Annotated in this window: 60 protein-coding genes (1 of these 60 cut by a window edge); 32 read left to right on the top strand and 28 right to left on the bottom strand. The window is 55.9% G+C overall.

What is annotated here, in order from left to right:
* Nucleotides 1-20 precede the first annotated feature (20 nt).
* A complete protein-coding gene (locus P349_RS18850) occupies nt 21-1,358 on the bottom strand; it encodes a TolC family outer membrane protein (RefSeq protein WP_032647090.1) in 1,338 nt (445 codons plus the stop codon).
* A 739-nt stretch (nt 1,359-2,097) separates the two neighbouring features.
* Between P349_RS18850 and P349_RS18855 the strand changes: the two genes are divergently transcribed.
* The gene (locus P349_RS18855) at nt 2,098-2,841 is read left to right on the top strand and encodes a DeoR/GlpR family DNA-binding transcription regulator (protein ID WP_032647088.1); all 744 of its coding nucleotides are present in this window, start codon (nt 2,098-2,100) and stop codon (nt 2,839-2,841) included.
* A 13-nt stretch (nt 2,842-2,854) separates the two neighbouring features.
* Complete coding sequence (locus P349_RS18860) at nt 2,855-3,922, top strand: oxidoreductase (protein WP_032647087.1); 1,068 nt, start codon at nt 2,855-2,857, stop codon at nt 3,920-3,922.
* Between the two features lie 89 nt (nt 3,923-4,011).
* Here the strand turns inward: P349_RS18860 and cybB are convergent, their stop codons facing one another.
* Nucleotides 4,012-4,542, bottom strand: coding sequence for a cytochrome b561 (gene cybB, locus P349_RS18865; protein WP_032647085.1), 531 nt, complete (start codon nt 4,540-4,542; stop codon nt 4,012-4,014).
* Nucleotides 4,543-4,731: 189 nt separating this feature from the next.
* Between cybB and gap the strand changes: the two genes are divergently transcribed.
* Complete coding sequence (gene gap / locus P349_RS18870) at nt 4,732-5,733, top strand: type I glyceraldehyde-3-phosphate dehydrogenase (RefSeq protein ID WP_032647083.1); 1,002 nt, start codon at nt 4,732-4,734, stop codon at nt 5,731-5,733.
* 472 nt (nt 5,734-6,205) lie between these two features.
* Here gap and P349_RS18875 read toward each other — a convergent pair whose 3' ends face one another.
* Nucleotides 6,206-7,000 carry a YdcF family protein gene (locus P349_RS18875; RefSeq protein ID WP_032647081.1) on the bottom strand — a complete coding sequence of 265 codons (795 nt, stop codon included), beginning with the start codon at nt 6,998-7,000 and terminating at the stop codon, nt 6,206-6,208.
* Between the two features lie 203 nt (nt 7,001-7,203).
* Here P349_RS18875 and P349_RS18880 point away from each other — a divergent pair, with 203 nt between their 5' ends.
* From P349_RS18880 to P349_RS18895, 4 genes are all read left to right on the top strand, one after another.
* Nucleotides 7,204-8,856: an MFS transporter gene (locus P349_RS18880; RefSeq protein WP_032647078.1), complete on the top strand. Its 1,653-nt coding sequence runs from the start codon at nt 7,204-7,206 to the stop codon at nt 8,854-8,856.
* Nucleotides 8,857-8,878: 22 nt separating this feature from the next.
* On the top strand, nt 8,879-9,958 hold the full coding sequence (locus P349_RS18885) for an HlyD family secretion protein (protein ID WP_032647076.1): 1,080 nt from the start codon (nt 8,879-8,881) through the stop codon (nt 9,956-9,958).
* On the top strand, nt 9,958-11,337 hold the full coding sequence (locus P349_RS18890) for an efflux transporter outer membrane subunit (protein ID WP_032647074.1): 1,380 nt from the start codon (nt 9,958-9,960) through the stop codon (nt 11,335-11,337). The genes P349_RS18885 and P349_RS18890 overlap by 1 nt, the downstream gene beginning before the upstream one ends.
* Nucleotides 11,338-11,438: 101 nt before the next feature.
* The gene (locus P349_RS18895) at nt 11,439-12,098 is read left to right on the top strand and encodes an O-methyltransferase (protein ID WP_032647071.1); all 660 of its coding nucleotides are present in this window, start codon (nt 11,439-11,441) and stop codon (nt 12,096-12,098) included.
* A gap of 69 nt (nt 12,099-12,167) precedes the next feature.
* Here the strand turns inward: P349_RS18895 and hrpA are convergent, their stop codons facing one another.
* Nucleotides 12,168-16,070, bottom strand: coding sequence for an ATP-dependent RNA helicase HrpA (hrpA, locus tag P349_RS18900; RefSeq protein WP_032647069.1), 3,903 nt, complete (start codon nt 16,068-16,070; stop codon nt 12,168-12,170).
* Nucleotides 16,071-16,275: 205 nt separating this feature from the next.
* Between hrpA and azoR the strand changes: the two genes are divergently transcribed.
* Both azoR and P349_RS18910 read left to right on the top strand, forming a co-directional pair.
* Entirely contained in the window at nt 16,276-16,881 is a 606-nt protein-coding gene (gene azoR, locus P349_RS18905; RefSeq protein ID WP_008502313.1) for an FMN-dependent NADH-azoreductase, read from the top strand.
* An 89-nt stretch (nt 16,882-16,970) separates the two neighbouring features.
* Nucleotides 16,971-17,657, top strand: coding sequence for an RluA family pseudouridine synthase (locus P349_RS18910; protein WP_032647067.1), 687 nt, complete (start codon nt 16,971-16,973; stop codon nt 17,655-17,657).
* Between the two features lie 7 nt (nt 17,658-17,664).
* Here the strand turns inward: P349_RS18910 and P349_RS18915 are convergent, their stop codons facing one another.
* A complete protein-coding gene (locus tag P349_RS18915; protein ID WP_008502315.1) occupies nt 17,665-18,204 on the bottom strand; it encodes a DUF2058 domain-containing protein in 540 nt (179 codons plus the stop codon).
* A 231-nt stretch (nt 18,205-18,435) separates the two neighbouring features.
* Here P349_RS18915 and P349_RS18920 point away from each other — a divergent pair, with 231 nt between their 5' ends.
* Both P349_RS18920 and P349_RS18925 read left to right on the top strand, forming a co-directional pair.
* A complete protein-coding gene (locus P349_RS18920) occupies nt 18,436-19,410 on the top strand; it encodes a DUF1852 domain-containing protein (protein WP_032647065.1) in 975 nt (324 codons plus the stop codon).
* Nucleotides 19,411-19,433: 23 nt separating this feature from the next.
* Complete coding sequence (locus P349_RS18925) at nt 19,434-20,462, top strand: methionine synthase (RefSeq protein WP_032647064.1); 1,029 nt, start codon at nt 19,434-19,436, stop codon at nt 20,460-20,462.
* Nucleotides 20,463-20,467: 5 nt separating this feature from the next.
* Here the strand turns inward: P349_RS18925 and P349_RS18930 are convergent, their stop codons facing one another.
* Entirely contained in the window at nt 20,468-21,400 is a 933-nt protein-coding gene (locus P349_RS18930) for a LysR family transcriptional regulator (RefSeq protein ID WP_032647062.1), read from the bottom strand.
* 94 nt (nt 21,401-21,494) lie between these two features.
* Here P349_RS18930 and P349_RS18935 point away from each other — a divergent pair, with 94 nt between their 5' ends.
* The gene (locus P349_RS18935) at nt 21,495-21,929 is read left to right on the top strand and encodes a DMT family transporter (protein WP_032647059.1); all 435 of its coding nucleotides are present in this window, start codon (nt 21,495-21,497) and stop codon (nt 21,927-21,929) included.
* 4 nt (nt 21,930-21,933) lie between these two features.
* Nucleotides 21,934-22,392 carry a DMT family transporter gene (locus P349_RS18940; protein WP_032647057.1) on the top strand — a complete coding sequence of 153 codons (459 nt, stop codon included), beginning with the start codon at nt 21,934-21,936 and terminating at the stop codon, nt 22,390-22,392.
* Between the two features lie 424 nt (nt 22,393-22,816).
* Here the strand turns inward: P349_RS18940 and P349_RS18945 are convergent, their stop codons facing one another.
* Genes P349_RS18945 through P349_RS18980 form a run of 8 tightly spaced genes read right to left on the bottom strand, consistent with a single transcriptional unit; the run spans nt 22,817 to nt 28,685 of the window.
* Nucleotides 22,817-23,341 (bottom strand): DUF3833 domain-containing protein, encoded by a 525-nt coding sequence (locus tag P349_RS18945; RefSeq protein ID WP_032647055.1) that lies wholly within the window; start codon nt 23,339-23,341, stop codon nt 22,817-22,819.
* The gene (locus P349_RS18950; RefSeq protein WP_032647052.1) at nt 23,338-23,859 is read right to left on the bottom strand and encodes a hypothetical protein; all 522 of its coding nucleotides are present in this window, start codon (nt 23,857-23,859) and stop codon (nt 23,338-23,340) included. Before P349_RS18950 ends, P349_RS18945 begins: the two co-directional genes overlap by 4 nt.
* Complete coding sequence (locus P349_RS18955; protein WP_032647050.1) at nt 23,856-24,341, bottom strand: DUF2878 domain-containing protein; 486 nt, start codon at nt 24,339-24,341, stop codon at nt 23,856-23,858. Before P349_RS18955 ends, P349_RS18950 begins: the two co-directional genes overlap by 4 nt.
* Nucleotides 24,338-25,558 (bottom strand): SAM-dependent methyltransferase, encoded by a 1,221-nt coding sequence (locus tag P349_RS18960; RefSeq protein WP_032647049.1) that lies wholly within the window; start codon nt 25,556-25,558, stop codon nt 24,338-24,340. Before P349_RS18960 ends, P349_RS18955 begins: the two co-directional genes overlap by 4 nt.
* Nucleotides 25,555-26,277: a DUF1365 domain-containing protein gene (locus P349_RS18965; RefSeq protein WP_032647047.1), complete on the bottom strand. Its 723-nt coding sequence runs from the start codon at nt 26,275-26,277 to the stop codon at nt 25,555-25,557. The genes P349_RS18960 and P349_RS18965 overlap by 4 nt, the downstream gene beginning before the upstream one ends.
* A gap of 1 nt (nt 26,278) precedes the next feature.
* Nucleotides 26,279-27,538, bottom strand: coding sequence for an NAD(P)/FAD-dependent oxidoreductase (locus P349_RS18970; RefSeq protein ID WP_032647044.1), 1,260 nt, complete (start codon nt 27,536-27,538; stop codon nt 26,279-26,281).
* Complete coding sequence (locus tag P349_RS18975) at nt 27,535-28,254, bottom strand: SDR family NAD(P)-dependent oxidoreductase (protein WP_032647042.1); 720 nt, start codon at nt 28,252-28,254, stop codon at nt 27,535-27,537. The genes P349_RS18970 and P349_RS18975 overlap by 4 nt, the downstream gene beginning before the upstream one ends.
* On the bottom strand, nt 28,251-28,685 hold the full coding sequence (locus P349_RS18980) for a nuclear transport factor 2 family protein (protein WP_024908362.1): 435 nt from the start codon (nt 28,683-28,685) through the stop codon (nt 28,251-28,253). Before P349_RS18980 ends, P349_RS18975 begins: the two co-directional genes overlap by 4 nt.
* A gap of 256 nt (nt 28,686-28,941) precedes the next feature.
* Here P349_RS18980 and P349_RS18985 point away from each other — a divergent pair, with 256 nt between their 5' ends.
* Entirely contained in the window at nt 28,942-29,139 is a 198-nt protein-coding gene (locus P349_RS18985; protein ID WP_024908361.1) for a hypothetical protein, read from the top strand.
* A gap of 1 nt (nt 29,140) precedes the next feature.
* The gene (locus P349_RS18990) at nt 29,141-29,923 is read left to right on the top strand and encodes a hypothetical protein (RefSeq protein WP_024908360.1); all 783 of its coding nucleotides are present in this window, start codon (nt 29,141-29,143) and stop codon (nt 29,921-29,923) included.
* Here P349_RS18990 and P349_RS18995 read toward each other — a convergent pair.
* Nucleotides 29,904-30,416 (bottom strand): GNAT family N-acetyltransferase, encoded by a 513-nt coding sequence (locus P349_RS18995; RefSeq protein WP_032647040.1) that lies wholly within the window; start codon nt 30,414-30,416, stop codon nt 29,904-29,906. The two genes, P349_RS18990 and P349_RS18995, sit on opposite strands and share 20 nt — an antisense overlap.
* A gap of 238 nt (nt 30,417-30,654) precedes the next feature.
* Between P349_RS18995 and P349_RS19000 the strand changes: the two genes are divergently transcribed.
* The gene (locus P349_RS19000) at nt 30,655-31,197 is read left to right on the top strand and encodes a phosphoglycerate mutase family protein (protein WP_024908358.1); all 543 of its coding nucleotides are present in this window, start codon (nt 30,655-30,657) and stop codon (nt 31,195-31,197) included.
* A gap of 45 nt (nt 31,198-31,242) precedes the next feature.
* Here P349_RS19000 and P349_RS19005 read toward each other — a convergent pair whose 3' ends face one another.
* The 3 genes from P349_RS19005 to P349_RS19015 form a co-directional block, all read right to left on the bottom strand.
* Entirely contained in the window at nt 31,243-32,073 is an 831-nt protein-coding gene (locus P349_RS19005) for an oxidoreductase (protein WP_032647039.1), read from the bottom strand.
* Between the two features lie 116 nt (nt 32,074-32,189).
* Nucleotides 32,190-33,197, bottom strand: coding sequence for an AraC family transcriptional regulator (locus P349_RS19010; RefSeq protein WP_032647036.1), 1,008 nt, complete (start codon nt 33,195-33,197; stop codon nt 32,190-32,192).
* A 38-nt stretch (nt 33,198-33,235) separates the two neighbouring features.
* A complete protein-coding gene (locus P349_RS19015; RefSeq protein ID WP_032647823.1) occupies nt 33,236-33,727 on the bottom strand; it encodes an OsmC family protein in 492 nt (163 codons plus the stop codon).
* A 120-nt stretch (nt 33,728-33,847) separates the two neighbouring features.
* Here P349_RS19015 and P349_RS19020 point away from each other — a divergent pair, with 120 nt between their 5' ends.
* Nucleotides 33,848-34,498: a GntR family transcriptional regulator gene (locus tag P349_RS19020; protein ID WP_032647034.1), complete on the top strand. Its 651-nt coding sequence runs from the start codon at nt 33,848-33,850 to the stop codon at nt 34,496-34,498.
* Here P349_RS19020 and P349_RS19025 read toward each other — a convergent pair.
* Complete coding sequence (locus tag P349_RS19025) at nt 34,476-35,078, bottom strand: TetR/AcrR family transcriptional regulator (protein ID WP_032647032.1); 603 nt, start codon at nt 35,076-35,078, stop codon at nt 34,476-34,478. The two genes, P349_RS19020 and P349_RS19025, sit on opposite strands and share 23 nt — an antisense overlap.
* Nucleotides 35,079-35,181: 103 nt before the next feature.
* Here P349_RS19025 and P349_RS19030 point away from each other — a divergent pair, with 103 nt between their 5' ends.
* The gene (locus P349_RS19030; protein WP_032645324.1) at nt 35,182-35,649 is read left to right on the top strand and encodes a nuclear transport factor 2 family protein; all 468 of its coding nucleotides are present in this window, start codon (nt 35,182-35,184) and stop codon (nt 35,647-35,649) included.
* Between the two features lie 39 nt (nt 35,650-35,688).
* Here P349_RS19030 and P349_RS19035 read toward each other — a convergent pair whose 3' ends face one another.
* From P349_RS19035 to P349_RS19045, 3 genes are all read right to left on the bottom strand, one after another.
* Nucleotides 35,689-36,228, bottom strand: a complete 540-nt coding sequence (locus P349_RS19035; RefSeq protein WP_032647031.1) for an ester cyclase — start codon at nt 36,226-36,228, stop codon at nt 35,689-35,691.
* Nucleotides 36,229-36,292: 64 nt separating this feature from the next.
* Nucleotides 36,293-37,012 carry an SDR family oxidoreductase gene (locus P349_RS19040; RefSeq protein WP_032647028.1) on the bottom strand — a complete coding sequence of 240 codons (720 nt, stop codon included), beginning with the start codon at nt 37,010-37,012 and terminating at the stop codon, nt 36,293-36,295.
* Entirely contained in the window at nt 37,009-38,124 is a 1,116-nt protein-coding gene (locus P349_RS19045) for an alkene reductase (RefSeq protein WP_032647027.1), read from the bottom strand. The genes P349_RS19040 and P349_RS19045 overlap by 4 nt, the downstream gene beginning before the upstream one ends.
* A 99-nt stretch (nt 38,125-38,223) precedes the next feature.
* Here P349_RS19045 and P349_RS19050 point away from each other — a divergent pair, with 99 nt between their 5' ends.
* The 3 genes from P349_RS19050 (at nt 38,224) to P349_RS19060 (ending at nt 40,209) form a co-directional block, all read left to right on the top strand.
* Nucleotides 38,224-39,135, top strand: coding sequence for a LysR family transcriptional regulator (locus P349_RS19050; protein ID WP_032647025.1), 912 nt, complete (start codon nt 38,224-38,226; stop codon nt 39,133-39,135).
* A 57-nt stretch (nt 39,136-39,192) separates the two neighbouring features.
* Complete coding sequence (locus P349_RS19055; protein ID WP_032647022.1) at nt 39,193-39,792, top strand: HAD-IB family phosphatase; 600 nt, start codon at nt 39,193-39,195, stop codon at nt 39,790-39,792.
* Nucleotides 39,793-39,894: 102 nt separating this feature from the next.
* On the top strand, nt 39,895-40,209 hold the full coding sequence (locus P349_RS19060; RefSeq protein ID WP_032647020.1) for a PTS sugar transporter subunit IIB: 315 nt from the start codon (nt 39,895-39,897) through the stop codon (nt 40,207-40,209).
* Nucleotides 40,210-40,242: 33 nt separating this feature from the next.
* Here P349_RS19060 and P349_RS19065 read toward each other — a convergent pair whose 3' ends face one another.
* Nucleotides 40,243-40,611, bottom strand: coding sequence for a MerR family transcriptional regulator (locus P349_RS19065; protein WP_024908012.1), 369 nt, complete (start codon nt 40,609-40,611; stop codon nt 40,243-40,245).
* Between the two features lie 96 nt (nt 40,612-40,707).
* Here P349_RS19065 and P349_RS19070 point away from each other — a divergent pair, with 96 nt between their 5' ends.
* The 7 genes from P349_RS19070 to P349_RS19100 all read left to right on the top strand — a co-directional run bounded on the left by P349_RS19070 (nt 40,708) and on the right by P349_RS19100 (nt 48,724).
* Nucleotides 40,708-41,502, top strand: a complete 795-nt coding sequence (locus P349_RS19070; RefSeq protein WP_032647018.1) for an SDR family NAD(P)-dependent oxidoreductase — start codon at nt 40,708-40,710, stop codon at nt 41,500-41,502.
* A 208-nt stretch (nt 41,503-41,710) separates the two neighbouring features.
* Complete coding sequence (locus P349_RS19075; protein WP_024908014.1) at nt 41,711-42,325, top strand: TetR/AcrR family transcriptional regulator; 615 nt, start codon at nt 41,711-41,713, stop codon at nt 42,323-42,325.
* A 74-nt stretch (nt 42,326-42,399) separates the two neighbouring features.
* Nucleotides 42,400-43,509, top strand: coding sequence for an efflux RND transporter periplasmic adaptor subunit (locus P349_RS19080; protein WP_032647017.1), 1,110 nt, complete (start codon nt 42,400-42,402; stop codon nt 43,507-43,509).
* Nucleotides 43,506-46,595, top strand: coding sequence for an efflux RND transporter permease subunit (locus P349_RS19085; protein WP_032647015.1), 3,090 nt, complete (start codon nt 43,506-43,508; stop codon nt 46,593-46,595). The genes P349_RS19080 and P349_RS19085 overlap by 4 nt, the downstream gene beginning before the upstream one ends.
* Nucleotides 46,596-46,629: 34 nt before the next feature.
* Complete coding sequence (locus P349_RS19090; protein WP_024908017.1) at nt 46,630-47,223, top strand: TetR/AcrR family transcriptional regulator; 594 nt, start codon at nt 46,630-46,632, stop codon at nt 47,221-47,223.
* A 74-nt stretch (nt 47,224-47,297) separates the two neighbouring features.
* The gene (locus tag P349_RS19095) at nt 47,298-47,897 is read left to right on the top strand and encodes an NAD(P)H-dependent oxidoreductase (RefSeq protein ID WP_032647011.1); all 600 of its coding nucleotides are present in this window, start codon (nt 47,298-47,300) and stop codon (nt 47,895-47,897) included.
* A 284-nt stretch (nt 47,898-48,181) separates the two neighbouring features.
* On the top strand, nt 48,182-48,724 hold the full coding sequence (locus P349_RS19100; RefSeq protein WP_032647009.1) for a cysteine hydrolase family protein: 543 nt from the start codon (nt 48,182-48,184) through the stop codon (nt 48,722-48,724).
* 65 nt (nt 48,725-48,789) lie between these two features.
* Here P349_RS19100 and P349_RS19105 read toward each other — a convergent pair whose 3' ends face one another.
* Complete coding sequence (locus P349_RS19105) at nt 48,790-49,266, bottom strand: WbuC family cupin fold metalloprotein (protein WP_032647007.1); 477 nt, start codon at nt 49,264-49,266, stop codon at nt 48,790-48,792.
* A gap of 265 nt (nt 49,267-49,531) precedes the next feature.
* On the opposite strand from P349_RS19105, the gene P349_RS19110 reads away from it, so the two are divergent.
* The gene (locus P349_RS19110) at nt 49,532-50,002 is read left to right on the top strand and encodes a hypothetical protein (protein ID WP_032647005.1); all 471 of its coding nucleotides are present in this window, start codon (nt 49,532-49,534) and stop codon (nt 50,000-50,002) included.
* A 47-nt stretch (nt 50,003-50,049) separates the two neighbouring features.
* On the opposite strand, the gene P349_RS19115 is transcribed toward P349_RS19110, so the two are convergent.
* Nucleotides 50,050-50,973, bottom strand: a complete 924-nt coding sequence (locus tag P349_RS19115; protein WP_032647004.1) for a LysR substrate-binding domain-containing protein — start codon at nt 50,971-50,973, stop codon at nt 50,050-50,052.
* Between the two features lie 33 nt (nt 50,974-51,006).
* Nucleotides 51,007-51,534 (bottom strand): MarR family winged helix-turn-helix transcriptional regulator, encoded by a 528-nt coding sequence (locus tag P349_RS19120; RefSeq protein WP_032647001.1) that lies wholly within the window; start codon nt 51,532-51,534, stop codon nt 51,007-51,009.
* A 132-nt stretch (nt 51,535-51,666) separates the two neighbouring features.
* Here P349_RS19120 and P349_RS19125 point away from each other — a divergent pair, with 132 nt between their 5' ends.
* The 3 genes from P349_RS19125 (at nt 51,667) to P349_RS25190 (ending at nt 53,795) form a co-directional block, all read left to right on the top strand.
* Complete coding sequence (locus tag P349_RS19125; RefSeq protein WP_032646999.1) at nt 51,667-52,824, top strand: MFS transporter; 1,158 nt, start codon at nt 51,667-51,669, stop codon at nt 52,822-52,824.
* A gap of 82 nt (nt 52,825-52,906) precedes the next feature.
* The gene (locus P349_RS19130) at nt 52,907-53,344 is read left to right on the top strand and encodes a VOC family protein (protein WP_032646998.1); all 438 of its coding nucleotides are present in this window, start codon (nt 52,907-52,909) and stop codon (nt 53,342-53,344) included.
* A gap of 13 nt (nt 53,345-53,357) precedes the next feature.
* A complete protein-coding gene (locus P349_RS25190) occupies nt 53,358-53,795 on the top strand; it encodes a VOC family protein (RefSeq protein WP_071995273.1) in 438 nt (145 codons plus the stop codon).
* A 185-nt stretch (nt 53,796-53,980) separates the two neighbouring features.
* Here the strand turns inward: P349_RS25190 and P349_RS19135 are convergent, their stop codons facing one another.
* Both P349_RS19135 and P349_RS26585 read right to left on the bottom strand, forming a co-directional pair.
* Entirely contained in the window at nt 53,981-54,634 is a 654-nt protein-coding gene (locus tag P349_RS19135) for a LysE family translocator (RefSeq protein WP_032646101.1), read from the bottom strand.
* 314 nt (nt 54,635-54,948) lie between these two features.
* Nucleotides 54,949-55,101 carry the final stretch of a SecDF P1 head subdomain-containing protein gene (locus P349_RS26585; protein WP_032651221.1) on the bottom strand. The gene runs 231 nt beyond the window's last position, so only the last 153 of its 384 coding nucleotides appear in the window; the start codon falls outside the window, past its right edge; its stop codon occupies nt 54,949-54,951.

Here is a 55,101-nt window from a genome sequence, read left to right as displayed (position 1 = left end):
GCAACACTGCGCGTCTTTTTTTAACTCAAGTCAGGTAATTTTGCGGCAGCGTTTTTCTCTATTCCAATAAGCGGCATTAAATTATCAACCGCGGAAGCATAAATAATTGCCGAACTCCAGCCATCATACTCAGCGATTATTTTCGCTGATGTGGCCTGCCAGACATCCTGCTCAACGCTGAGCAAATCATTAATGCTCCGCTTGCTCAGGGTGTATTCATTTTTGTAAACAACACGGGCACGCAGCGCATTTTCCAGCTGCTGCTTTCCGGCCTCCATTCTTCCCCGTGCACCGGCCCAGTCCGCCTGCGCGACGGAGGCTTTTTGCAGAACATCGAAACGTGCCTGATCGACCTGAGAGGAGGCCATGGCCCGTGCGCCTTCCGCCTGCCGAACGCGAGCGGAAACCGCGCCCCCCTGATACAGCGGAGCATCGATATTGAGCTGTATCTGGTCGTCCCAGTATGAACGGTTGTCCGATTCATAACGGGTGCGCCCCCCTTTCAGGCTTAACGTCGGCCAGTGCTGGGACTTCGCCGTTTCCACGCCATACTGAGCCGAACGTTCCATATTCTGCGCGGCCATCACAGCCGGTATTAACGAATAATCAATACGGTTGAGCGAATCTGGCTCAACCGCGAGGTTCGCAGGCACTGGCGAAAAGGCTTCTGCCTGCATGCCGGTTAATACCGCAAGCCTTGCCCGGGCGCTGTTTAAGGCGGCGTGATACTGCGCGACCGTCGCCTGCATGCCGGCAATACGCGTGCGAGTCTGGAGCTCATCGGAGGTGGAACTCACGCCCGCGTCAGCGCGCAGCTTCGCCAGTTGCTCAACGTTTTTGAGCGCCAGAACATTCTCCTTTGCCGCCTGCAGCAGATCGGAATAGCGTTTGACCTCTACATAGCTCAGCGCCGTTTTTTCCGCCACGTCCGAAAGCGTTCCCATCAGCTGGTAGCGGTAGCTATCGCGCTGGGCGGAAGACTGGCTAATGCTGTTGTTGGTCTTGCCAAAATCGTACAGTAGCTGCGTCAGGCTCAGCCCCCAGGCGGCTGAATTCTTCAGTGACCCGCTGGAATCGGTGGTCTGGCTGTGCCCTGTACTTCCGTTCAACGATATTTGCGGCATCCAGCCGCTGCGCGCTTCATCTATTTGTGCCTGGCCAATACCTAATTGCGCGGCTTGCTGACTAATTGATGGATCGCGATCGATAGCAAAAAGAATACTTTCTTTTAAGGTTGTGGTTGCCACCGGGGCAATTCCCACCTGACTACTATTGGCGTACGCCGTATTTATGGCTAATGAAATGAATGCCAGTGCTGCTGTAAATCGGCGTAACATAGGCTTTCGTAATATCGTCATGTTATCTCCCTGACTCTGAGTGATACTCAAGCAAATACCCAAAAAGAGGTACAGATAATTAGACAAATATCTTATTAAGCTACCATGCTGAATTTTAGGTAATAATCCCCATACCCATTTCCATTGGAGATGAGATCTGCCTGCGTCTTATTTCAATTAAGAATTTACTTATTTCTTAAACTGGTTAGCAGCATAACAAAATGTGGTATAGCCCACTACACCCACAATGTTAATGTGGTGTTACAAGTAAGAAAAAACATGGGGTTTCTGGACAAAACTCTAAAAGTCTCCTTTCAGATGAAACATATAAACCTCCTGTTATCTAAGGAAAATTCTTAATTCTTTCTGTGCACATTTTTGCGTTAATTTCATAGCGGGTCAGACACAAAGATTTTCAAAGAAATGTCAATTTAAGTAACCAAAGGGGTATATTTAAAATTAAAAGCTTTTAAAAAACTAATTAAAGCAATTAAAAACTGCATTGTTTTAATTTAACAGCATTTAAAACCACACAATGACAATACGTTGGTTACATAGCCCAAATCGTTAAATAAAACATAACAATAACATTGTGATTAACATTCAAAACGGCTTCCTTATACCTGCTTAATAAAATTTTAATAATCACCTATCTGAATCATCACACCGCTGTACATCGTCATGACCACAATCCCCTTCTCTCTGCGTCAAAATGCTGTATTATGCAAACTATTGCGACATTTTGCAGGAATGTACTCCCATGCACAAAACCGCTCGTCAACGCTACGTCCTGGATATCCTCAGCGAGCATGGCCAGGCCAGCATCACCGACCTGGCCGAAAAGCTGCAGGTTTCAGCCGATACTATCCGTCGGGATCTGACCGACCTGGAAAACCAGGGCCTTGCGCAGAAGAACCACGGCGGAGCCATCGCGCTCAACCTCTCCGCCATGAACCGTCAGGGCCGCAATACGCTGCTGCCAGAGACCAAACAGCGCCTGGGTAAACAGGTCGCACAGCAGGTTCCACTGGGTTCCACCCTGTTTCTGGATGCCGGAAGCACGGTGATGGCCGTCGCCACCTTTCTTCAGGGGCCGCTCACCGTCATTACCACATCGCTGGATATCGCCCAGCACTTTAGCGACCGGGAAGACGTTGAGCTGATCCTGCTCGGTGGAAAATGGGACCACAAGCAGCGCCTGTTTGCCGGCAGCGCCACGCTGTCTTTACTGTCCCGCTATCGAGCAGATATCGCCATCCTTGGGGCATGCGCCATTCATGCCGAACTGGGGTTGAGCGCCGGTAAAGAAGCGGATGCCGAGGTGAAACGCGCGATGCTCGACGCAAGCCATGCGCACTGGATTGTCGCGGATCACCTGAAAATTAACCGCTGCGAGCCGTATCTGGTATCCGGGTTATCCAGCATTCAACAACTCTTTTTAGATCGTCCCTGGCCTGAGCTTGGGGACCATAGCGCACTGCAGGTCACGGTGTGCGCGAATTAACGTGGAGAAGGTCATGAGTAACGTTCAAACAATCAACATTGCGCTGATCGGGTATGGATTTGTCGGTAAAACCTTCCATGCCCCGCTGATCCAGTCTGTGGACGGGATTAAGCTGGCAGTGGTCTCTTCTCGTGATGAAGAGAAGGTTAAACGCGATCTGCCGGACGTACAGGTGGTGGCGACACCGGAAGAGGCCATTCAGCATCCTGATATTGATCTGGTGGTGATTGCCTCCCCCAATGCCACGCACGCCCCGCTGGCGACGCTGGCCCTGAACTCGGGTAAACACGTGGTCGTGGATAAGCCTTTCACCCTCGACATGCAGGAAGCCCGCGACCTGATTGCGCTGGCGGACGAAAAGCAGCTGCTGCTCTCCGTCTTCCATAACCGCCGCTGGGACAGCGATTTCCTCGGCATTAAGCAGATTATTGAGCAAGGCACGCTCGGCAAGGTTAAACACCTGGAGTCGCATATTGACCGCTTCCGCCCGGAAGTGCGCGTGCGCTGGCGCGAGCAGAACGTCCCCGGGAGCGGCTTGTGGTTTGACCTGGGCCCACATCTTATCGACCAGACGCTACAGCTCTTTGGCCTGCCGCAGTCCGTTCAGGGGAATATCGCGACGCTGCGCGACGGCGCAGAAATTAACGACTGGGCGCACGTGGTCTTAAACTACCCGGAGCATAAGGTGATTCTGCACGCCAGCATGCTGGTGGCTGGCGGTACGGCGCGCTTTACCGTCCACGGGGACAAAGGCAGCGTGGTGAAGGCCAGAATCGATCAGCAGGAAGCACAGCTGCTGTCAGGGGTGATCCCGGGCAGTGAAGCCTGGGGCGAAGACAGCGACAGTATGGTCTTCTTTGGCGCTGACGGCGCACCGCAGACGATCCCTACCCCGAAAGGCGATCAGCGCCAGTATTACATCAACGTGCGTGATGCGTTAGGCGGAAAAATCACCAACCCTGTCCACCCTGTTGAGGCACTGGCGGTCATGGCCGTGCTGGAAGCGGCGGTGAAGTCCTCGGAGACGGGGTCAACGCAGGCGCTGGCGTTAAGTGCCGAAGAGCGTGCTCTGTTGGGTTAAAAACAAGCCGGGTGGCGCTGCGCTTACCCGGCCTACGATTCAGAGCCGTTTGTAGGCCCGTGCAAGCGAAGCGCCGCCGGGCGAGAAGACTACGAACGCTTTTTCGGCATCATGCGCAGAAGAGTATTATCTTTCCAGAAATAGTGATGCATCAGCGCCGCCGCCGCGTGCAGGCCAATCACAAAATAGCCCAGGTTTGCCAGCGTCTCGTGCCACGCCTTCAGCGTATCCACCAGATCAAAATTGGACTCCGCCGCATGCGGCATCGCCAGGCCAAAGGCAAACCAGTCGCTGCCCCGGTTGTACATCATCACAATTCCAATCAGCGGCAGCGCAATAAACAGCAGATACACCACCAGATGCCCCAGATGAGACATCCCCGTCACCATCGCTTTTGGCTTAGGCTGAATCGGCGGCGCGCGGAACTTCAGGCGAACCAGCAGACGCGTCACCATCAGCACCAGAATACCGATCCCGCATGAGACGTGGATCATATTGATCGCCGGACGCGCGGTGCGCGGGAAGAAACCTTTGAACTCCATGGCGCAGTAGGCGACGATGATTAACAGAAACACCAGCCAGTGGATGCCGATTTGCAGGCTTGTATATTTAGTGCGCATGTGATTTCTCGATTAAAAACAGTTACCGCGCCAACATAATCCCCTTTCCTTAAAAATTCATTAACTTTTCTGTATGGTTTTTCAAATACTTCCTCCCGCATGAAGCATCTTCAATTGCCGCCCTGCCCGTGATGGTCTAAGCCTGGATGAGTTCAAACTGTCGCATCGACACGTTTACAGGAGAACACCATGAGTAAAATTGGCATTAACGGCTTTGGACGCATTGGGCGCCTTGTCCTGCGTCGCCTTCTTGAAACCCAGGACAGTAATACCGTCGTCGCCATCAACGACCTCACCTCCCCGAAAGTGCTGGCCTACCTGCTCAGGCATGATTCCAACTACGGTGGCTTCCCGTGGAGCGTGGATTTCACCGAGGATGCGCTGATTGTTGACGGTAAAACCATTGCGGTGTACGCCGAAAAAGAGGCGAAACACATTCCGTGGAAATCCGCCGGTGTGGATATCGTCGTGGAGTGCACCGGCTTTTATACCTCTGAAGAGAAATCACGGGCGCACCTGGACGCAGGCGCGAAGAAAGTGCTGATCTCTGCCCCTGCGGGTGACATGAAAACCATCGTCTACAGCGTGAACGACGACACCATTGACGCCAGTGATACCATCATCTCTGTCGCCTCCTGCACCACCAACTGCCTTGCCCCGCTGGCGAAAGCCCTGAACGATGCGTTTGAAATAAAAGTGGGCACCATGACCACCATTCACGCTTATACCGGCACGCAGGCGCTTGTGGATGGCCCGCGCGGGAAAGATCTTCGCGCCTCGCGGGCGGCGGCAGAGAATATTATTCCCCACACCACCGGTGCCGCCAAAGCCATTGGTCTGGTGATCCCTGCGCTCAGCGGCAAACTGAAAGGCCACGCGCAGCGCGTGCCGGTTAAAACGGGTTCGGTAACCGAGCTGGTGGCCATTCTGGGCAAGAAAGTGACCGTTGAGGAGATCAACGCCGCGCTGAAAAAGGCGACGCAGGGCAATAAATCGTTCGGGTATACCGATGAAGAGATTGTCTCATCAGATGTGATTGGTTCACATTATGGTTCGGTGTTTGACGCCACGCAGACGGAGGTGTCAGAAGCGGGAGAGCTGCAGCTGGTGAAAGCCGTCGCGTGGTATGACAACGAATATGGTTTTGTGACGCAGCTGGTGCGGACGCTGGATAAGTTTGCGGCGCTGTGATTCCCTCACCAAAGGCTGAGGGTTCCCAACAATAGAATGCCTGCACGGACGACCCCCTCTCCCTTGAGGGAGAGGGCTGGGGTGAGGGGGAACATACGGCTCTGGTGGTCATTCCGTTCACTTTATGTATCTTGCTACTCTGTAACGACACGACCTGTGAACGTGCCATGGCGGCTCAATCGCCGCCGCCCTGGCGACCCGGGCTCCCGGCGGTAAATCGCCGCTTCGCGGTACCCTCGGCTTATTCCTTCCGGCTTATCGGGTACGGGCGGAGGCAACATCCCTGTAAAGCCCGCCCTCTCGGCGCATCCCTGCGCCTCGCCCCGGCCTGCAGGAAACGCCTCAGCGATTTACAGCCGGACCAGGGCGTCGCTGCAATTCATTCATTTTTCTTAAGCAACGTTCATCGCTTCGGGTTTAGAAATTACTGGGGGAACCCTCTCCCCAATGGGGCGAGGGGATTGCTCCGTGCTCAGCTGATTTTTCGCGCCACCTTCAGGACCGGGTCCTGCTGCAGCTGTCTCCATGCGGCGGTGACGGCCTCAGGGAATTCAACGTGCGTGATAAAATCCCGCCCGGCCGGGCCATAGCCGTTGGCGTCATCAAACAGGCGCGGCAGTTCCCCCATAACCAGTGAAAGATAGCGGTCAACGGGCCACAGGCCGGTGTTGCCCTCGCTGAATTCCACGCCCTCGTTACCGTTTTGCAGCGTCGGCGTAAACCCGGGATGGCTGACCCACTGCGGTGAAACGGGCTCATCCCGACAAACGCGGGCAAACGTCGCCATCGTGCGGCGCTGCATCGTGGGATCCTGTACCACCAGCACCCGCCCGGTCGTTCGATGGTGCCGTTTCAGCATGTTCCAGCTAAAGCGCGCGTTTTCACCGCAGTTGGTGGATTGATCCTCAACCCACAGATGCGCCTCGGGGACCTGCCAGAACGCCCGCGCAATGTCGGCAAGAATGCTCGCTTCGGCTCGCCCTTCGACTTGTAAGGTGTGATAACGCGGATGACTGCCGATAGCTGAATATAAAAACGCGGTTGAATGACCAATACCGCCGCTAATCAGGAGCGGGATTTTTCTCTGCGCGGCAATTCGACAGGCCGCCTCAATGGTCGGGATCACCGCGTTCCCTGCCAGGATCACCGCATCGACGTCCAGGTGCTGGCGGCTACCGCTCAGGTCGTCCTGCGCCAGCCATTCACCGACAGTATTGATGGCCGCCAGCGTGGCATCCGGCAGGATGGGAAAATGGGTCTGTTCCATGATGAACTCCTTCTCTGTATCCCTTCAGGGTAGCGACTTCAGGTTCTCAACACAACGGCGACATCGGGCCGCTCTTTTTCCTTAAAATCACCTTCACCATTTGATTAACATGCGTAAATCATATTCACTTGAATTATCATTTGCGGCAGACGTAGAATCGCTAGCCCGCTAATTATTCAATTATTTCTAAGGTAAACGACGTTATGCGCCTGCCCGAACGCGACCCTTATGCTCCTCGCGAGTGGCAGCCACATGAGAAACCCGCTTTGCTGGGTTCGCCCTCCACGCCCGAACACAGTACGCCAAAACGCATTGCCTACGGCGTCGTGGGCCTGCTGGTGTGCCTGACGGGGGCGCTGGGAAATGCCGTGGTGACCGCCAACCTGCAAAATCTGCAGGGGACCTTCGGGGCCTGGTCGACCGAAATCGCCTGGCTGCCCGCGGTCTACGTCATGACCAACATCTCCATCAACCTGCTGCTGGTCAAATTCCGCCAGCAGTACGGTCTGCGCGCCTTTACGGAAGGTTTTCTGGTGCTGTACGTGCTGGTCACCTTTTTCCACCTGTTCGTGAACGACCTCAGCTCGGCGCTGATGGTTCGCGCCGCGCACGGGATGGTAGCCGCCGCGCTCAGCTCGCTGGGGATTTACTATCAGATCCAGGCCTGGCCGGCGAAGCACCGCCTGAAGGCGCTGACCATCGGCATCACCGGATCGTCACTCGCCATCCCGCTGGCCCGCCTGTTTTCGACCGAACTGCTGCAGCTGGACGAGTGGCGCGGGCTCTATTTCTTCGAGCTGGGACTGGCGCTGATCTCCCTGGCCTGCGTCATCGCCTTAAAACTACCGCCGGGCGACCGGCGCAAGGTCTTTGAGAAAAAAGACTTCATCACCTTCTTTTTAATGGCCCCCGGTATGGCCCTGCTCTGCGCCGTGCTCTCCTTAGGCCGTCTTGACTGGTGGTTCGAGGCGCCGTGGATCGGCTGGTCGCTGGCGCTATCGCTGGTGCTGATTGTGACTGCCATCGTCTTTGAACATAACCGTGCCAACCCGCTGCTGAACACCCGCTGGCTGTCGAGCGGCAGCATCGTCCGTCTGGGGCTGATCATGCTGCTGATCCGTATCGTGCTGGCAGAGCAAAACACCGGCGTCATCGGCTGGCTGCAGTATGTGGGATTACAGAATGAGCAGATGACGCACCTGGCGTGGTCCATTTTCGCCGGGATCGTTTGCGGGATCGTCACCAGCTGTCTCACCATCAAGCCGACGAAACTGGCGTGGCCAATCATCACCTCTCTGGCCCTGATGATTGTTGCCTCGCTGCTGGACAGCCAGTCCAACAACCTGACCCGGCCGGATCAGCTGATGCTGAGCCAGTTCCTGCTGGGCTTCGGCAGCGCCTTCTTCCTGGCGCCCGCCATGCTGGCCGCCATTGGCGGAGTGATCGCCGACCCGCGCAACCTGGTCAGCTTCTCGGTGATGTTTGGCATGAGCCAGAACCTCGGCGGCCTGCTGGGCTCCGCGATCCTCGGCACCTTCCAGACCTGGCGCGAGAAGTACCACTCCAGCCTGCTGGCGGACCAGCTCACCACGCTCAACCCGCTGGTCAACGAGCGAATTCAACTTTATACCCAGATGTATAAAAGCCTGATTGGCGACAGTTCGCTACTGGGAACCCAGGCGATAACGCAGCTGCAAACAGTGACCGCGCTGGAGGCGAATATTCTGGCTTACAACGATACTTATCTGCTGACGGCGAGCATCGCTGCCGCCACGCTGGTCTGGATTTTATGGCGCTTGCTGCGCCTGCGCATCACTGCCCGTCTGGCGCTGAAGAACGCCACCGGCAACAAATAATTAAAATATTTCTGGAGAGTTTATGAGTCAGCAGGATGCCGCCAAAGAGCAGGCCAACACCCGCAAAAATGTGCGCATTGTTTCCGTTTTCACCGCCGCTGCCATCGGTATTGTCGGCGTACTGGTGATCCTTTATGCGTGGCAGCTGCCGCCGTTCACCCGCCACGCGCAGTTTACCGATAACGCCTACGTGCGCGGCCAGACGACGTTTATCAGCCCCCAGGTGAATGGCTATATCACCGAGGTGAAGGTTCAGGACTTTGTGCAGGTCAAAAAAGGCGACCTGCTGCTGCAGATTGATGACCGCATCTATCGTCAGCGCGTGCATCAGGCCGAGGCACAGCTGGCGATGAAAATTGCCGCCCTCAATAACAACCTGCAGCAGCGTAAAAGCGCCGAAGCCGTCATCGCAAAAAATGACGCCGCGCTGAAAAACGCCCGCGCCCAGAGCCTGAAAACGCAGGCGGATTTAAAGCGGGTGAAAGAGCTGACGTCAGACGGCTCGCTCTCGATTCGCGAGCGCGACGCGGCGCTGGCCAGTGCCGCTCAGGGTAGCGCCGACATCGACCAGGCGAAAGCGGCGCTTGAGATGTCGCGTCAGGATCTGCAAACGGTGATTGTCAATCGCGGTGCGCTGGAGGCGGATGTTGAAAACGCAAAAGCGGCGCTGGAGCTGGCGCAGATTGACCTGCAAAACACCCGCATTGTGGCGCCGCGTGACGGTCAGCTCGGCCAGATCGCCGTGCGTCTCGGGGCGTATGTGACCGCCGGGACCCATCTCACCACCCTTGTGCCGCCTCAGCACTGGGTCATTGCCAATATTAAAGAGACCCAGCTCGCGGAGCTACGCGTCGGTCAGCCTGTCAAATTCACCGTCGATGCCCTGAACGACAAAGCGTATCAGGGCCGCGTGGAGAGCATTTCTCCTGCAACCGGGGTTGAATTCAGCGCCATCACGCCGGACAACGCCACCGGCAACTTTGTCAAAATAGCCCAGCGTATCCCGGTGCGCATCGAGGTGCTCGGCAAGCCAGAAGATTCCGCGCTGCTGCGTCCGGGTATGTCGGTACAGGTGACCATTGATACGCGGGAGGCGAAGTAATGATCCTTCGCCCGATAGCCGCGCTGGTGGCAGCGGTCATGCTGGCCGGGTGCCAGTCCGTCGACGTCAAACCGGCGCAGCCGACGCTGCACATCCCCACCCAGTGGCGAGCTGACGCCGGCCCTGCCAGCCCGGCGGAGCAGCTCTGGTGGCGCAATTTCCATGACAACAACCTCAACCGCTATGTGGATCAGGCGCTTAAGAATAACAGCGACGTGCTGATCGCCCGCGAACGAATTAACGAGTATCAGGCGCGGGTCTTCGCGGCCGACGGCAGCCTGTTTCCTTCGCTTGACGCGGGCGTAACGGGGACGCGCGCCCGTTCGCAATCCGCCGCGACCGGGCTGCCGGTCTACGGCACGCTGTACAGAGGGAGCCTGACGGCGAGCTATGACGTTGATATCTGGGGCGTCAACCGCAGCACGGCCAATGCCGCCGAAGCCTCGCTGGAGGCGCAAAAAGCCGCCGCTGCCGCCGCGGATTTGACCGTCTCGTCTTCCGTTGCATCCGGCTATGTCACCCTGCTCTCGCTTGACGAACAGCTGCGCGTGACGGAGTCAACGCTGAAATCGCGCGAAGAGGCATTTAACCTCGCGAAACGTCAGTTTGAGACGGGCTACAGCTCGCGTCTGGAGCTGATGCAGTCGGATTCCGAATTGCGCTCAACGCGGGCGCAGGTGCCCGTGCTGCAGCACCAGATTGCGCAGCAGGAGAATGCCCTGAGCCTGCTGCTGGGAAGCAATCCCGGCGCGGTGGCACGCAGCGAAAGCTTTGCGGTGCTGACGCCGCTAACGCTGCCGTCGCAGCTGCCTTCTACGCTCCTGAATCGTCGACCGGATATCGTTCAGGCCGAACGCCAGCTGGTGGCGGCGGATGCCTCGCTCGCGGCGTCACGTGCCAGCCTGCTGCCGTCGATCAACCTGACCGCCACCGGATCGGTTCAGGATCGCACCCTTTCAGGCCTGCTGGACAACCCGCTTCAACTCTGGAGCGTCGGGGGCAGTATTCTCGCCCCGCTGCTGAACCGCCAGGCGCTGAATGCGCAGGTGGATATTTCTCAGTCCCAGCGGAACCAGGCGCTGTACGCTTATGAAAAAACCGTGCGTAACGCGTTTGCCGAAGTGAACAACAGCCTTGATGCGATAAGTCGCTATCAGGAACAGCTGACGGAACTGCTTGCCCAGCAGGATGTGGCCCAGGAGACGCTGCGCATTGCGCAGAATCGCTATCGCAACGGTTATTCCTCCTATCTTGACGTGCTGGACGCGCAGCGCACGCTGTTTTCGGTTCAGACCAGCGTGGTGCAGGTGAAAAATAACCTGCTGCTGGCGCAGATTGATTTGTATAAAGCGCTGGGCGGCGGCTGGGTCAGTGCCTGAAAACTTGCCCGGTGGCGCTTCGCTTACCGGGCCTTCATTTCGCCCTGTAGGCCGGGTAAGGCGCAGCCGCCACCCGGCAATCCCTCCCAAGGAGTCAATCTATGCAACAACAATGGTCTGCAGTAGATAATTACATGATTTCTTCGCTTATTCCTGACGATGACGTACTTCATCAGGTACTGGAAAACAACAAACGCGCCGGGCTACCTGAACACGATGTCGCGGCCAATCAGGGGCAACTGCTGGCGCTGTTCGTGCGCATGACGCAGGCAAGACGCATTCTTGAAATCGGGACGCTGGGTGCCTATAGCGCTATCTGGATGGCGCGCGCCCTGCCGCCGGACGGAAAGCTGATTACGCTTGAGGCCGATCCCGCGCATGCCGGGGTTGCCCGCCAGAATATTCATCTTGCGGGGCTAAACGAACGTATTGAATTAATTGAAGGCCCGGCCCTGAGCTCGCTGGAAAATTTCGGTGACGTTCCACCGTTCGACCTGATCTTTATCGATGCCGATAAGCCAAACAATCCCGGCTATCTGGAGTGGGCGCTGCACTATTCCCGTCCCGGCACGGTAATCATTGGCGATAACGTGGTGCGCGACGGCGAGGTCATTAACGGGCAAAGCGACGACGCGCGCGTGCTGGGCGTGCGGCGTTTTATTGAGATGATGGGGGATAACCCGCGCTTAACCGCCACCGCGCTGCAAACGGTGGGGATTAAGGGTTGGGATGGGTTTACGCTGGCGATTGTGAACGGGTGAAAATTGTGCCGGCTGATGCCCTCACCCCGACCCTCTCCCACAGGGAGAGGGAGAAAACCGGGCAAGGGTTTAAGCGGAAATCTGCTCCATCGCCTGCAGGATACGTTTATCCGAAATCGGATACGGCGTACCGAGCTGCTGGGCAAAGAAGCTGACGCGCAGCTCCTCGATCATCCAGCGGATCGCCTGCACGTCTTCATCGTCGCGTCGCGCTGGCGGTAGCTTGTTGAGCCACTGCTGCCACGCCTGCTGCACGCTCTCCACTTTCAACATCTGCGCGCGATCGCGGTGCGGATCGACCGCCATTTTCTCCAGACGTTTTTCAATCGCCTGCAGATAGCGCAGCGTATCACCCAGACGGTTAAAGCCGTTGCCGGTGACAAAGCCGCGATAGACCAGTCCCGCCATCTGCGCCTTCACGTCCGAGAGCCCCAGCGCCATGGTCATATCCACGCGCCCCTTCAGGCGCTTGTTGATGTTGAACACGGCGGTGAGGATCTGCTCGACCTGTTTGGCAATCTCCACCACGGTGTCGTTCAGCTCCGCGCGCACCTTTTCATGAAGCTGAGCAAAGCCCTCTTCCGTCCAGACCGGACCGCCCTCCTCGTGGATGAGTTTGTCCACGCCGCAGGAAATGCAGTCGTCAATCAGATCCAGCACCTTGCCGTACGGGTTAAAGTAGAGCCCCAGCTTGGCCTTGTTCGGCAGCTTCTCGTGCAGATACTTGATCGGCGACGGGATGTTGAGCAGCAGCAGGCGACGCAGCCCGCGCCACATCATCTGCTGCTGTTCCTGCGGGTTATCAAACAGTTTGATCGCCACGCTGTCGCGCTCGTCCACCAGCGCAGGCCAGGCTTTCACCTTATAGTTGCCGCGCTTCTGCTCGTAGCTTTCCGGAAGTTGGCCAAAGCTCCAGATGTGCAGCCCGCTCTGCTCGATACCGTCGTCCGCCACCGCAGAGAGCGTCTCCTGGACTTTGCCTTTCAGCGCCTCTTTCAGCTCGCTCAGGGAACGCCCTTCCAGCAGCTTTTTGTTTTTATCGTCCACCACGCGGAAGCTGATTTTCAGGTGATCGGGCACCTGATCCCAGTTCCAGTCGTCGCGGTCGATGGTCGTCCCGGTCATGCGGCGGAATTCACGTTCCAGCGCGTCCAGCAGCGGCAGCTCCAGCGGCGTGACGCGGCCTAAAAACGCTTCCGCGTAGTTTGGCGCAGGCACAAAGTTGCGGCGCACCGGTTTCGGCAGGGATTTGATCAGCGCAATCACCAGCTCGCGGCGCAGGCCGGGGATTTGCCACTCGAACCCGCTCTCGTCCACCTGGTTTAACAGCGGCAGCGGAATGTGGACGGTTACGCCGTCCGCGTCTGCCCCCGGCTCAAACTGATAGGTCAGACGCAGCTTGAGGTTGCCCTGATGCCAGAAGTTCGGGTAGTCGAGCTTGCTGACCGACTCCGCCCCCTCTTTAATCAGCATGCTCTTTTCGAAGTTGAGCAGGTCCGGCGTCTCTTTGCTGGCCTTCTTCCACCAGCTGTCGAAGTGGCGGGCGGAAATCACATCGTGACTGATGCGCTGGTCGTAAAACTCAAACAGCGCCTCGTCGTCCACCAGAATGTCGCGGCGGCGGGACTTGTGCTCCAGCTCCTCCACTTCGGCGCGCAGCTTCAGGTTTTCACGGAAGAAGGCGTGGCGCGTCTGCCAGTCGCCCTCCACCAGCGCGTGGCGGATAAACAGCTCGCGACTGAGCGCAGGGTCAATCTGGCTGTAGTTGACCTTACGCGCGGCGACCACCGGCAGGCCGTAAACGGTCACTTTCTCGGTCGCCATCACCGCGCCCTGCGCGCGCTCCCAGTGCGGTTCACTGTACGAGCGCTTAAGCAGGTGCTGCGCCACCGGCTCCACCCATTCCGGATCGATACGTGCGGCAATGCGCCCCCACAGGCGGCTGGTTTCCACCAGCTCCGCAACCATGGTCCATTTCGGCGGCTTCCTGAACAAGCCGGAACCCGGGAAGATGGAGAAACGGGCGTTACGCGCGCCGGTATACTCCTGCTTTTCGGCGTCCTTCATCCCAATGTGGGACAGCAGGCCGGTCAGCAGCGCGATATGAATTTCGCGGTACTCCGCCGGTTCGCTGTTGACCGGAATGCCCAGCTCTTTCACCACCTGGCGCAGCTGGGTGTAGATATCCTGCCATTCGCGCACGCGCAGGTAGTTGAGGAAATCCACCCGGCACTGGCGGCGGAACTGGTTCGAGGAGAGCGTTTTCTGCTGCTCGCCGAGATAGTTCCACAGGTTCACGAAGGCGAGGAAATCGGACTCCTTGTCGTGGAAGCGACGGTGCTTTTCGTCCGACGCCTGCTGTTTGTCCATCGGACGCTCGCGCGGGTCCTGAATGGAGAGCGCCGAGGTAATGATCATCGCCTCGCGCACGCAGCCGTGCTTTTGCGCTTCCAGCACCATGCGTGCCAGACGCGGGTCGACCGGCAGCTGGCTGAGCTGGCGACCCAGCGGCGTCAGCTTGTAGACCGTCGCCTGCTCGTCGGTGGTAATCGCCCCGAGCTCTTCCAGCAGACGCACGCCGTCCTGAATGTTGCGTTTGTCCGGCGCTTCGACGAACGGGAACGCCGCGATGTCGCCCAGCCCCAGGGCGGTCATCTGCAGGATAACGGACGCCAGGTTGGTGCGCAGAATTTCGGGGTCGGTGAATTCCGGACGCGACAGGAAATCGTCTTCGGAATAGAGACGAATACAGATCCCTTCCGACACGCGGCCACAGCGGCCCTTACGCTGGTTAGCAGACGCCTGGGAGACCGACTCAATCGGCAGGCGCTGGACTTTAGTGCGGTAGCTGTAGCGGCTGATGCGCGCCGTACCCGGATCGATCACGTATTTAATGCCCGGCACGGTCAGCGAGGTTTCCGCGACGTTGGTCGCCAGGACGATGCGGCGTCCGCTGTGCGGCTGGAAGACACGGTTCTGCTCGCTGTTTGACAGACGCGCGTAAAGCGGCAGGATCTCCGTGTGGCGCAGGTCGCGCTTGCTGAGCGCATCGGCGGTATCGCGAATTTCGCGTTCGCCGCTCATGAAGATCAGAATGTCGCCCGCGCTTTCGTTACCCAGCTCGTCGACGGCATCGAAGATGGCCTGCAGCTGGTCGCGCTCGGTATCATCCGCCTCTTCCACAATCGGGCGATAGCGCACCTCGACCGGATAGGTACGACCAGAGACTTCGATAATCGGCGCATTGTTGAAGTGCTTCGAGAAGCGCTCCGGGTCGATGGTCGCGGAGGTGATGATTACTTTCAGATCCGGGCGACGCGGCAGAAGCTCTTTCAGGTAGCCGAGCAGGAAGTCGATGTTCAGGCTACGCTCGTGCGCTTCGTCAATGATGATGGTGTCATACTGCATCAGCAGGCGATCCTGCTGAATTTCCGCCAGCAGAATACCGTCGGTCATCAGCTTGACCATGGTGTTATCGCTAACGTGGTCGCTGAATCGCACCTTATAGCCGATGCAGCCGCCCGGCTCCGTCTGCAGCTCTTCGGCAATACGGTTCGCCACGGTACGTGCCGCCAGACGACGCGGCTGGGTGTGGCCAATCAGGCCTTTGATCCCGCGGCCCAGCTCCATACAGATTTTCGGCAGCTGGGTGGTTTTCCCCGAACCGGTTTCCCCCGCGACAATCACCACCTGGTGGTCGCGTACGGCCTCGAGAATGTCCTGTTTCTTCTGGCTGACGGGCAGGTTTTCCGGGTAGGTAATCGCCGGACGTGCGGCTTCGCGCAGCACAACTTTCCCTGCCGCCTGTTCAATCTCTTTCGCCATCTCCTGGTAAATGGCCTGTTGTGCATCAGGATTTTTAACCTTCTTCACACCGTGCAGGCGGCGGGCAAAGCGCTGTTTATCGCGCAGCGTCAGAGAATCAAGCTGTTGCAGGAGCATCGGGAAGGTGAATTTTTGTTGTTCTGTCATAGCGTTAAAGGGCAGTACACGCCCTGATAAACTCTCTTTTTAATGATTGCTATAGAGTACCACATCGGCGCCTTTCGCGCCTTATTCAAAAAATTCGAACATAGGCTTCGATATATTGCGCTATCTCTGTGGCAGGATTGTGAATAGAGTGTCAACAAGCAACGGGGCAACCCCCTTCAATCAAATGCAACAACAGGAATCACCCATGAGCAAAGTATTAGTTTTGAAATCCAGTATTCTGGCAGGGTACTCTCAGTCTGGTCAGCTGTCTGATTACTTCGTTGAACAGTGGCGTGAACAGCATTCTGCTGACGAAATCACCGTGCGTGACCTGGCTGCAAACCCAATTCCTGTGCTGGACGGTGAGCTGGTTGGCGCGCTGCGCCCAAGCGATGCACCGCTGTCTCCGCGTCAGCAGGAAGCGCTGGCCCTGTCCGACGAACTGATTGCTGAGTTGCAGGCGCACGACGTTATCGTCATCAACGCCCCAATGTACAACTTCAACATCCCAACCCAGCTGAAGAACTACTTCGACCTGGTAGCGCGCGCTGGCGTAACCTTCCGTTACACCGAGAACGGCCCGGAAGGTCTGGTGAAAGGTAAACGTGCGATCGTCCTGACCAGCCGCGGTGGCATCCATAAAGATACCCCAACCGACCTGGTTGCGCCGTACCTGAGCCTGTTCCTGGGCTTCATCGGCATCACTGACGTGAACTTCGTGTTCGCGGAAGGTATCGCTTACGGTCCGGAGGTGGCGACCAAAGCGCAGACCGACGCGAAAGCCGCAATTGACAGCCTGGTTGCAGCGTAAGACTTCACCCTCTCACCGCCCGGTGGGAGGGTTTTTCTTTTCCCCACTTTTCGTTATCATCCGCTCCCACTCTCCAGCCGGGCGGCCTGATGTCTGTAATCGTCGATAACTTTATTGCCCCACCTTGTCTCGATGAGATCGAAATTCTCTGGCAGGACGAGCATCTGCTGCTGATCGATAAGCCTTCCGGCCTGCTCAGCCTCTCGGGCAAAAATCCGCAAAACCTTGATTCCGTCCATTATCGTCTGGTTCAGACGTTCCCCGGCTGCACGCTGGTGCACCGTCTGGATTTTGGCACGTCCGGGCTGATGGTGGTTGCGCGCAATAAAGCCATCAACGCGGTGCTGTGCCAGCAGTTCAGCCAGCGCAGCGTGGAGAAAACCTACAGCGCCCTGCTTTGCGGCCATGTGGAAAATGACGAAGGTGTAATCGATGCGCCGATTGCCAAAGACCCAGCTCTGTTCCCGCTGATGTCGATCTGCGCCATCACCGGTAAACCCGCCCGCTCCCGCTATCGGGTTGTGGAACGGTTTTATCAGAGGACGGGGCTGCCGTTAACGCGGGTGAAACTGATCCCGGAGACCGGGCGAACCCATCAGCTGCGTATTCACTGCCAGCAGCTGGGGCACCCTATTCTGGGCTGCGATCTGTATGGCGGTCTTGACGTGCCGGGCGCTGAAGAAACGCCCCGGCTGATGCTGCATGCCAGCGAGCTGAATTTTATTCATCCCGTGAGCGGCGAGCCGGTTAACGCCCGTCACGCCGCCCCGTTCTGAATGCGGTTTACCACATCAAATCGTCAGGGATTTTGAAGTCCGCGTACGGATCGTCTTCGTCCTGCTCTTCCTGGCTGAGCGCGCTGTTTAACACGATGCTGTCGGCATCGCGCTGGGCAATTTTATCGGCCACCACTGCCGGAATGATCGCGTAGTCGCAGTCACCGTTAGCATTGAGCACCAGGCGCGCAATCGCCAGACGGCCATTGATCAGCTGGGTCTGCGTTTGCTTATCGACTTCAATCTTTTTAATCAGCGTACCGTCGGTAAAGTTAAAGGTGATGTTGCCTTTCGCCACGGTGATGCGGTTCATCTCAATCAGCTGCTTCACCTGCGCTTTAAACTCTTTCGCCAGTACCGCCTGCTTCTGCTGCTCGCTCAACAGCTTGTCACGCTCGATCTGCGCCTTCTTGTTCTCTTCGACCGCTTCACGGGCCTCACGCGCCTGAACGCGTGATTTCTTTGCCGTACGCTGCACTTTCGCCGCTTTCTTGCTGCTGACGAGGCCCGCTTTCAGCATCTGCTCTTGTAAGGTGAGTTTTGTCATGATTGTTCTAAACCGGTTGGAAATTTTGGGGATTATAGCGGGAATTGAGGAAAGAGTGCGACATTAGCAGAATCGTAGGCCGGGTAAGCGCAGCGACACCTCGCGCATTACACTTCATGAACTTCGCTCATGTTGCAGTGAAATTAAGTCACTTCCCCTGCGCCGCGGGCTCAGGCATAAATTATGCATTGGTAACTTCTTAGCAACATGAACTTAGGATGCATAACCACAATGAGCAAAGCTTTCACATATAACCTTAAGCGCAGTTGCTTCGATGAGAATTACAACCCGTCAGAAAATACGCGTACGACCACTAACTTTGCCAACCTGGCCCGCGGGGAAAAACGTCAGGAGAACCTGCGCAATACGCTGGTGATGATCAACAACCGCTTCAACGCCTTAGTGCGCTGGGATAACCCAACCGCCGATCGCTACGCGGTAGAGCTTGAAATCATCTCTGTCGATTTGAACATTGGCGCGGAAAAACCGTTCCCGGCCATTGAGATATTGCAAACGTATATTGTCGACAAGAAAAACAACCAGCGTATTCCTGGCATCGTCGGGAATAACTTCTCGTCTTACGTGCGGGATTATGATTTCAGCGTCCTGCTGCTGGAGCACAACAAGAACCAGCACCACTTCAGCATTCCGGAAAAGTTTGGCGAGCTGCACGGCAATATCTTCCACCACTTTGTGAACTCACCGGAATACAAAGAGAACTTTAGAAAGGGACCGGTGATCTGCCTGAGTGTCTCCAGCAAAGATACCTATCGCCGCACCGGTAATCAGCACCCCGTGCTGGGCGTTGAGTACCAGCCGGATGGCGAATCGCTTACGGAGCAGTACTTCGCGAAGATGGGCCTGAGCGTGCGCTACTTCATGCCGGAACACAGCGTGGCGCCGTTCGCGTTCTTCTTTACCGGCGATTTGCTGAGCGACTACACCGATCTCGAACTGATCGCCACCATCAGCACGATGGAGACGTTCCAGAAGATCTATCGCCCGGAAATTTATAACGCCAACTCGGCGGCCGGACTGTGCTACCGACCGGATCTGAACCAGCAGGATCACTCCTTAACCAAAATTGTGTATGACCGGGAAGAGCGAAGCCGTCTGGCGATTGAACAGGGTCGATTTACCGAAGAGTACTTCATTAAGCCTTACAAACACATTCTTGAGCAGTGGTCTGATAACTACACGCTTTAATACATCAAAAAAGGTCTTTTATTATGAAAACATTGCTCCCGACTTCAACGGCTGGCAGCCTGCCTAAGCCGACCTGGCTTGCGCAACCTGAAACGCTATGGTCACCCTGGAAATTGCAGGATCAGGAACTGCTGGCAGGCAAGCAGGATGCGCTGCGCCTGTCTCTGGATGAGCAGATCCGTGCGGGAATCGATATCGTCAGCGACGGGGAACAGACCCGCCAGCATTTCGTCACCACCTTTATTGAACACCTGAGCGGCGTCGATTTTGAGAACCGCCAGACGGTGCGCATTCGTAACCGCTATGACGCAAGCGTGCCGACCGTGGTCTCCGCCGTCGCGCGCCAGAAACCGGTCTTCGTCGACGATGCAAAGTACCTGCGCCAGCTCACGGACAAGCCGATCAAATGGGCCCTGCCGGGGCCGATGACCATGATCGACACCCTGTACGACGCGCACTATAAAAGCCGAGAAAAGCTGGCCTGGGAATTCGCCAAAATCCTCAATCAGGAAGCGCGAGAGCTAGAGGCCGCAGGCGTGGATATTATCCAGTTTGATGAACCGGCGTTTAACGTCTTTTTTGATGAGGTCAACGACTGGGGTATTGCCGCGCTGGAGCGCGCCATTGAAGGGCTGAAGTGCGAGACCGCGGTACACATCTGCTACGGCTACGGCATCAAGGCCAATACCGACTGGAAAAAGACGCTCGGATCCGAGTGGCGCCAGTACGAAGAGGCCTTCCCTAAGCTGCAGACCTCTAACATCGACATCATCTCTCTGGAGTGCCACAACTCCCGCGTGCCGATGGATCTGCTGGAGCTGATCCGCGGCAAGAAAGTGATGGTTGGCGCGATTGATGTGGCAACCAACACGGTTGAAACGCCGGAGGAAGTGGCCGATACGCTGCGCAAAGCGCTGCAGTTCGTTGATGCCGACAAGCTTTACCCTTCCACCAACTGCGGCATGGCCCCTCTCTCCCGCCAGGTTGCTAACGGCAAGCTGAAAGCACTTAGCGCTGGCGCAGAGATTATCCGCAAAGAGCTTGGCGTGTAATCCCCTTACGTTTGCCAGTACGGCGGCGTACCAAAGCGCTCGACGTAATAATCAATTACCGCCCTGACGTTCAGGGGCGGATGTCGGGCATCAGGATAGATCGCCGCAATAGCCTGCTGTTCCGTATTGATGGCACACTCCAGCGCGGGCAGGAGCGAAATCAGCTCACCGCGCTGGAGCTGTTCACTCACCAGCCAGTCCGGGAACAGCACAATCCCCATCCCGCCCAGCGCCGCAGCGAGTAACGCCTCAGCATTATTGGAGGTCATCAATGGCGTCACGGGATAGTGTATCCACGCCTCGCCCTTCCTGCGAAAGAGCCAGCGGTTTGGCCCTGACGATCCGCGATAGACAAGACAGTGATGACGGTTCAGATCGTCCGGTCCTTCAGGTGCACCATGTTTACGCACGTAGTCCGGCGACGCGGCCAGATGATAAACCTGCTGCCCGAACACTCGCGCATGAAACGAGGAGTCCGTCAGCACGCCAATCCGAAATATAACATCCGCCGCATCCCGATGGGGGTCGATAAAATCATCGGTCAGCGTCAGCTCTACGCTCAGGCGGGGATAGCGTTCCGACAGGCCGGGAAGTCCTGGGGCTATGTGCTTCTGGCCGAAAAACACCGGTCCGTTAATGCGGATCGCACCGGACGGTTCCACCGCACGCGCGTCCAGCTCCCGGCGCGCCTCTTCCAGATTTTCCGCCATTGACCGAGCGTAGCGAACAAACAGATGACCGCTTTCCGTGGGAATGACGGCCCGCGTATTGCGATAGAAAAGCTGCTGCCCGAGCGCGTCCTCAAGCTGGTGGATCACGCGCGATATCTGCGAGGCCGATATCCCCTGCCGCCGCGCCACGACGGAGAAGTTCTGCGCTTCATACACATCGATAAAGATCAGCAGCGCGCGAATGTTGATGTTGCTGGCGTCAACCATTAATGCATTTCTCGCAAAGGTGTTTCCAGCATTATGGCATTTTTCTCATTGAACAACCCACGTAATCTTCTCCGCCTGAAAACGGAGGAAGAAAATGCAGTTTGTTTTGATTTTACTGGTGATTGCCGGCGGGATGGGCCTCTCCGTCGAGGCGGGCCTGCTGGGACCGCTGGGGGGAAAGGTCGGGGATTTATGGGCGACGTTCAGCATTTTTGGCGTTGGCGCCGCGCTGACGTTTCTGCTGATGCTGTTTTTCAGCCCGCGCAACAGCCCGTCGTTTTTCGGACAGCCCGGCTGGCAGCTGCTCGGTGGCGTGCTCGGGCCGGTGTACGTGGTCATCCTGACCGTGGCGACACCCGCCATCGGCATCGCCATGACTATGATTGGCATTCTGGCCGGCCAAGTCTTTAAAAGCCTGATCATTGACCATTATGGTCTGCTGGGTTCGCCGCACAGGAAGATAAACGCGAAGCGCATTATTGCACTGGGGTTCATTATTGCGGCACTGGTTCTGGTGGCACAGGGGTAAACGTATGACACTGATTATGATTCTTCTGGCCGTCTGCGGCGGCGCAACGCTGAGCATTCAGGCCGCCATTAACGGACAGCTCGGCAGCAGCGTGGGTGTTTTTAAAAGCGCGTTTCTGACGTTTTCCGTCGGCGCGCTGGTGACCGCCCTGCTCATTTTCTTCTTTGAACCGAAGCAGGCAGTCACGCTGCTGGACGTGCCAAAATGGCAGCTCCTCGGGGCAATGTTCGGCGTGCCTTATATTGTGATTATGGTCGTGGCGGTGCAGCGCATCGGCACCGCCGTCGCCACGGTGGCGGTGATCTTTGGCCAACTCGCCATGAGCATGCTGATTGATCACTTTGGTTGGCTGGGTAATCCCGCCATTTCGTTTTCAACGAGTCGTCTGGGGGCGGTAGTCTGCCTGGGGATTGCGCTTGTCTTTATTTACTCGGGTAGTAAAACCCGTTCTGCCGGGGCATGACATCACACCTTGCGGACACTGCGTAGACACGAAACAGTTCCCTCGCCCCTTTGGGGAGAGGGTTAGGGTGAGGGGGAACATACGGCTGTGGTGGTCATTCCGTTCACTTTATGTTCCTTGCTACTCTGTAACGACATGACCTGTGAACGTGCCAGGGTGGCTCAATCGCCACCACCCTGGCGACCCGGGCTCCCGGCGGTAAATCGCCGCTTCGCGGTCCCTTCGGCTTATTCCTTCCGGCTTATCGGGGACGGGCGGAGGTAACATCCCTGTAAAGCCCGCCCTCTCGGCGCATCCCTGCGCCTCGCCCCGGCCTGCAGGAAACGCCTCAGCGATTTACAGCCGGACCAGGTCATCGCTGCAAAATAATCATGTCATTTAAAAAATCCGAATCGCTTCTGGTTACAAATTGAGTGGGGATCCCTTATCCCTTGGTGAAAAACAGCGTCACCGTGGCGACGGTGACGCCCAGTTTCTTCATCTCGGTTTTATTAAACAGGTGCGTCTCATCCTGCAGGTACATCCAGTCGTCAAAGTTCAGCAGCCAGGTGCTGCCGTTGGCCTTCACGTTCATGCTGTAATGCCAGTTGAACGCGTTGCCTGCGGCCTGCCCCGTCGCTACCCCTTCGATATCCCCCGCCGTGCCCTCATAGCGATCGGTCCCCAGGCGCCGGATATGCCAGACCCGCTGCTGCTTCTCACCGTCGTCGTAAACAAAATGTTCGTTGAGCGTCAGCGTATCGCCGACAACGTCTCCGGCAATCTCAACGTGAAAACGTCGGATCTGCTTGCCGCTGCGATCCTGCACCATCCCCAACGCTTCGGTTTTTCCCTGGAAGTAATGGAAAATATCAAGCCGCGGCTGCTGCTGACGGTACTCGGACACCTCCGTGCTACAGCCCGCCAGCAGCATCGTCAATGCCAGTACCATCATCAGGAAACGTTTCATTTTTGGCCTCCGACTAACTGCTGACGCAGCTCAGGATATTGCGTACGGGGAGCCAGCCAGATGGCCAGAAAGCGGGTACTGAACGCTTCTGACTGGCGTGGTCCCAGGGGAATAAAGGTTTTCTGAAGGACCGGATCGCGGTACCAGAACTGCCCCTGCTGGTCATCAAGGACAAACGCCAGCTGTGAGCCCGGTCGAACATCCGGCCACAGCGTCCGGAGCATCCGCAGCCAGGCTTCGCTTTGCGGTTCCTGCGCCAGGATCCCCTGCGCCTGCCACTGGTCGCGGGTCGCCTCAACCAGCTCATCGCGATCGATGTCGCGCGCATAGGTAATTATCAGCGCCTGATCCTGGTTCTCCCGACCGTAACGCCCGTCCGGTGTACGCAACTGGGAGGTGTAGACGGTGAACGGCCCCCAGGTGAGCGTGGCATCGCCCACCTTACGCCACGCCAGCCAGTCGGCGGCCTGGGCCGCGGGCATGGCGATGAGCCAAAGCAGCAAAATCGCAGCTCTCATTTTTGTCTCCCCATCAGCAGGTGGAAAAACAGCATCAACACCAGCCAGCCCGGCGCCATCCAGCTGACGACGATAAAGGTCGGCTTCAGAAATGTGATGGCATCCAGCCGCTCGCCAATCAGGTACGCCACCGGGCCTCCCAGGGCGGCCAGCAGGGTCAGCAGCCAGCCGGGCAACGTGGTGGTGCGCGTAAGCTGCGTCCAGACGGTGGCGAACATTAGCCACAATGCCACCATCCATAGCGGCATCAGGGAGTCGCCCGTGAAGGCTATCAGTCCCGTCAGCGCCCAGAGCGTATCCAGCAAACTGCCCGCCGCGGCCAGCCCAATGGCGTAAAAACGGTATACAGACGGCAAGAGCAGGCATGCCAGGATCGCCAGCGCGAGCCAGATAATCAGGCCCTTTTCGCGAAAGAGCACCACCAGCGCCCAGTAAAGATCGAACGCGACGGCCAGCAGAAAGACCTGAAGATATCGTTTCATACTCGCTCGGCGGTCAGCTGCACCACGCTGATGGTGCGGGCGTTAAACCCGGCTTCGCAGTAGCCAAAGTAGTACAGCCACATGCGGCGAAACCGCTCATCAAAGCCGAGCTTTTCAATCTCCTGCCAGGCGTGGACAAAGCGCTGCCGCCAGTGGGCCAGCGTGCGGGCGTAGTCGGGACCCATGTCGAACAGATTGCGTACCACGAAATCGGTGTGGCGCGTCATCAGCTCGTTCATCGCCGTAATGCTCGGCAGGAAGCCGCCGGGGAAAATATAGCGCTGGATAAAATCGACGCTTTTGCTGTAGTCGCGATAGCGCTGATCCTGAATAGTGATGGCCTGAATCGCCATGCGACCTCCCGGGCGCAGCCGCGCCTGGCAGGTACGGAAGAACGTGGGCAGATAGCGCTGCCCGACGGCTTCGATCATCTCTATCGAGACCAGCTTGTCGTACTGTCCGGTGAGGTCGCGATAGTCGCAGAGCAGCACCTCGACCCGATCCTGCAGCCCGGCGCGGGCGATCCGCTCGGTCGCCCAGACGTATTGCTCCTGCGATAGCGTGGTGGTGGTCACCCGACAGCCATAATGACGGGCCGCGTATTCCGCCATCGCGCCCCAGCCGGTGCCAATTTCCAGCAGATGGTCACCCGGGTTTAGCACCAGCTGTTCACACAGGCGCGCCATTTTGGCCTGCTGAGCCGCAGTGAGATCCTGCTCGTCAGCGGTAAACAGCGCGCTGGAATAGAGCAGCTCCTTATCCAGAAAATGGGCGTAGAAGGTGTTACCCAGATCGTAATGAGCGGCAATATTTTCACGCGCCTGCGCGCGGGAGTTCCGCCGCGTCCAGTGGCGTAGCCGCTCCAGCGGCCTGCCGAACAGACGGAACCCGTTTTCGAGACGACCAAGCACCTCGCCGTTGAGCGCCAGAAGTTCCAGTAGCGGCGTGAGGTGCGCGGTTTCCCATTCGCCGTCCATCCAGGCTTCTGCCGCGGCAAGGCTCCCGCCCGTTAAGACGCGCCAGTAAACGCCGGGCGTAAGGATCTGCACGTCAGCATGCAGCGCGGAGGATGTCTCGCCAAAATGAAAGGTCTGTGCCCCTTCACGCAGCGTGAGCGAGCCGCCGCGAATGCCGCTTAACAGACGAAAAAGCAGCCAGCGCGCAAGGCGCACGTTGCGCGGGATATCGGGTTCTAACGCAAAGACGGGATCGGTCATGAGCGTTCACTCCTGCTGACGGGATGGTTATACAGCGGCACGCGCTTGAGCCACAGGCGCAGCGCCTGCCAGTAAATGGCGAAAACGGTTTTCAGGGTCATAAGCGGGATACGCAGGAGCAGCGAACGCAGCGCGGGGTGCGTCAGAGGCTCCCGGCGCAGCGCAAGCGTGGCGTCGAACACCTTCGCCTCCTGATGATTTTCAATGTGCATATGCAGCGTGTTATCCGGGTCGTTGAAGCGCCAGTGGTAGATCATGTCCATCGGGTTGAAGGGAGAAACGTGAAACGCTTTTTTCGTGGGCTGGGCATGTTGCCCGTCGACCGCGTAATAATGACGCTCGTTCCACGGCGTGTTGCGGACCTCCGCCAGCACCCAGCGCAGGGTACCCTTCCCGTCATAGCAGTAGTAAAAGTTGACCGGATTGAAATGGAACCCGAAATAGCGCAACTGCGTCAGGAGCATGACCCGACCGTCCGGACGTTCCCCGGTCAGGCTCTCCAGCCTGCTCAGCACGTTCTCTTTAAGCGGCGTGCCGAGCGGGTAGTCCGCGTCGTGGAACGAGGCGGCGGCAAAGCGATTGCGCCGTACGCCGACGGACGCAAGCAGCGGCAGCTCATCGAGATCCAGCCAGGCCATAAAGACGCTGTAGCGAAACTCATGGGTTTTCGGCTGCAGGCGGCGGTGGCGTAAGATGCCGTGGTAAAGGCAGCTGTTCATCTCAGTTCCCCTCTCCGGCCGCTATCGCATTGACCACGTCCAGCGCGCTGCGCACGCCGTCCTCATGAAAACCGTTGTACCAGTAGGCCCCGCAGAACCAGCTCCGCCGGTGGCCGTTGATCTCGCCGCGCCGTGCCTGCGCCCGCCAGCTTTGCGGGTTAAACAGCGGATGTTCATAGACGAAGCGTTGCAGAACGAAGCGTTCATCCACCGGCGCGTCCGGGTTCAGGGTGACGCAGAACAGCGGACTGCCCGCAGGCAGCCCCTGCAGGATGTTCATGTTGTAGGTGACGCAGGCGCTGGCCTGCGCCTGCTCGCTCAGGCGGTAGTTCCAGCTGGCCCAGGCGCGCGGCCGCACAGGCAGCCAGCGCGGATCGCTGTGTAAAACGACCTCGTTGCGCTGCCAGCCGATGTCACCCAGCACCTCGCGCTCTGCGGTGGTCGGGTCGTCAAGCATGGCCAGCGCCTGAGCGGAGTGGCAGGCAAATATCACCTGATCGAAGGTATGGCTGCCGTTTTCGAGCTGGAGCGTGACCCCGCGCTCGTGGCGGCTCACCCGCTGAACCGGCGAATTGAGATGCAGCGTCAGCCGATCCCCCAATTTGTCCCGCATCGCGCGGATATACTCCCGCGAGCCGCCCGGCACCACGTACCACTGCGGGCGATGAGTGATATCAAGCAGACCGTGGTTTTGGAAGAAACGTAAAAAGAGCGGCAGCGGGAAGCGCGTCATCTCCTGCAGCGACGATGACCAGATGGCGGCCCCCATCGGCAGAATGTAGTGGCGCGCAAAAAACGGCGTAAAGCCGTGCTGGTCCAGAAACGTCTGCAGCGTGGCGTTCGGATCCACCTCCCCGTCCAGCGCCGCTTTCGCCAGGCGGTTAAAGCGAACGATCTCACCCAGCAGCCGCCAGAATGCCGGATTCACCAGGTTTCGACGCTGGGCAAACAGCGATGTCAGGGTGTGTCCGTTGTACTCAAACCCCGTCGCGGGGTCGTGCACCGAAAAGCTCATCTGCGTTTTTTGCCCGCTGATGCCCAGCTCGCTGAGCAGGCCCATAAAACGCGGATAGGTGCGATCGTTATAGACGATAAACCCGGTATCGATCGCGTATGTGCCCTGTGGCGTTGTCACGTCAACCGTTGCGGTATGGCCGCCCGGCGTGGCGCCTGCTTCAAAAAGGGTCACCTGATGGTGCCCGGCCAGGCGCCAGGCGCAGGTCAGCCCGGCGATGCCGCTGCCGATAATCGCAATGTTCATGAACGCACCATCCTGCGCAGCAGCGCGCGCTGAAGAAACGCAGGCAGCCCGGAGAGCAGCCGCAAAATGAAGCCAAACCCGTCAGGAAACGCAATGTGCATTTTCCCAGCCGCCAGTCCGATACGGATCGCCTTCACCGCCTCGTCGACGGTCACCCTGCCCGGCATGGCAAAATCGTTTTTTTGCGTCAGGGGCGTATCGACAAAGCCCGGAGAGACAACCGTGACGGCAATCCCTTTTGGCTCCCAGTCCAGGCGCAAACTCTCGGCAAACCAGCTCAGCGCCGCTTTGGACGCGCCGTAGGCCTCTGCGCGGGGAAAAGGCAGCCAGTGAGCCATCGAACTCACCAGCACCACGCGGTTACCGGCAACCAGCTGCGGCTGGAGCGCCTCGAGGCAGTTCACCGGGCCAAGGAAATTGGTCGCCATCACCCGCTCCACCAGCGCCGCATCCACCACTCCACCGTCGAGGTATTCGCAGGTACCGGCGCAGAGAATAATCAGGTCGGCGTAGCTGCCGGTCAGCGCCTGGCGACAGGCGTCCCTGTCCGTCATATCGAACAGGCGAACGGTGAGATTGGGGCAGGTCTGATGCAGCGCTTCCAGACGCGCCGGGTCGCGCCCGCAGGCAATCACATGGTAGCCGTCAGCGGAAAAGGATTTTGCCAGCCCGGCGCCAATCCCCGAGCTTGCGCCGGTAATCAGCACCGTCTTCATGATTTGACCCTCCGCTTCACGCCGCGAACCGCCCAGCCAAGCAGAGGAAGATGTTCGTAGATCATCTCTCCCGCATCGTAGTAGTCCCGCTGGTGCGTGATGAGATCGTTTTCCGTCTGCACCACTGAACATCCGGGCAGGTCGAGCGGTTCGCCTCCGGCAATGCGCGGATGCGACCAGTGCATCACCCAGGTGACAACAAACCGGTTCCCGCTGCACAGCGGCGGATCGATAGAAAAACGGCAGTTCTCGACGTTGGCCAGCAGATGGGTGAAATAGCGCTGAAGCGCAAAAATACCGTTGTGCTCACCAAACGGATCGATAAGCGTGGCATTCGAATGATAAAGCCCCGCAAGCGCGGACGGCGGCTGGCTATCCAGTGCGGCGTAGTACTCGACAAACCGACTCACGACAGAGGGCAAAGTGCTCATGGGTCACATCCTGGCTGTAAACAACGTGGCGTAATCGCATAATTAAAACTTACACAATTAACGTTATTTGTCAAAGTTTGTGCAGATTTATTTTTTATTACCTATCAATATCAACAACTTGATAACTCAATCGTTTGATGGTTTTGTAGGCCGGGTAAGGCGTAGCCGCCACCCGGCTTTCACTTTCAGGATATCCTTAAGGCAAATTCGTCGGTCTTCTTCCAGGCTTATCCTTTTTATTCAAAAGGATGCCCGTATGAAACGTTTCTTCCTCTCCCTTTTCTCAAGCCCGGAATCCTTACTGCAGGTGATGAGTCAGCAGGAAATTATTGAAGCCGTGGAAGATGGCGATCGCATCATTATCGACCAGGACGGGAACGCCTCGGTGAACTACAAGAGCAACGAGGTGAGGCAGGATTTTCTGCGTCACGTCAACACGCTGAAGAGGGCCTGATATGGGAACGGCGATATTTATGGTGCTGATGGTCTGCGGGTACTGGTACACCAGCCGCGACCTGTCGACCCGCTTTAAAATCAAGCGTTCCTTCGGCTGGGATGTCTATTTTCTCGTTGCACTTTACGGCTGTATTTTCGTTCTGCAGGGCGTGATTGCCACCGGTCTGCTCTGGCTACTCTTGCTCGCCCTTTCCGCCGCCAACAACGCTTTTCACTTTGCCTCACCGAAATACACCGACTGGCAAATCGACTTTATGAACTGGAGCTTTTTAGGCATTCAGGCGCCGGTGGTCGTGATGCTGGCGTTTGCCATCCTGTTTTGCCTCTACCGCTCTAACTGGGCAGGCAGCGCCAGGCTGGACGGCGAGAGCCGGAAAAAGCTCTACAAACGGCTGGCGCAGTCGAGCGGTATTGAACAGCTGCTGTACCAGTGTATGGAGCAAGGCGAGCTGGCGCAGGTCACACTCCGCTCGAGGCGGATATACGTGGGTATGATCCACACCGCGACGCTGGAATATGAAAAAACGGCCAATATCGTGCTGATCCCAATGTTGAGCGGGTACAGAGACGCGAAGACGATGAACTTTCGCATCGAGAATAATTACAGCAGGTGGTATGCGGAGCATGACATCACGCTCGACTCGGAACCCCGCAGCGCCATGTCATTCCGCAAAGTGATTTTACTCAATCAAATTGAGAGCATCTCGCTGTTCGATCCCGCCAGCGCCAGCGCGCTGTCGCTGGCACAGCATGACACGCTGTCTAAAGAGGCATCCCCATAATCCTGAGTATGCTCTGCTGTGAGGCGGTTTCGAAAAGGACGCTCTTAACGCAGAGCATGCCCTGCTTCTGGTAGAACCGGTACGCTCCCGCGTTCTGCTCAAGCACTTCCAGCCAGAGATAGTCTTTCCCCCTGCTCCGGGCCATGTCTGCGATGTTGTTGAACATCACCTGACCATAGTTCTTGCCGGTTGCGGCGGGATCAAGGTAGAGCTTGTTGAGGAGAACACCCTTCTTGTCCGTTTCTGGAAGCATGGCTTCCCAGGTCACTTTCATGAATCCCACTGGCCGATCGGTCTCTGCAACATACCAGGAAACCGCGTTATCTTTCAGGCTCTGTTCAACTACAGAACGCGCGTACTCTCCGTGCAGAAAATCCTTCATCTCTGCCTCTGACACCCACAGATGCTGAAAATGGGCGGGATAGATGCGATATCCCAGCTCGCTTAACAGCGTTGAATCGGCCCCGGTGGCCTGTCGAATTCGAAGAGACATGGAGGGTATCCTTACTAACCGCTTTAGGTGTGATGCCGTGCGAAACGAGAAAGACAAAACAGTTACATTCTTGCCGCATATATTATTGCGGTGAACGACGTTAAGTACAGCCCGCGTGTTATGGATCTCGCCCGACACACCAAAACGGGTGGGTGAAAACCCTCACCAGATCGCGCTAGTCTGCCTGTGTTGAGTGGATGACCAGGACTAGCGATTAGAACGTATGGAAATTATTTTGATGCGGCATGGAGAACCCCATTACAGGGGGGCGCCAAGGGTCTCGTGCAGGGAAATGACCGAATGGATCGACAGCTATAACCTCTCTTCGACGGGCAGCGACAGGCCGCCTGAAAGGGCTCAAATTCAGGCGTACCGCGCGCTCACGTTTCTCAGCAGCCCTCTCCCGCGAGCCCTTTCATCGTTGAAAACGCTGGGGTGTGAACCGGGTTTAATTGATGAGGTTTTTCGGGAAGCAGAGCTGCCGGTGTTCCGTATTCCGGGGTTACGGCTATCGCCTTTTTACTGGGCAGCGCTGTTTCGCGTTCTTTGGCTCTGCGGCCTGTCTGGCGAGGCAGAGTGCGTGAGCGTCGCAAAAAAACGAGCCGTTAAGGCGGCAGAAATCCTGGTGAATGTCGCGAAGGACTCTGACGGCCCCGTCTTGCTCATGGGGCACGGAATGATCAATCGGTTTATTGCGAAGGAACTGATCGCATCAGGCTGGAAAGAACAGACTTCCCCGGGTACCGGTTACTGGGGAGCGGGGGTTTACAGCCTTGCGTAAGGGCACATACTGACACCGAGGATTTTTTCATCCTCGGTGCCTGGGTCATAGCGTCTGGCCAAGGATAACGCGATCGAACAGACGGTCTCCCAGCCAGAGACGCATGCGGATGAGCATCTTTGCATACTTGCCGGCTGCATAGCGTGTACGCGGATGAGGGCTTTTAACGGCGCGGGCAACCACGTCCGCAATCACCTTCGGGTCGCTGCCTCTGCCATTCCCGTATGCATTTTTGACCGATTTAGCCACCTTCTCCACGAGGCGAGCGTAAGGGCCATTTGCTGAACGTTTAACTATATTGCCGCTGACCACATCACCAAAGCCTGTCTCGATTAAACCCGGTTCAACAATCACAACCTTAATGCCAAATTCAGCCACTTCAAGACGCAGACAGTCAGACCATCCCTCAAGCGCATGTTTCGTTGCGTGATACCAGGCTCCCAGAAGGGTGTAAATCTTACCCCCCATAGAGGTGATATTAATAATGTAACCGCTGCGTCTGGCACGCATGGCCGGGATCAGCAGTTGCGTAAGGCGGGCCGCACCAAACACGTTAACCTCAAACTGATAGCGAGCTTCTTCAATGCCGATCTCTTCTACCGGTCCATAGAGCCCAAAACCCGCGTTGTTGACCAGTACGTCAACCCCACCTGTCTGCGACATGATGGTATTCACTGCAGCCAAAATGTCTTCATCACGTGAGATATCCATCCGCAGAGGGTATGCGCCAAGCTGGGCGAGATCGTGCATTTTCTCAACGCTACGGGCAGCAGCGTAAACCTGATAGCCATCCTGAATAAGACGACGGGCGATGGCTTTGCCCATACCTGACGATGCACCGGTGACCAGCGCAGTTTTTTTGTCCTGAGTAAACATAGATACCTCGATGAGTAGACTGTGGCTAGTTTGCTCTCCCTCGACCTCATGTTAACTAGCGTATCGCGCCATGTGACTCGCAAACTGCGCCATCAGAGCGATACATACGCACGTGTTTACTCAAGACGCATGGCTGTCCTGGCCGCTTCTGGAGTCTGGCCCGTCCAGGTCATAAATGCGCGATAGAATGAGTTAGGATCTTCGAAACCCAGCAAAAACGCGATCTCATACCCGGAAAGACGCGTATTGCGAAGATAATGACGGGCCAGGTGTTCACGACACGCGTTGACAAGGTTGCGAAAGTTTTCCCCTTCCTGCTCAAGCCTGCGCTGCAGCGTGCGTTTACTCATTCCCAGACGCTCCGCCGCTTTTTCAATAGTCGCTTCGTTACCGGGAATAAGTTCCAGGAGTACCGCTCGTACGCGCTCGGCGGTTGAAGCCCGTTCATTTAACTGACCGAGACGACGCTGCAGTTCCGGTTCAAATACCTGCCACATCCCCTCATTGACCGTTAAAAAGGGTCGAAGCGCATCGGCTGCGGAAAAGCTGATGGCGGGCTGTTCTCCGTATTGCACGTCAGCACCAAAGAAACGCGAAAAGTGGCTGTTCTGAACCAATGACGGTAGCGCAGAAACGCAGATCCGTAAGGGGTTAACCGGTTCGCGAGTTCCCAGCCGCAGAAGCTTGAGCAGGAAGCCCAGCTCTGCCACCTGGAGAAACGGCGGAATAGTTGTCGCAAAAAGCCAACGCGGTGAGACGGTAAGGTTGCCGTTTTGGTCGACCGTTGTCTCCAGAACCATGGGAGCAATAAGCTGTTTATATCTGGCCAGACGCTGGACAGCCTGCATCATATTGCTGCTACACAGTGCGGCAAAAAGGGGCGGGTCAAACACATCCGCAGAGATCAACTCAATGAGCGGGACGGGAAAGGCAGGATCGTTCGTTTCAGCCTCCAGCGCGTTCCAGAAGCGAATGTATTCATTCGTATCGAGTCCGCGCGCTTTTTGCAAAAAGAGATCGTCAGGTAATCCTGCCCTGCGGAGAATGCGTTCTGGCTCAAGCCCCGCGTCTTTCAGCAGCGTTTTCCAGCTTATATCGAGAGCGAAAGTACGGTTAGAAGCCATTTGCTCATTCCCGGTTGAAGGTTATGTAACGCTTAGCGTTATTGTTCATCGACGGATGAACGGGCGCTATGCAGTATGGTTGGCTGGCAGGTCACCGGGAAATTCAGTGAGTTAGCAATAAAGCACAGCTCATGCGCGCGGTGATGAAGTGCCACAGCGCGATCGATATCATCCCCTGGGCGAAGCGTGATTTGAGGCTTCAGGACAATAGAGGTGAAACACCCCTTTTCTCCTTCGCACATCGTTCCCTCCGCCCGGTCAATATAGGTATAAACGCTTATCCCCGCTTCCGCGCAAAGATGCAAATACCATAATTTGTGACAGGCAGAGGCTGACGCGACAAGAAGATCTTCAGGATTCCAGCATGATGCATCCCCCAGAAATGCAGGGTCTGATGAACCTGAAATCGGAGATTTATCACCCGCCGTGATGTCATAAAGACGATCGTAGGCTTTATAGGATTCCGTCCCCCGACCTTTGTTCCCTTTCCACTCGACCTTAACCTGATAATGATGCTCACGATGGCTCATCTTGATGCTCCCGATAATGATATCCGATGGATTTTGCTGGCGATATTTGTTCGCAATCACCTGTCTCGACGTAAGCTATCAGATGGTATACCATTATTCCATCTTTTCAGGAGAAACAGTATGCAACTTAACGCCCTTTCGACCCCGGACGTGCTCGCCAGTGAATTAAGAAAGATGATAAACAGCGGTCGTCTGCGTGATGGAGAGAGGCTTGTTGAAAGGGATCTTGCCAGTCATTTTTCTGTCAGCCGAATCCCAATGAGAGAAGCAATCAGGCAGCTTGAACGCGATGGGCTGGTGGAAATTTTCAGGAACCGCGGCGCTGTTGTCAGAACGCTTTCTGTTGATGATCTGGATGAGATTTACTCCCTGCGTGCCTTACTGGAAGGGGAAGCCGTCTTTCAAAGCGTGAAAAACCTGAGCTCTGATACGCTGGCGAGGGCCGAACTGACGCATACGCTTCTCGCCAGAACGACTGAATTTGACATGCAGGGCACACTTAACCGGGAGTTCCACGATCTTGTCTACAGTGGGTGCAAAAACCAACGCCTGCTGAGGCTGATTAATGATACCCGCAATCAGATAGAGCGGTATGAATACCTTCAGCGAAAGCTCCTTTCAGCAACACCGGTTTTTCAGGATGACCATGCAGGTATCCTTACAGCCTGCAGGGAACGGGATGCCGGGAATGCACGAGCTGAAGTCATGCGACATATTCTCAGTGCCGGAGAAATGCTTAAAACGTTTATCAGTCGTCGCGACGAAGGTTAAGGGGAAATCCCGTTAACCCGGCTAATGCCCGCTTCAACGGAGTGATGACATCATCCGTCTCCATGCCCATTTGCGCATGAATAATGGCACCGTCAATGAGCAGCATGATTTCATTGACGACGCGCTCATCCGCGATCTTCGTCAGCGACGCAATAATATTCTTTGTTTCGATTTTATGATCGCGACATATCTCTTTTATTTCGCTTTCAATATCTTCCGATTTTGCCTCAGCGCTGGCATTAATAAATGCGCAGCCGTGGAACTCAGGCGAAATAAACCATTCGTAAAGCGTTGCCGATATCGCATCAGAAGGTATTTCACCTTCATCAAGATGTCGACGCAGCGTGGATTCAAACCAGCCAATCCATATTTCGTGCCGATAGTGCAAATAGGCGAGAATAAGTAAACTTTTACTCGGAAAATGGCGATAAAACGTCACCTTGGTCACCTTCGATGCTTTAATCAGCGTATCCACACCCGTCGCCCTGAAGCCTGTGGAATAAAACAGATCGTGCGCCGTAAGTAATATCTTATCTCTGACGCTGATTTTGGTATCGTTGCCTGCGGATTCTGTTTTCACTTTTTGGTAGCCTCAAAACGGATGTTGACAGCGTTATTTTACAGGCATAGATTACCGCATGTAGACAGACCTGTCTACATAATATAACACTGAGGTAATCGCCATGAACACACGTCCTCCTTTACCGCCCTTCACGCGTGAAAGCGCCATCGAAAAAGTCAGACTGGCAGAAGATGGCTGGAACAGTCGCGACCCGGCGAAGGTCGCGCTGGCCTATACGCTGGATACCCAATGGCGCAACCGCGCGGAGTTCGCCACTAACCGTGAAGAAGCCCGGGCGTTTCTGGAGCGGAAATGGAAAAAAGAGCTGGACTATCGTCTGATTAAAGAGCTCTGGGCATTTACGGATAACCGCATCGCGGTGCGCTATGCTTATGAATGGCATGATGATTCCGGCAACTGGTTCCGCTCGTATGGCAATGAAAACTGGGAGTTTGAGCCGGACGGGTTGATGAAGCGACGCTTTGCCTGCGTAAACGATATGCCAATAAAAGAATCCGAGCGGCTGTTCCACTGGCCGCTGGGCAGACGCCCGGACGATCACCCTTCGCTGAGCGATCTTGGCTTATAGGATTTTCGCATCACTCCGGGCCGCCCCGGAGTGGTGAATTTACAGTGCGCCCAGCTGTTTCATCAGCGTCAGGTTGTCCTCAATATGCCAGTTAGCCGCAATCTTGCCGTCAGCGATCTCATAAATATCCGTGGCGATAAAATCTATTTTCTGCCCCTTTCCCTTCAGCTTGCCAAATGTCCCGGTGAAGGTGCCGTGAAAATGTAAATGCGAGACCACGCGATTGCCTGAAATAATCATTTGCTCAACGTCGCAGCGTAAATCAGGCACGGCTGTACGAAACGCACGGGAGGCTAAAATAGCGCCTTCGGGACCTTGCTTACGACCTTCCGGAGGCGTTTTATCGATGAAATTCACTGCCAGCGCATCACGCGCCAGGGACTCTTCTCCCGTATTCCAGAACGTTGCATATTCTCTGGCAACGGCTTCATTCGCCCTTAATTGCGCCTGGGGCAGGCTCTTATCAACAATAAGCTGTTTCGGTGGAAGCCATTCCAGCTGCGCCGAAAATGCGGTGCCGGACAGACCGGCAAGAATAAGCATCGCCACAGCTGGACGAAAACACGTCGTATATTTCATGATATTTCTCAATAGAGTATTACATTACCCGCAGTCGATTTCCTGCGGTTCAAATCCGCGAGGGTCAGTTAATTAACGCCCCGCCCTCAATATCAATGATAGACCCCGTGACAAAGGGATTATCAATGGCGAAAAGATACCCTTGCGCGATGTCCTCCGCCCTTCCCCAGGCTTTGGCTGGCAGGGTTTCCGCCGCACCGGCGAGCATTTTTTCCCTCGCGGCGGAGTCCATGCCAGCGTACGCCTCCGTGTCGGTCAGCCCCGGACTCACGACGTTGACGCGCAGCGGTGAAAGCTCTTTCGCCAGCACTTTTGTCGCGGCCTCAATCGCGGCATTCATCGTCGTTTTAACAATGGCGCCCGCCACGGTGCGACGCGCCACGAAGCCGCTGGTGAACGTCAGCGTACCGCGGGGGGCGATGTTCCCGCTGAGATAGCGGGCGACATTGATGCTTCCCCAGAATTTTGTATCAAAGGCCAGCCTTGCAGCGCGGAGATCCAGCCCGGAGATAAGCCCTCCTGGAGCCTGTGAACCCGCGGTAACGACGATATTATTGACCTCACCCAGCGTTTCACCGAGCGCGGCAAGCTCTGCCTCACGGCTGATATCCAGCACGAGGGTGTGAACAGACGCGGCGTGAGTGCTCAGCCGTTGCCGCGCAACGTTCAGCTTCGCGCCGTCACGGCCCGCAAGAATAATTTCCTCGCCTCGCCCGGCAAGCAGGCTGCCCACGGCGAAACCGATGCCGGACGCGCCGCCGATAATTAAGGTTTTACGGGTCATAACGTTTCCTCCTGCAGGATGTAAATGGGGTAATCGGTATAGCCCGTCGCGGTGCCGCCAAACAGCGTGGCGGGGTCTCGCACCTGGGCCAGAGGCAGCTGGTGCGCCAGCCGGTGGGGTAAATCCGGGTTGGCAATAAACGGCCGTCCGAAGGCAATCAAATCGGCATAGCCGGCAGCAAGGATCTTTTCCGCTTTTTCAAGGTCATAGTTACCCGCAACGATAAGGGTTCCGCTAAACGTCTCGCGAAGGGATCGACGGAACTGTTCAGGTACCTGCGGCGCATCGTCCCAGTCGGCTTCCGCCAGGTGGATGAAAGCAATGCCTTTTTGCTCACACCAGGCCGCGAGCGCGAGTATGGCTTCCGTCACCTGCGGATCGTTCATCCCGCGCTGGGTGATAAACGGGGAAAGGCGAATGCCCGTACGCTCGCGGCCAATGGCCTCAGCAATGGCGCTTAACACCTCCTGAGCAAAGCGGATCCGGTTCGCCAGCGTGCCGCCGTACTCATCCGTGCGTTTATTGGATGTCTGACGCAGAAACTGGTCGATCAGATAGCCGTTTCCGCCGTGGATCTCCACGCCATCAAACCCGGCCTGGACGGCATTCAGTGCCGCCTGACGATAGTCCGCAACGATGCTGTGAATCTCCTTGCGCGAGAGCGTTCTCGGCTGCGGGCAGTCAACCATCTGGCCTTCCCCCTGTTCATTCACCACCCACACCTGCGCGTCCGGCGCCAGTGCTGACGGCGCAACGGGCTGACCATTCTGATGAAAACGGGCGTGCGACATTCGCCCCACGTGCCAGAGCTGAGAAAAAATAACCCCGCCCGCCTGATGCACGGCCCCCGTCGTGAGCTGCCATCCTGAAACCTGCTCCGGCGAATGGATGCCGGGTGTCCATGAGTATCCCTGGCCCTGAGGCGAGATCTGCGTGGCTTCCGTGATGATTAATCCGGCGCTGGCCCGCTGCCGGTAATACTCTGCCATCAGCGTGGAGGGAATATTGCCCGGTTGAAGGGAGCGTGCGCGGGTCATCGGCGCCATGACGATACGGTTTTTCAGGTCTTGCTGCCCCAGCCTGTAGCGTTCAAAAAGTGAGGTACGTTGCATGTTTTCATCCCTTATGGTTTGGATGAAATCACTTTACAGACGGCATCTTGTTTTGATAATTACGCTAAAAGCAGATGCACTTTTCGGAAAATATGAATAATGGGCAAACTCGAAGACATGGCATTACTGGTTGAAGTGGCCGAGGCTGGCGGTCTTTCTGCCGCCGGACGACGCCTGTCGCTTTCCCCCGCCACCATGACGGCCAGGCTGAAGGTAATTGAGGAGCGTTACCAGACCCGTCTGTTTCACCGCTCAACGCGGTCCATCACGCTCACCCGCGCCGGGGAAGAGTTTTACCATGCCGCGCTGCGCGTGCTGGAGGAGGTGCATCACGCCGAGTCGTTACTGACGCAAAAAGAAGGCGTGCTCAGCGGCAACATTCGCCTTTCTGCCCCCTCGGACTTTGGCAGACAGTATCTTAGCCCCGCCGTCGTGGAATTCTCCCGACGCCATCCTGACGTTAAATTTTTCATCTCGTTAAAAGAACACGTTGAGGACCTGGTCGCTAACCGGTTGGATATGAGCGTGCGTTTCGGCAACCTGCCGGACAGCAGCCTTGTCGTCAGAAACATCCGCCCGAACCATCGGGTACTGGTCGCCTCCGGGGAGTACCTTAACGAACGCGGCATCCCCGCCACGTTTGCAGATTTGGCTCAGCATCGGTGCCTGGCACTTGAGTCTCAGGGTGTGGTAATGAACGAATGGCGCTTTGAAACCAATGGCGAAGAAAGCATTGTACGCGTAGAGCCTGCCATGGTGTGCGACGACGGAGCATTGCTTCGCCAGTGGGCGCTCAGCGGGGCTGGCATCGCGGGGAAATCGTGGTGGGATGTAAAAGACGATGTTGATACAGGCAGACTCACGGTACTGTTTGCCGACAGCTTCACCGGTTTTAGTCGGTACGATCGCAAAGATGTCGGGCTGCAGTTTGTTTACCCGCAGCGCAAGCTGCAGCCGCTTCAGGTCACGGCGTTTAGCCAGTTTTTTCTCGACTGGCTAAAAAAACAATAACGCAATAAACAGTGATACACTCGCCCGATATAACTCATTATCCCGTCCTAACGGCTTATGACTACAAATATTGCTTTTTTCGACTTCGATGGAACGATAACGTTTTCCGACACCTTCACCCCGTTTATTTATCGCTCTGTTGATGAAAAAACGCTACGGCGTGGAAAGCTGCGCCTTCTTCCCTACATCCTCGCCTATAAAATCGGTGCGTTGTCGGGGTCGGTTTTACGAAAAAAAGTGGTAAGAATAGCGTTAGCTGGCAAATCAGAAGCTGAATTAAAAAAGGCCGGGCTTTTCTACAGTAAAACCGAAATTCCTGCCCTGTTGCGGGAGGATGCCATGAAGAAAATCAGCTGGCATAAGTCTCAAGGGGATACGGTGGTAGTGGTCTCAGCCTCGCTTGATTTATACCTTAAGCCGTGGTGCGAGCAGAATGGTCTGGAACTCTTATGCAGTGAAGTGGCATTTTCAGGTGGAAAAGCAACCGGAAAATACAAAAAGGGTGATTGCAGCGCCCGCTTAAAAAAAACGAAGATCATTGATCATTATGATTTATCTTCCTACAACGTCATCTATGCCTATGGCGATACGAAGGAAGATTTAGACATGCTCTCGCTTGCCTCGAAAAAATTTTATCAGTGGAAAGAGATGGCCTGACCCCGCCATGACATATTAATAAAACATCAAAATAAGAGATAGCGCGCATTTCGGTGACAACCTCAGGACTACTCTGGGAGCGGTTTTCAGGAGGTACAAAACATGAAAAAGCTTCTGATATGTTGTTTGTTTGGTAATACCGCAAACTCTCTCGCCAAAAAGATGCAGTCTCTGGCAGAACGTGAAGGCTTTCCGCTGATGATTAGCGCTGTTGGGCTGGATAACTTCGCCAGTGTCGCTCCCGCTTTCGATGGTTTCCTCGTCGCACCGCACATTCAGTACAAACTCGATGAGATAAAAGAGACGGTGGGTAATACGCGTTCAATCGCCATTATTGAGAGCCTGCCCTATGCGTCTCTGGACGCGAAGAGGGTGTTGAATTTCGTGAAGGAACAGATGCCTGAACTGGCTGCGTGATAGATAAGGCCGCATCGGTTTTGCGGCCTCCGCTCAAAACTCGTCGATACAAGGTTGACCAACCTTATTAATCGCATTGATTATCCTGGCTCTGAGTTCAATTAACGCCGCTTCTTTCTCTTCCAGCTGCTGCAGCTTGCGGCGCAGGGACGCTTGTTTTTGCTCAGCGGTAAATTTGTCGTCAATCCAGACAGCTAAAACCTCTGAGATTTCGGCTAAGGTAAAACCCAGCATTTTGGCATGCTTGATCATGTTTAAACGCTGTAAATCAACGGCGGAATAGACTTTGTAGTTATTGCTGCGATTAGGTTGCGGGATATTCTCTAATAGCCCTTGCCGCTCATAGTAACGCACCGTCTCTTTCGATAATCCCGTTTTCGCACACAGTTCACCAATTCGCATCGCGCCGCCCTCACCTTGTAAAAATCACGCTTGACCGTGTACCTAAGTGCACGGTTTATCCTGTGCGACATACATTAGGGAAACGGGATTAATAATATGAATTCTTTTGATTATACAGGAAAAACAGCGCTGGTTACCGGAGCGTCTTCGGGCATAGGTCGTGATTTCGCCAGGCAGCTCGCGGCCCGCGGCGTGGCCTTGATCCTGATCGCCCGCTCCGAACCAAAGCTGCAGGCGCTTGCCGCAGAGTTAGTCAGAAAGCATGGCGTATCCATCACGATTATTGTGCAGGATTTAGTGAAACCGGAAGCCATTCCCCACATTGTGGAACGGCTTGAAACCTTAAGGCGTTTCCCCGACATTCTGATCAATTGCGCCGGGTTCGCCACCTATGGGCCATTCGAAAAGCTCTCTATCGACAGGCAGCGTGATGAGATAAACGTGAACTGCCTGGCCCCCGTGGAGCTGACGCACGCCATGCTGCCGGGAATGCTCCAGAAAGGCTCGGGGATGATTATTAACGTGGCCTCAACGGCCGCGATGCAGCCGGATCCCTATATGGCGATTTATGGCGCAACCAAAGCCTTCCTGCTCTCGTTTTCGAATGCGCTGTGGGGTGAATATCGCTCAAAGGGCATCCGCGTTCTGGCGCTTTGCCCCGGCGCAACGGATACGGCCTTTTTTGATGTGGTGAATGCTGAGGAAGCCTCGGTAGGTAAAAGAATGCCCGCAGACAAGGTGGTCGCCCTGGCGCTAAAGGCCGTGGAGAGTAACCGTAGCACCCTGATTACCGGATGCGGTAACTGGCTTCTGGGGCAGCTACACCGGTTCGTGACGCGAAAGCGTCTGGTGCTCATCGTTGAAAAAATATTGCGTCCACGCTCGGCTTAAGCAAAAACGGCTCTGTTCAGTGCAAGGGAGTTGCGCTGAAATCCTCGCTTATCGCAGACAGATAGATGCCATAGTGCGCGAAAAACAGTGATACACTTACCCCACCTGGTTGATCGTCCCGTCTGAAGGGCGCATGATGAATGACGGTAACCAAAGTACGAAATGGTCACTCGTTGTTAATCGTAGCCTGTCACGCTAAGCTTAAATAATGACTAAAAATATGAACCCCCCATCAGCACGTGGTCCACTTGACCACGCTGTCAGAGAGCAAATCGTCGAAGCCGCTTTTGAGCACTTCGGTCACTACGGCTATGAAAAAACCACCGTCGCCGAGCTGGCTAAATCCATCGGTTTTTCTAAGTCCTACATTTATAAGTTTTTCGATTCCAAACAGGCTATCGGCGAGGTGATCTGCGCTAACCGCCTGGAGTTGATCATGGCGGCGGTGCTTTCCGCCATCAAGGATGCGCCGTCAGCAAGCGAAAAATTACGCCGTCTTTTCAAAGCGCTCACCGAAGCGGGAAGCGAGCTGTTTTTCCACGACCGTAAGCTGTACGACATTGCCGCCGTCGCCGCACGCGAGCAGTGGCCGTCGACAGAACGGTATGCAGAAAGCCTGATGAAGCTAATTGAGAGCATCATTATCGAAGGCAGGCAGGCCGGAGAGTTTGAGAGAAAAACGCCGCTGGATGAGGTCACACAGGCTATCCACATGGTGATGTGTCCTTTTATCAATCCCATCCAGCTGCAGTACAACCTCGAAATGGCCCCCACCGCGGCGGTGCTTCTCTCTTCACTGATTTTAAGAAGCCTGGCCCCCTAAATTGTGACCATTGACATTTTTGGTCACTAGTCAGAGAATGCGGATACCGTCCTGTTACGTCAAAAAGGTTTCCCATGCTCAGGCTCACTTCAGCCCGCGTTGCCGTTTGTCTCCTGCCGTTTGCCCTGGTGGCATGCGGCGATATTTCCGCGAGTGACGATCCGCGCACAAAGCCACCGCTCGTCAGATCCGCTTCCGTTGAGCTTGCGAACAATACCGCCCGCGCCTTCACGGGCGTTGTGGTCGCAAGAACGCAAAGCGATTTGGGTTTCAGGGTTCAGGGAAAAATCCTTGAGCGACTGGTTGATACGGGGCAGACCGTCAAACAGGGCCAGCCCTTACTGCGCCTGGATCCCGTTGACCTGAAATTACAGGCTCAGGCGCAGCAGCGCGCGGTAGATGCTGCCCAGGCGCGCGCGCGAAAAGCCTCCAGCGATGAAGCGCGCTATCGCGGCCTTGTGGCATCCGGCGCCGTATCTGCCTCGGAGTATGACCAGATCAAAGCGGCGGCCGATACGGCCAGGGCCGATCTCAGCGCCGCCCGGGCCCAGGCCAACGTGGCGCAAAACGCCACGGGCTATGCCGTACTGCTGGCGGATTCAGACGGTGTGGTCATGGAGACGCTCGCCGAGCCGGGTCAGGTCGTCAGTGCCGGACAGGTGGTGATCAGGCTCGCCAGAGCGGGACAACGCGAAGCGCTCGTGCAGCTTCCGGAAACGCTGCGCCCTGCCGTCGGCAGCGAGGCGCAGGCCACCCTTTATGGCAAAGAAGAAAACCCGGTCACCGCAACGCTGCGCCTGCTGTCTGACTCTGCCGATGCCGCGACCCGCACTTATGAAGCCCGATACGTGCTGGATGGCCTGCTGGCAAACGCGCCGCTGGGGGCGACCGTCACGCTGAACATTCAGGACAATAAAGCGGAAGGTCAGGTCATGCAGGTTCCGCTGGCTTCACTCTATGATGCAGGAAAAGGTCCCGGCGTCTGGCGTATTTCCGCCCAGCCGGCAAAAGTCGCATGGACGCCCGTCAAGGTGCTGAGCGTGGGTGAAGATGCGGTGCAGGTTACGGGCGGCGTGAAGCCCGGTGAGAAAATTGTTGCTTTAGGCGCCCATCTTCTGCACGAAGGTGAGGTCGTCAGGCTTGCTAAACAACGCAATGCCGCCCTGACGGAGAACACGCCATGAGCGGAAGCCGCTTCAACCTGTCAGCGCTGGCCGTCCGCGAACGTTCCATCACGCTGTTTCTTATCGTTCTGGTCACCATTGCCGGAATTTACGCCTTTTTTGGGCTCGGACGCGCGGAAGATCCGCCCTTCACGGTAAAGCAAATGACGGTGATAACCGTCTGGCCTGGCGCCACCGCGCAGGAGATCCAGGATCAGGTCGCCGAACCGCTGGAAAAGCGCCTGCAGGAGCTCAAATGGTATGACCGTACCGAAACCTATACCCGTCCCGGCATGGCGTTTATCACGTTGTCATTGCAGGACAAGACCCCGCCTGCCGAAGTGCAGGAGGAGTTCTATCAGGCGCGTAAGAAGCTTGGAGATGAAACTCAACGTCTTCCGGCGGGCGTCATCGGCCCGATGATCAATGACGAATTCTCGGATGTCACCTTTGCCCTCTTTGCCCTGAAAGCGAAAGGCGAACCGCAGCGACAGCTGGTACGTGATGCCGAAGGCCTGCGCCAGCAGCTTCTGCACGTTCCCGGCGTGAAGAAAGTGAACATTATCGGCGAACAGGCCGAGCGGATTTATATCTCCTTCTCCCATGACCGTCTGGCGACGATAGGGCTCTCACCCCAGGATATTTTCAATGCGCTCAACAGCCAGAACGCGTTAACCGCGGCGGGTTCCATTGAGACCCGAGGCGCGCAAATTTTTATCCGCCTGGACGGCGCGTTCGATGAACTGCAGAAAATCCGCGATACGCCTTTTGTTGCTCAGGGCAAAACGCTCAAGCTGTCCGACGTAGCAACGATTGAGCGAGGCTACGAAGATCCCCCGACGATGCTGATACGTAATCAGCATGAACCCACCCTTCTGCTGGGCATCGTGATGCGCGAAGGCTGGAACGGTCTGGCGCTGGGTAAAGCGCTGGATGCGGAAACGGCAAAAATCAATGATAGCCTGCCGCTTGGCATGTCCCTGACCAAAGTCACCGACCAGTCCGTGAATATTCGCTCGTCGGTCGATGAGTTCATGATTAAATTCTTCGTCGCCCTGCTTGTGGTCATGGTGGTGTGTTTTGTCAGCATGGGCTGGCGCGTGGGGGTGGTTGTTGCGGCGGCGGTCCCGCTGACGCTGGCGGTCGTCTTCGTGGTGATGGAAGCCGCGGGAATAAACTTTGACCGCGTCACGCTGGGCTCCCTGATCCTCGCCCTCGGGCTGCTGGTTGACGATGCGATTATCGCTATCGAAATGATGGTGGTAAAAATGGAGGAAGGTTACGACAGAATCAAAGCCTCGGCCTTCGCCTGGAGCCATACCGCCGCGCCCATGCTGGCCGGAACCCTGGTGACGGCCATTGGCTTTATGCCGAATGGTTTTGCCCAGTCGACCGCCGGGGAATACACCAGCAATATGTTCTGGATTGTCGGCCTCGCCCTGATTGCCTCATGGTTTGTCGCGGTGGTGTTCACGCCCTATCTTGGAGTGAAGATCCTGCCAGCGATCCCCAAAGTAGAAGGAGGTCATGCCGCCATCTATAACACGCCTCGCTATAACCGTTTTCGCCAGCTGCTTGGCCGCGTTATTGCCAGGAAATGGCGGGTGGCCGGCGCTGTGGTCACCATATTCATCCTGGCCGTGCTCGGCATGGGGCTGGTAAAAAAACAATTTTTCCCGACCTCCGATCGCCCGGAAGTGCTGGTTGAAGTGCAGATGCCCTACGGCACCTCGATAGCGCAAACCAGCGCCGCAACGGCAAAAATAGAAGCGTGGCTGGGTCAGCAGCCTGAAGCCAGAATTGTTACTGCTTATATTGGTCAGGGTTCGCCCCGCTTTTATCTGGCGATGGCGCCTGAACTGCCCGATCCGTCTTTTGCGAAAATCGTGATCCTGACGGACAGCGAGACGTCACGCGAGGCGCTCAAGCTCCGGCTGAGAGAAGCGGTCGCCAACGGCCTGGCGCCTGAAGCGCGCGTGCGGGTGACCCAGTTGGTGTTTGGCCCTTACTCGCCCTTCCCGGTTGCCTGGCGCGTGACGGGTCCGGATGTCGAACAGGTGCATGACATTGCTGATAAGGTGAAAGCCGTGCTCCAGGCAAGCCCGATGATGAGAACCGTCAACACCGACTGGGGGTCACGCGTTCCCGTATTGCATTTCACCCTCGATCAAAACCGCCTGCAGGCGACCGGCTTAACCTCCAGTGCCGTTGCCGAGCAGCTTCAGTTCCTGCTCTCAGGTGTGCCCGTCACCTCCGTGCGGGAAGATATTCGCTCGGTAGAGGTGATTGGCCGCGCGGCGGGAGATATCCGTCTTGACCCGGCAAAAATCGAGGGCTTTACCCTTGTCGGCAATGCGGGACAGCGCGTTCCGCTGTCTCAAATCGGCAAGATTGAGATTGGTATGGAAGATCCGATCCTCCGTCGTCGCGATCGCACCCCGACGATAACCGTGCGGGGCGATATCGCTAACAATCTTCAGCCACCGGATGTGTCGGTCGCCATCATGAAGCAGCTCCAGCCGATCGTTGATGCGCTGCCGGCCGGATACCGTATCGACATGGCGGGTTCGATTGAGGAATCGGGCAAAGCCACGCAGGCCATGTTGCCGCTGTTCCCGATCATGATTGCCCTGACGCTGCTGATCATCATTTTGCAGGTGCGCTCAATCTCAGCGATGGTGATGGTGTTCTTAACCGCTCCGCTGGGGCTGATTGGCGTGGTGCCTGTACTGTTGATTTTCAATCAGCCGTTTGGCATCAACGCGCTGGTCGGTTTGATCGCCCTTTCCGGCATTCTAATGCGCAATACGCTGATCCTGATCGGTCAAATCGATCATAACCAGAAGGACGGTCTCGAGCCGTTCCAGGCGGTGGTTGAAGCGACGGTCCAGCGCGCACGCCCGGTCCTGCTGACCGCCATGGCCGCCGTGCTGGCGTTCATTCCCCTGACGCATTCGGTGTTCTGGGGCACGCTGGCCTGGACGCTGATCGGCGGGACGCTGGGCGGGACGATCATCACGCTCGTCTTCCTGCCCGCGATGTATGCGATATGGTTCCGGATCCGCCCTTTGGAACAACGCGTGCAGCGCCCCGCAGAAAGCGTGTAAACTACCATGAGTAGATAACAGTTTTGAGGAAAGTATGGTTGTTAAGCGCTTAAGAAAAGAGGACCGCCGCGTGCAGCTGCTCGAGGTTGCACGCGGAATCGTTCGCCAGCAAGGCACGGAGGCATTGACGCTTGGCTACCTGGCCGAGCGGGCCAACGTCACCAAGCCTATCCCCTATGACCACTTTGGCGATCGTGAAGGGTTGCTGATGGCGCTGTACCAGGATTATAGCGATCGGCAGTTGGCGAAATTCCGTGAGACGCTGGCGGTCGACAGCAAAACGCTGGAAAAGACGATCCGCTTTTTCAGTGCCGCCTATATCGACTGCGCCATTACTGCCGGGCCTGAAACCGGGCCAATCGCGGCTGCGCTGTCCGGTTCCCACGCGTTGCAGACGTTTCGTGAGGCATGCGTGGCCGAATGTGCCGACTGCCTGCGTACCGCGCTTTCCCCTTTTATCGTCTTAAAAGGCGTTCAGGGGGAAGCGGTACTGACGGCCATCATTGGCGCGGCGGACGCGCTCAGCACCGCGGCGGGCAACGGCGTACTCGCGCGAAATATTGCAGAAGATATGCTCAGCGGCGCCATGACCGGCGTGCTGGAGACCTACGCGAATAGCACAAAATGATCGTCGGGGGCGGATTGACACCTAAGTTACCAACAGTAATATAGGTGTCACTTCTCCCCCATTCTGAGGTCGCTATGTCTGCTACACATGCCATTAATAACGCACTGATCGTGACGGCTCACCCTGTCGACAATTCATTATCCCATTCGCTGGCAACCCATATTGCCGGAAAATTACGCGAGCAAGGTACGCAGGTTGAAATCGCCGATCTGCATGCTGAAGGGTTTAATCCGGCCATGTCTCGCGCCGACCTTGATTTGTATCACGGCGATCCGAGCGCCCTTCCCGACGATATTCTGCGCGAGCAGCAGCGCGTCGAGCGTGCGGATATGCTGGTGTTTGTCTTCCCCGTGTACTGGTGGTCGGTCCCCGCGCTGTTGAAAGGCTGGTTCGATCGCGTATTAACCCTGAACTGGGCGTATAAGGTGGCCGACGACGGACGGATTGTGGGCAACTTACGGGATGTTCCCGTCCGCCTGATTGCCACTGGCGGCAGCGATCTCACCGGATTTGATAAACACGGCTATTCGACGGCGATTCAGACGCAGATTGTCGAAGGTGTATTTGGCTTCTGCGGGTTGAAGAACGTTAAGCTCGATATCCTTTACCAGGCAGATACAGCGACGCCTGAGCAGGTTGAGGAATTCCTGAAAGGGCTCGGCAGTATTCAGTAATATCATCCCGGCGCAACGCTAACGTTGCACCTACTGATGTTGGTGTATTGAAGAGAATCTCTCACCAGCGCTATAACTGTACGCGATAGTTACGCTAACAGCGAAATAAACAAAGGTCATTGCATGTATCAGTCAGTTCAGCCAACAACCACGCTCACCACCACCGGAACCTTCGGCGGCGTGAGTGTATCTGTAGCAAACGACTGACAAACAGAACCTCAATCCCCGCCAGTCTGGACGGGGAAATATCTCTCCGTTCACCACCCTCTGAATGGAGAAATAAAATGGTTTCGTCTGACAATGCACTCCTGGTTATCGACATGCAGCAGGGCCTCTTCCGGGGCCCGGTTTCCCCCTGTTCCGCCGATGCCGTTCTGGAAAATATCCGTTTGTTAATCACCCACGCGCGACGCGCGCAGGTGCCCCTCTTTTTTGCCCGCCATATTGGACCAGACGACTCCCCGCTCTCAGAGAAGGGTCCGTTAACACAGCTGATACCCGAACTGGGCGTGAAGGAGCAGGATGTTGTTTTCACCAAGCGCTATCCCAGCTGTTTTAGGGATACGGTATTGCTGCGAGAACTTAATCAGCGAGGTGTCAAACAGCTGGTCATTGCCGGGATGAAAACAGAATTTTGCGTTGATACGACCTGTCGGGCCGCACCGGAGCTGGGTTTCAGGACGGTACTGATTTCTGATGCGCATACCACAATGGATAATGACTATTTATCCGCCAGCGACATTATTGCCCATCACAACAGCACCCTGGCAGGTCCGTTCGTGACGCTGTCGACTGCCCGCGACTGGCATTTTAATAGGGCGAGTTGAGTTGGCGGGTTCGTCTCTCTCTCTTACCCGGTGCGCCTTTGCGCGCCGGGAACATGAGAGCACAATTACAGGGTAAAACCACCGTCACCCACCTGTGCCTGGGCGTACCATTTCATCAGCTCCGCGCTACCGGGTGCGTTCTCAGCCGGTGACCATGGGGCGGTATCGTGCTCAGGAACGGGCTGGTAGACACCGTGTTTTACCTCAAAAATAACGCCGCCCTTATCCAGCGACAGCACGGCATGCCAGGTACCGGCATCCATCTCCAGCACTTTGCAGTCTTCACCTAACACCACGCGCTGGGTCACGTTACCGCTGTCATCAAAATTCAACACCAGAAAGCGACCGCTCAGCGCCGTCAGCAGTTCAAACGTGTGCGGGTGGCGATGGGGGCGAACATAGGTACCGGGTTCCATCGCGATGGCCAAGCGCTGCACCGGGTCGCTCAGCTCAGGGTGTAAATTGCGATGGGCGCGTAAGCGAGGAGAATTTGCAGCCTGCTCGCTTTGTTGCTGCAGGTCACTGAAAGTAATTTGTTTCATATACACCTTTGTGAATGGGGTCATCTGACGGCAACCCGATTGCCGCAAGACGTTATACCATCCTGAACGGTTATGGACGATGGCATTTGTGAAACAAATCGCTGCAACGTGAGGATGTGCGTGATTGCACTCCAAAGCGCAACATTGAGTAAAACTCACATTGATTCCCACTATTTATCGTTTTTCAAAAGTGACGCCCCTGAAATACCATCCATTCATCCCTGGGATAGAAAAATAAATAATACCAAGCCTGTATGGAGCACCTATGACACTCGATGTTTTATTCCATGTAATGAACATTATCTCGCCTCATAAATTTAGCGCCCAAGCAAATGTGCATGAGTTGATAACGTTACTTTCAACAGAAAAAGAAAACTCAGAAGCGCTTTCACCTTTCATCCACCGACTGCACCTCCTCTCTTTCGCCCAAAGCAATCCGGGCAACGCCGAAGAGTTGCTCTCAGCGCATTTACCAAAAGAGGATGGGATCCTTCCGCTGCTTGACTTTGCGCAGTGGCCAAAGGTGCGTTACGCCGCGTCAGGCGAAGCTCAGACGCGTGAATCGGAGGATTATTTCCGTGAAATGACCTCGGCTGCCAATCTGTTACGCACTGCGCTGATCGATGCTGAACGCGCAAAAGGGACGCCTGCGCTTTATATTCTCGATAAATTACTTAACCTGAACAGCGCCCTGCCGGAAAGATATAAAAAGATGGCGAATATTCCCTACGCATAAATACGTTCAATATGCGGAATATCCCATAATAAATATTCCGCTATTTATTAAACCCGCTTTTCATTGTAATTAAGACAGACGATATCCAAAGAAGGCACCACCGGTGCGTTAAGGTTTAGCCACGCCAGCAGCCGTTCAATACTCTGGCCTCTGAGCGAATTTTTGGGCCAGACAAGGTAGTAACCGTCCCCTGTTGCTATCGCCTCCCTGAAAGGCAGCGCGAGCAGGCCGCTTTTCAGCGCGTCGAGCGTGAGCCGGAGATCTGCCATCGCCACGCCGTGTCCGTGCATGGCCGCAAGGCTTCCCTGCTCCAGGGTATCGAACACGATTCCACCGCTCATGTCGAGGCCGGGGAATAAGCCCGTCCTTTTCAGCCAGCGCTTCCAGTCCCGTCTGTCCGGTGACGGATGAATAAGATCGCAATCTGGAAGCGTATGCCGGGCAGACTCCAGCAAAGACGGAGTACAAACGGGAATAAGCCATTCGCTGAACAGCAGCCTGCTTTCTGTTGACTCGCCGAAATAGCCGTTACCGAGGAGGATCGCACAATCGTAAGGCTCACGACTGAAATCAACCGTGTCGAAGTCCATCCAGACGCTGGCAATTTCGATTTTCGGCTTCGCGTGGTTCTCGCGTAAGGATTTAAGCACATCCAGAAGCCATCGCATCGTCAGCGAGCTGGGCGCTTTAAGGCGCAGAAGGTGGTTTTCACTTTTGAATGCACGACAGGCCCACTCAATATTCGAGAAACTTTCGCTAAGCTGCCCAGCCAGAATACGTCCGGCATCGCTGACCTCCACTCTCGGCCCCTGTCGTTTAAACAGCTCGCAGTCGAACCACATTTCCAGCGTCTGGACATGCCTGCTGACCGCCCCCGGCGTGATATGGAGTGTTTCAGCCGCTTTGCTGAAGGAGTTCAGCCGTGCGGCAACTTCGAACGCGCGCAGCGCATACAGTGGCGGTAAAGACATACATTCCCTTTTTGTAAGGTGTAATCATGCAGTTTATGTATTATCGGCACACGGTGACGTTTCATCCCATTCCTCAGCCGGAAACGCCAGCAGCAATTCCCTCAGCAGGGACTCAAGCTGCGCGTGCTGCGCGTCAGACAAGTTGCTCAGCAGCGCATTTTGCGTCTGTGTGTGCACGATCAGCGCCTGTTCGATACGATCCTGCCCGCGCGGTGTCAGGCTTACGAGCGTGCTGCGCTTGTCATCCGGATCGGCAATTCGCCTGATAAGCCCTTGCTTTTCGAGATGGCTGAGCCGGTTCGTCATCGCCCCTGAGGTGATCAACAGCGATTTATACAGCTGTGTGGGGGAAAGGCAGTACGGCTCACCGGCGCGGCGCAGCGTGGCGAGCACGTCAAACTCGCCCTCGCGAAAACCAAACTGCGCCATCGCCTCCGCCCATTCTTTTCCCAGATGCTTCATCAGCCGGAGCATTCGGCCAAAAATTTTCATCGATGAGGCGTCCAGTTCCGGCATGGCACGGCTCCACTGGCCGACAACGAAGTCTACATGGTCTTTCATTTTCACCCCTGATGGTGTGGGTATTTATCCTGTTGTGCGGTACATCTTACGCAAAAACACATTTTATCTTAACGTTAAGATAAATGCTTGTGGCAATTTGCCCGGCCATTCACAACCGAAAAGGATCTCCTGTTGAAACGCACATCGCCTTTACTCTTCGCCGTTATCGCTTTTATCGTCGGGCTGAACCTGCGCCCCATTCTGGCCTCTGTCGGACCGTTGTTTTCCGTGCTGCAGCGCGAAGCGGGGCTAACGGCTACGCAATTTAGCCTGCTGACCACCCTGCCGGTCGCGATGATGGGACTGGCTGCCCTGTGTGGCCCCTGGCTTTTAGCCAGAGTTGGTGCCGTACGGGGAATTATGCTCGGTCTCTTCATCCTGCTTGTGGCCTGTTTATTACGCGGTTTTAGCGCCTCACCGGAGAGTCTTATGGGCACCGCGTTACTGGGCGGGGCCAGTATCGGCATGATCCAGGCCTTAATGCCTGCCCTGATAAAAAAGGAATATACGCAAATGGCCAGCACGGTAATGTCGCTATTCAGCACGGGCATTATGGCCGGTGCGGCAGTCGCTGCCGCCAGCGCCGAGCCGTTGTTTTCATGGCTGACGCTGAAGCCCGCGCTGGCAATGGCCGGGCTGTTAGCGCTGCTGGCGCTGATACTGTGGTTAACCCTGGTTAAGCATCCTCAGGGGGAAAAAACAGCCCCCGAAACCGTTACGCTCTCCTCCTCCCGTACGGCACTGCTGTTGCTCTTTTTCGGCGTGGGAACGGGAGCCTATACGCTGGTATTGGCCTGGCTGCCCCCACTTTATATTCAGGCGGGATGGTCCGCACGCAGCAGCGGCTACATGCTGGCCTGGCTGACGTTAACCGAGGTTGTCGCAGGGTTTGCCGTCTCCGCGCTGATCGGTAAATTCCCCGACCGTCGCGTGCCGCTGATCGCCGTATTGTTGCTGCTGCTGGCGGGACTCCTGTGTCTGGTCTTTTCGCCGGGTACAACGCCGGTATTATCTACGCTACTGCTTGGCATCGGGATCGGCGCCCTCTTCCCGCTGTCGCTGATCGTCACATTCGATCATGCGCGAACGCCCGCTCAGGCCGGGAAGTTACTGTCAAAAGTTCAGGGAGGTGGATACATGATCGCCGCGCTCATGCCGTTAATTGCGGGGATCGTTCGCGACAGTTCGGTCTCTCTGACCAGCGCATGGCTGATCATGAGTGCGGGAGTCGTGCTGCTGATCGTCATCGCGTTGAATTTTAAACCCGTCGTGGGCGTGCAGGCACGATGAATGCGATACCAGAATTGAGAGTCGTATTTCAGCCAGTCGTAATATAAATTCAGGGTGAATTTCACCTCACGCAGGAGTAGATATGTCGCAGACGTTAGCGGGAATGGATGTCTTGTTTGTCGCCGGGTTCGGGCCCATTTCTCGGGATACGGAGTCCAGCACCGCGTTTTATGTCCAGACACTCGGCCTTCCGCTGAAGCCGATGGAAGGGAATAGCGATTATCTGCTCACTGAAGAGGGCCAACTGGCAGGCGTGAAGCATTTTGCTGTCTGGCCGCTCGCACAGGCGGCTATGTCATGTTTTGGAGAAGAACAGTGGCCCGCAGAGCACCCGATACCGCAGGGATGGGTTGAATACGAAGTACAGGATCTCGATTCTGCTACCCGTATTCTGAGTGAAAAAGGCTATCGGTTACTGGTGGCTAACCGTATGGAACCGTGGGGGCAAACCGTCACTCGCCTGCTCAGCCCGGAAGGCTTGCTTACCGGGCTGACGATTACGCCGTGGCTGCGTGGATAGAGGATGTTATAACGTGCTGGCTTATATCACGATAGGGACAAATGACTTTCAACGCGCCTTGAACTTTTATGACGCCATTTTTAACGTGCTGGGCTATTCACGTCTGCCCGCCCGGACTGATAGCTGGGCAATGTGGGGAAACGAAAATCATCCGGATGACGAATTTAGCTTCTGCATTTGTCCTCCTTTTGACCAGCAACCCGCGACAGCGGGAAACGGGACAATGTTCGCATTCAGAGCCGATAACGCGGAAATTGTCAGACGCTTCCATGCAGCGGGCCTCCGTGCGGGTGGGAAAAATGAAGGCGTGCCCGGTACACGAACCGCCTACGGCCCCGATTTTTATGTTGCCTATCTGCGCGATCATGACGGGCATAAACTGGCATGCGTTTACCGGAATTATTCACCTGATGCAGATACGCTCTCAGGAGAAGAAGAGTCACTTCACTAATAAAATTTTACAGTATGGTCCGCTTTGAGCGAGGAGCGGACACTGGGTTTACCCTTTCGGTAAAACTTAACTGGAAGATTTCGATACGACACCAGACCCGCTAAACAACATGCGGATGCCGAGGCCTATCATGACAACGCCTGTAAATCGAGGAGCGGACACTGGGTTTACCCTTTCGGTAAAACTTAACTGGAAGATTTCGATACGACACCAGACCCGCTAAACAACATGCGGATGCCGAGGCCTATCATGACAACGCCTGTAAATCGTTCCTGCCATTTGATAAAGCCTGGGTGTTTACTTAGCCAGTTTCCAAATGTCCCTGATGCCATTGCGACTGATCCCAGGGAAATAATTCCTGCCAGCTTCTGGATACTCCCCAGAACAAGCAATTGCAGCCAGACAGGACCCGCGGCGGGATCGACAAACTGAGGAAGAAAAGCGAACATGAACAGTAGGGATTTGGGGTTAGTCAGGCTGTTCAAGGCGCCTTCTTTAACGGCACTCCAGTCAGAAATTTTGGCAGTTTTTCGCAGCCGCGTATCTGTGCCTGAAGTCGCAATCATTTTTATGCCCAGCCACATCAGATAAGCCGCACCAGCCCACCTTAACAGATCTAGCGCAACCGGCCAGGCATGAACAACGGCTACCAACCCCAGGACAAGAAAAGAAACTTGCACAAAACCAGCTACAAATACATTACCCAGTACCGTAAGCAGTGCAATACGTCTTCCCTGACCGACTCCTCTTGCGATAGTTAGCATCATGTCTGGTCCCGGAGAAATCTCCAGAAGCGTTAGCGCGAGAAGAAAAGTGATAAACGTTTCGATGGAAGGCATCTTGGTTGAGTCCGGATAAATATTTCTGCTACGTTACCTCAGTCCGATTCGAGCCGAAAGTGGAATATACTGCAGCGAGAAGAAAAGTGATAAACGTTTCGATGGAAGGCATCTTGGTTGAGTCCGGATAAATATTTCTGCTACGTTACCTCAGTCCGATTCGAGCCGAAAGTGGAATATACTGCAGCGTCTGCTGCTGGCACGGAGCGGACGTGTTAACGAAGCTGAAGGTCTGCTGTGAGCGAAAAGCGGACATTGTATTTATGAATGACTTTTCATTGCCAAGTAAATTATTATTTGCCGCTTTTTTCTGGTTAATCACGAACACCATCATAATCATTAAGTATTTGCATCAACAGTATTCTTGGTATGTCTTTTGTGGATACTCTGAAACTAGTACTCAGACGCGAGGAAATTATAGCGGAAGTAATTTTATTATGATCGTAGGCGATGGACATATGCTTTCC

This window comes from Enterobacter sp. DC4 (assembly GCF_000568095.1).
GTDB lineage: Bacteria > Pseudomonadota > Gammaproteobacteria > Enterobacterales > Enterobacteriaceae > Enterobacter > Enterobacter pseudoroggenkampii.
This window is presented reverse-complemented; position numbering and strand designations above follow the sequence as displayed.

What these genes read in the sequence shown, in the direction of transcription:
- P349_RS18850 (WP_032647090.1), bottom strand. Translation starts at nt 1,358, where the DNA reads ATGACGATATTACGAAAGCCTATGTTACGCCGATTTACAGCAGCACTG.
- P349_RS18855 (WP_032647088.1), top strand. Translation starts at nt 2,098, where the DNA reads ATGCACAAAACCGCTCGTCAACGCTACGTCCTGGATATCCTCAGCGAG.
- P349_RS18860 (WP_032647087.1), top strand. Translation starts at nt 2,855, where the DNA reads ATGAGTAACGTTCAAACAATCAACATTGCGCTGATCGGGTATGGATTT.
- cybB (WP_032647085.1), bottom strand. Translation starts at nt 4,542, where the DNA reads ATGCGCACTAAATATACAAGCCTGCAAATCGGCATCCACTGGCTGGTG.
- gap (WP_032647083.1), top strand. Translation starts at nt 4,732, where the DNA reads ATGAGTAAAATTGGCATTAACGGCTTTGGACGCATTGGGCGCCTTGTC.
- P349_RS18875 (WP_032647081.1), bottom strand. Translation starts at nt 7,000, where the DNA reads ATGGAACAGACCCATTTTCCCATCCTGCCGGATGCCACGCTGGCGGCC.
- P349_RS18880 (WP_032647078.1), top strand. Translation starts at nt 7,204, where the DNA reads ATGCGCCTGCCCGAACGCGACCCTTATGCTCCTCGCGAGTGGCAGCCA.
- P349_RS18885 (WP_032647076.1), top strand. Translation starts at nt 8,879, where the DNA reads ATGAGTCAGCAGGATGCCGCCAAAGAGCAGGCCAACACCCGCAAAAAT.
- P349_RS18890 (WP_032647074.1), top strand. Translation starts at nt 9,958, where the DNA reads ATGATCCTTCGCCCGATAGCCGCGCTGGTGGCAGCGGTCATGCTGGCC.
- P349_RS18895 (WP_032647071.1), top strand. Translation starts at nt 11,439, where the DNA reads ATGCAACAACAATGGTCTGCAGTAGATAATTACATGATTTCTTCGCTT.
- hrpA (WP_032647069.1), bottom strand. Translation starts at nt 16,070, where the DNA reads ATGACAGAACAACAAAAATTCACCTTCCCGATGCTCCTGCAACAGCTT.
- azoR (WP_008502313.1), top strand. Translation starts at nt 16,276, where the DNA reads ATGAGCAAAGTATTAGTTTTGAAATCCAGTATTCTGGCAGGGTACTCT.
- P349_RS18910 (WP_032647067.1), top strand. Translation starts at nt 16,971, where the DNA reads ATGTCTGTAATCGTCGATAACTTTATTGCCCCACCTTGTCTCGATGAG.
- P349_RS18915 (WP_008502315.1), bottom strand. Translation starts at nt 18,204, where the DNA reads ATGACAAAACTCACCTTACAAGAGCAGATGCTGAAAGCGGGCCTCGTC.
- P349_RS18920 (WP_032647065.1), top strand. Translation starts at nt 18,436, where the DNA reads ATGAGCAAAGCTTTCACATATAACCTTAAGCGCAGTTGCTTCGATGAG.
- P349_RS18925 (WP_032647064.1), top strand. Translation starts at nt 19,434, where the DNA reads ATGAAAACATTGCTCCCGACTTCAACGGCTGGCAGCCTGCCTAAGCCG.
- P349_RS18930 (WP_032647062.1), bottom strand. Translation starts at nt 21,400, where the DNA reads ATGGTTGACGCCAGCAACATCAACATTCGCGCGCTGCTGATCTTTATC.
- P349_RS18935 (WP_032647059.1), top strand. Translation starts at nt 21,495, where the DNA reads ATGCAGTTTGTTTTGATTTTACTGGTGATTGCCGGCGGGATGGGCCTC.
- P349_RS18940 (WP_032647057.1), top strand. Translation starts at nt 21,934, where the DNA reads ATGACACTGATTATGATTCTTCTGGCCGTCTGCGGCGGCGCAACGCTG.
- P349_RS18945 (WP_032647055.1), bottom strand. Translation starts at nt 23,341, where the DNA reads ATGAAACGTTTCCTGATGATGGTACTGGCATTGACGATGCTGCTGGCG.
- P349_RS18950 (WP_032647052.1), bottom strand. Translation starts at nt 23,859, where the DNA reads ATGAGAGCTGCGATTTTGCTGCTTTGGCTCATCGCCATGCCCGCGGCC.
- P349_RS18955 (WP_032647050.1), bottom strand. Translation starts at nt 24,341, where the DNA reads ATGAAACGATATCTTCAGGTCTTTCTGCTGGCCGTCGCGTTCGATCTT.
- P349_RS18960 (WP_032647049.1), bottom strand. Translation starts at nt 25,558, where the DNA reads ATGACCGATCCCGTCTTTGCGTTAGAACCCGATATCCCGCGCAACGTG.
- P349_RS18965 (WP_032647047.1), bottom strand. Translation starts at nt 26,277, where the DNA reads ATGAACAGCTGCCTTTACCACGGCATCTTACGCCACCGCCGCCTGCAG.
- P349_RS18970 (WP_032647044.1), bottom strand. Translation starts at nt 27,538, where the DNA reads ATGAACATTGCGATTATCGGCAGCGGCATCGCCGGGCTGACCTGCGCC.
- P349_RS18975 (WP_032647042.1), bottom strand. Translation starts at nt 28,254, where the DNA reads ATGAAGACGGTGCTGATTACCGGCGCAAGCTCGGGGATTGGCGCCGGG.
- P349_RS18980 (WP_024908362.1), bottom strand. Translation starts at nt 28,685, where the DNA reads ATGAGCACTTTGCCCTCTGTCGTGAGTCGGTTTGTCGAGTACTACGCC.
- P349_RS18985 (WP_024908361.1), top strand. Translation starts at nt 28,942, where the DNA reads ATGAAACGTTTCTTCCTCTCCCTTTTCTCAAGCCCGGAATCCTTACTG.
- P349_RS18990 (WP_024908360.1), top strand. Translation starts at nt 29,141, where the DNA reads ATGGGAACGGCGATATTTATGGTGCTGATGGTCTGCGGGTACTGGTAC.
- P349_RS18995 (WP_032647040.1), bottom strand. Translation starts at nt 30,416, where the DNA reads ATGTCTCTTCGAATTCGACAGGCCACCGGGGCCGATTCAACGCTGTTA.
- P349_RS19000 (WP_024908358.1), top strand. Translation starts at nt 30,655, where the DNA reads ATGCGGCATGGAGAACCCCATTACAGGGGGGCGCCAAGGGTCTCGTGC.
- P349_RS19005 (WP_032647039.1), bottom strand. Translation starts at nt 32,073, where the DNA reads ATGTTTACTCAGGACAAAAAAACTGCGCTGGTCACCGGTGCATCGTCA.
- P349_RS19010 (WP_032647036.1), bottom strand. Translation starts at nt 33,197, where the DNA reads ATGGCTTCTAACCGTACTTTCGCTCTCGATATAAGCTGGAAAACGCTG.
- P349_RS19015 (WP_032647823.1), bottom strand. Translation starts at nt 33,727, where the DNA reads ATGAGCCATCGTGAGCATCATTATCAGGTTAAGGTCGAGTGGAAAGGG.
- P349_RS19020 (WP_032647034.1), top strand. Translation starts at nt 33,848, where the DNA reads ATGCAACTTAACGCCCTTTCGACCCCGGACGTGCTCGCCAGTGAATTA.
- P349_RS19030 (WP_032645324.1), top strand. Translation starts at nt 35,182, where the DNA reads ATGAACACACGTCCTCCTTTACCGCCCTTCACGCGTGAAAGCGCCATC.
- P349_RS19035 (WP_032647031.1), bottom strand. Translation starts at nt 36,228, where the DNA reads ATGAAATATACGACGTGTTTTCGTCCAGCTGTGGCGATGCTTATTCTT.
- P349_RS19040 (WP_032647028.1), bottom strand. Translation starts at nt 37,012, where the DNA reads ATGACCCGTAAAACCTTAATTATCGGCGGCGCGTCCGGCATCGGTTTC.
- P349_RS19045 (WP_032647027.1), bottom strand. Translation starts at nt 38,124, where the DNA reads ATGCAACGTACCTCACTTTTTGAACGCTACAGGCTGGGGCAGCAAGAC.
- P349_RS19050 (WP_032647025.1), top strand. Translation starts at nt 38,224, where the DNA reads ATGGGCAAACTCGAAGACATGGCATTACTGGTTGAAGTGGCCGAGGCT.
- P349_RS19055 (WP_032647022.1), top strand. Translation starts at nt 39,193, where the DNA reads ATGACTACAAATATTGCTTTTTTCGACTTCGATGGAACGATAACGTTT.
- P349_RS19060 (WP_032647020.1), top strand. Translation starts at nt 39,895, where the DNA reads ATGAAAAAGCTTCTGATATGTTGTTTGTTTGGTAATACCGCAAACTCT.
- P349_RS19065 (WP_024908012.1), bottom strand. Translation starts at nt 40,611, where the DNA reads ATGCGAATTGGTGAACTGTGTGCGAAAACGGGATTATCGAAAGAGACG.
- P349_RS19070 (WP_032647018.1), top strand. Translation starts at nt 40,708, where the DNA reads ATGAATTCTTTTGATTATACAGGAAAAACAGCGCTGGTTACCGGAGCG.
- P349_RS19075 (WP_024908014.1), top strand. Translation starts at nt 41,711, where the DNA reads ATGACTAAAAATATGAACCCCCCATCAGCACGTGGTCCACTTGACCAC.
- P349_RS19080 (WP_032647017.1), top strand. Translation starts at nt 42,400, where the DNA reads ATGCTCAGGCTCACTTCAGCCCGCGTTGCCGTTTGTCTCCTGCCGTTT.
- P349_RS19085 (WP_032647015.1), top strand. Translation starts at nt 43,506, where the DNA reads ATGAGCGGAAGCCGCTTCAACCTGTCAGCGCTGGCCGTCCGCGAACGT.
- P349_RS19090 (WP_024908017.1), top strand. Translation starts at nt 46,630, where the DNA reads ATGGTTGTTAAGCGCTTAAGAAAAGAGGACCGCCGCGTGCAGCTGCTC.
- P349_RS19095 (WP_032647011.1), top strand. Translation starts at nt 47,298, where the DNA reads ATGTCTGCTACACATGCCATTAATAACGCACTGATCGTGACGGCTCAC.
- P349_RS19100 (WP_032647009.1), top strand. Translation starts at nt 48,182, where the DNA reads ATGGTTTCGTCTGACAATGCACTCCTGGTTATCGACATGCAGCAGGGC.
- P349_RS19105 (WP_032647007.1), bottom strand. Translation starts at nt 49,266, where the DNA reads ATGAAACAAATTACTTTCAGTGACCTGCAGCAACAAAGCGAGCAGGCT.
- P349_RS19110 (WP_032647005.1), top strand. Translation starts at nt 49,532, where the DNA reads ATGACACTCGATGTTTTATTCCATGTAATGAACATTATCTCGCCTCAT.
- P349_RS19115 (WP_032647004.1), bottom strand. Translation starts at nt 50,973, where the DNA reads ATGTCTTTACCGCCACTGTATGCGCTGCGCGCGTTCGAAGTTGCCGCA.
- P349_RS19120 (WP_032647001.1), bottom strand. Translation starts at nt 51,534, where the DNA reads ATGAAAGACCATGTAGACTTCGTTGTCGGCCAGTGGAGCCGTGCCATG.
- P349_RS19130 (WP_032646998.1), top strand. Translation starts at nt 52,907, where the DNA reads ATGTCGCAGACGTTAGCGGGAATGGATGTCTTGTTTGTCGCCGGGTTC.
- P349_RS19135 (WP_032646101.1), bottom strand. Translation starts at nt 54,634, where the DNA reads ATGCCTTCCATCGAAACGTTTATCACTTTTCTTCTCGCGCTAACGCTT.